The 57,671-nt window shown below is 42.1% G+C and carries 57 protein-coding genes and 1 riboswitch (1 of these 58 only partly in view); of the genes, 18 read left to right on the top strand and 39 right to left on the bottom strand.

All coding sequences use genetic code 11. The features are described from left to right. Both ACGTNH_RS00925 and ACGTNH_RS00920 read right to left on the bottom strand, forming a co-directional pair. Positions 1–415: the 5' portion of a GDSL-type esterase/lipase family protein gene (locus tag ACGTNH_RS00925; protein WP_394584391.1), read on the bottom strand. 302 nt of this gene lie to the left of the window's left edge; only the first 415 of its 717 coding nucleotides appear in the window; the start codon lies at positions 413–415; its stop codon lies off the left edge, out of view. Positions 416–591: 176 nt separating this feature from the next. Further along, on the bottom strand, positions 592–1,221 hold the full coding sequence (locus ACGTNH_RS00920) for a cell wall hydrolase (protein WP_394584390.1): 630 nt from the start codon (positions 1,219–1,221) through the stop codon (positions 592–594). Positions 1,222–1,924: 703 nt separating this feature from the next. Between ACGTNH_RS00920 and ACGTNH_RS00915 the strand changes: the two genes are divergently transcribed. Then, complete coding sequence (locus tag ACGTNH_RS00915) at positions 1,925–2,671, top strand: poly-gamma-glutamate hydrolase family protein (protein ID WP_394584389.1); 747 nt, start codon at positions 1,925–1,927, stop codon at positions 2,669–2,671. Between the two features lie 87 nt (positions 2,672–2,758). Here the strand turns inward: ACGTNH_RS00915 and ACGTNH_RS00910 are convergent, their stop codons facing one another. Then, complete coding sequence (locus ACGTNH_RS00910) at positions 2,759–3,442, bottom strand: histidine phosphatase family protein (RefSeq protein WP_394584387.1); 684 nt, start codon at positions 3,440–3,442, stop codon at positions 2,759–2,761. A 109-nt stretch (positions 3,443–3,551) separates the two neighbouring features. On the opposite strand from ACGTNH_RS00910, the gene ACGTNH_RS00905 reads away from it, so the two are divergent. From ACGTNH_RS00905 to ACGTNH_RS00895, 3 genes are all read left to right on the top strand, one after another. Then, positions 3,552–4,832, top strand: a complete 1,281-nt coding sequence (locus ACGTNH_RS00905) for an MFS transporter (protein WP_394584385.1) — start codon at positions 3,552–3,554, stop codon at positions 4,830–4,832. A gap of 50 nt (positions 4,833–4,882) precedes the next feature. Next, entirely contained in the window at positions 4,883–5,791 is a 909-nt protein-coding gene (locus ACGTNH_RS00900) for a Gfo/Idh/MocA family protein (protein ID WP_394584383.1), read from the top strand. Between the two features lie 153 nt (positions 5,792–5,944). After that, complete coding sequence (locus ACGTNH_RS00895; protein WP_394584380.1) at positions 5,945–6,580, top strand: FMN-dependent NADH-azoreductase; 636 nt, start codon at positions 5,945–5,947, stop codon at positions 6,578–6,580. Between the two features lie 41 nt (positions 6,581–6,621). Here the strand turns inward: ACGTNH_RS00895 and ACGTNH_RS00890 are convergent, their stop codons facing one another. From ACGTNH_RS00890 to ACGTNH_RS00860, 7 genes are all read right to left on the bottom strand, one after another. Next, the gene (locus ACGTNH_RS00890) at positions 6,622–7,332 is read right to left on the bottom strand and encodes a MerR family transcriptional regulator (RefSeq protein ID WP_394584378.1); all 711 of its coding nucleotides are present in this window, start codon (positions 7,330–7,332) and stop codon (positions 6,622–6,624) included. A 588-nt stretch (positions 7,333–7,920) separates the two neighbouring features. Then, on the bottom strand, positions 7,921–8,097 hold the full coding sequence (locus ACGTNH_RS00885) for a hypothetical protein (RefSeq protein WP_394584376.1): 177 nt from the start codon (positions 8,095–8,097) through the stop codon (positions 7,921–7,923). Between the two features lie 16 nt (positions 8,098–8,113). Continuing rightward, positions 8,114–8,263, bottom strand: coding sequence for a hypothetical protein (locus ACGTNH_RS00880; RefSeq protein ID WP_394584374.1), 150 nt, complete (start codon positions 8,261–8,263; stop codon positions 8,114–8,116). Positions 8,264–8,320: 57 nt separating this feature from the next. Next, a complete protein-coding gene (locus ACGTNH_RS00875; protein ID WP_394584372.1) occupies positions 8,321–8,854 on the bottom strand; it encodes a P-loop nucleotide/nucleoside kinase family protein in 534 nt (177 codons plus the stop codon). A gap of 85 nt (positions 8,855–8,939) precedes the next feature. Continuing rightward, positions 8,940–9,461, bottom strand: coding sequence for a GNAT family N-acetyltransferase (locus tag ACGTNH_RS00870; protein WP_394584370.1), 522 nt, complete (start codon positions 9,459–9,461; stop codon positions 8,940–8,942). 12 nt (positions 9,462–9,473) lie between these two features. Then, positions 9,474–9,818: a VOC family protein gene (locus ACGTNH_RS00865; RefSeq protein WP_394584368.1), complete on the bottom strand. Its 345-nt coding sequence runs from the start codon at positions 9,816–9,818 to the stop codon at positions 9,474–9,476. Beyond that, positions 9,811–10,119, bottom strand: a complete 309-nt coding sequence (locus ACGTNH_RS00860; protein ID WP_394584367.1) for a hypothetical protein — start codon at positions 10,117–10,119, stop codon at positions 9,811–9,813. Before ACGTNH_RS00860 ends, ACGTNH_RS00865 begins: the two co-directional genes overlap by 8 nt. Before the next feature lie 162 nt (positions 10,120–10,281). On the opposite strand from ACGTNH_RS00860, the gene ACGTNH_RS00855 reads away from it, so the two are divergent. From ACGTNH_RS00855 to ymzB, 3 genes are read left to right on the top strand one after another with little or no spacing between them, the layout of a single operon-like run. Next, positions 10,282–10,836: a bifunctional transcriptional activator/DNA repair enzyme AdaA gene (locus ACGTNH_RS00855; protein ID WP_394584366.1), complete on the top strand. Its 555-nt coding sequence runs from the start codon at positions 10,282–10,284 to the stop codon at positions 10,834–10,836. Beyond that, positions 10,823–11,308 (top strand): methylated-DNA--[protein]-cysteine S-methyltransferase, encoded by a 486-nt coding sequence (locus tag ACGTNH_RS00850; RefSeq protein ID WP_394584365.1) that lies wholly within the window; start codon positions 10,823–10,825, stop codon positions 11,306–11,308. Before ACGTNH_RS00855 ends, ACGTNH_RS00850 begins: the two co-directional genes overlap by 14 nt. 43 nt (positions 11,309–11,351) lie before the next feature. Beyond that, positions 11,352–11,702 carry a protein YmzB gene (gene ymzB, locus ACGTNH_RS00845; RefSeq protein ID WP_394584364.1) on the top strand — a complete coding sequence of 117 codons (351 nt, stop codon included), beginning with the start codon at positions 11,352–11,354 and terminating at the stop codon, positions 11,700–11,702. Between the two features lie 73 nt (positions 11,703–11,775). On the opposite strand, the gene ACGTNH_RS00840 is transcribed toward ymzB, so the two are convergent. Then, positions 11,776–13,203: an SLC13 family permease gene (locus ACGTNH_RS00840; RefSeq protein ID WP_394584363.1), complete on the bottom strand. Its 1,428-nt coding sequence runs from the start codon at positions 13,201–13,203 to the stop codon at positions 11,776–11,778. A gap of 232 nt (positions 13,204–13,435) precedes the next feature. Between ACGTNH_RS00840 and ACGTNH_RS00835 the strand changes: the two genes are divergently transcribed. Further along, entirely contained in the window at positions 13,436–14,017 is a 582-nt protein-coding gene (locus ACGTNH_RS00835; protein WP_394584362.1) for a putative immunity protein, read from the top strand. Positions 14,018–14,237: 220 nt separating this feature from the next. Here the strand turns inward: ACGTNH_RS00835 and ACGTNH_RS00830 are convergent, their stop codons facing one another. Genes ACGTNH_RS00830 through ACGTNH_RS00815 form a run of 4 tightly spaced genes read right to left on the bottom strand, consistent with a single transcriptional unit; the run spans position 14,238 to position 16,501 of the window. After that, positions 14,238–14,681 (bottom strand): hypothetical protein, encoded by a 444-nt coding sequence (locus tag ACGTNH_RS00830; protein ID WP_394584361.1) that lies wholly within the window; start codon positions 14,679–14,681, stop codon positions 14,238–14,240. 36 nt (positions 14,682–14,717) lie between these two features. Continuing rightward, positions 14,718–14,960 carry a DUF6429 family protein gene (locus ACGTNH_RS00825; protein ID WP_394584360.1) on the bottom strand — a complete coding sequence of 81 codons (243 nt, stop codon included), beginning with the start codon at positions 14,958–14,960 and terminating at the stop codon, positions 14,718–14,720. A 54-nt stretch (positions 14,961–15,014) separates the two neighbouring features. Beyond that, complete coding sequence (locus ACGTNH_RS00820) at positions 15,015–15,461, bottom strand: SgcJ/EcaC family oxidoreductase (RefSeq protein ID WP_394586096.1); 447 nt, start codon at positions 15,459–15,461, stop codon at positions 15,015–15,017. Further along, a complete protein-coding gene (locus ACGTNH_RS00815) occupies positions 15,458–16,501 on the bottom strand; it encodes a serine hydrolase domain-containing protein (RefSeq protein ID WP_394584359.1) in 1,044 nt (347 codons plus the stop codon). Before ACGTNH_RS00815 ends, ACGTNH_RS00820 begins: the two co-directional genes overlap by 4 nt. Before the next feature lie 383 nt (positions 16,502–16,884). On the opposite strand from ACGTNH_RS00815, the gene ACGTNH_RS00810 reads away from it, so the two are divergent. Together ACGTNH_RS00810 and ACGTNH_RS00805 are read left to right on the top strand one after the other, a co-directional pair. Continuing rightward, entirely contained in the window at positions 16,885–17,283 is a 399-nt protein-coding gene (locus ACGTNH_RS00810) for a hypothetical protein (RefSeq protein WP_394584358.1), read from the top strand. Positions 17,284–17,469: 186 nt separating this feature from the next. Next, positions 17,470–17,709 (top strand): hypothetical protein, encoded by a 240-nt coding sequence (locus tag ACGTNH_RS00805; RefSeq protein ID WP_394584357.1) that lies wholly within the window; start codon positions 17,470–17,472, stop codon positions 17,707–17,709. A gap of 71 nt (positions 17,710–17,780) precedes the next feature. On the opposite strand, the gene thiC is transcribed toward ACGTNH_RS00805, so the two are convergent. The 8 genes from thiC to ACGTNH_RS00765 all read right to left on the bottom strand — a co-directional run bounded on the left by thiC (position 17,781) and on the right by ACGTNH_RS00765 (position 24,124). Further along, on the bottom strand, positions 17,781–19,526 hold the full coding sequence (gene thiC, locus ACGTNH_RS00800; protein ID WP_394584356.1) for a phosphomethylpyrimidine synthase ThiC: 1,746 nt from the start codon (positions 19,524–19,526) through the stop codon (positions 17,781–17,783). Positions 19,527–19,704: 178 nt separating this feature from the next. Next, positions 19,705–19,819, bottom strand: a riboswitch (TPP riboswitch). Between the two features lie 99 nt (positions 19,820–19,918). Next, positions 19,919–20,362 (bottom strand): GNAT family N-acetyltransferase, encoded by a 444-nt coding sequence (locus ACGTNH_RS00795; RefSeq protein WP_394584355.1) that lies wholly within the window; start codon positions 20,360–20,362, stop codon positions 19,919–19,921. Positions 20,363–20,569: 207 nt separating this feature from the next. Then, complete coding sequence (locus tag ACGTNH_RS00790; protein WP_394584354.1) at positions 20,570–21,007, bottom strand: cell wall hydrolase; 438 nt, start codon at positions 21,005–21,007, stop codon at positions 20,570–20,572. 99 nt (positions 21,008–21,106) lie between these two features. Then, positions 21,107–21,475 carry a metalloprotease family protein gene (locus tag ACGTNH_RS00785; RefSeq protein ID WP_394584353.1) on the bottom strand — a complete coding sequence of 123 codons (369 nt, stop codon included), beginning with the start codon at positions 21,473–21,475 and terminating at the stop codon, positions 21,107–21,109. Between the two features lie 17 nt (positions 21,476–21,492). Further along, positions 21,493–21,768, bottom strand: coding sequence for a hypothetical protein (locus ACGTNH_RS00780; RefSeq protein ID WP_394584352.1), 276 nt, complete (start codon positions 21,766–21,768; stop codon positions 21,493–21,495). Beyond that, positions 21,755–23,119, bottom strand: coding sequence for a hypothetical protein (locus tag ACGTNH_RS00775; protein ID WP_394584351.1), 1,365 nt, complete (start codon positions 23,117–23,119; stop codon positions 21,755–21,757). Before ACGTNH_RS00775 ends, ACGTNH_RS00780 begins: the two co-directional genes overlap by 14 nt. Further along, positions 23,070–23,801 carry an ATP-binding cassette domain-containing protein gene (locus ACGTNH_RS00770; RefSeq protein WP_394584350.1) on the bottom strand — a complete coding sequence of 244 codons (732 nt, stop codon included), beginning with the start codon at positions 23,799–23,801 and terminating at the stop codon, positions 23,070–23,072. The genes ACGTNH_RS00775 and ACGTNH_RS00770 overlap by 50 nt, the downstream gene beginning before the upstream one ends. Positions 23,802–23,872: 71 nt before the next feature. Then, the gene (locus ACGTNH_RS00765; RefSeq protein WP_394584349.1) at positions 23,873–24,124 is read right to left on the bottom strand and encodes a hypothetical protein; all 252 of its coding nucleotides are present in this window, start codon (positions 24,122–24,124) and stop codon (positions 23,873–23,875) included. A 370-nt stretch (positions 24,125–24,494) separates the two neighbouring features. Between ACGTNH_RS00765 and ACGTNH_RS00760 the strand changes: the two genes are divergently transcribed. The 3 genes from ACGTNH_RS00760 to ACGTNH_RS00750 all read left to right on the top strand — a co-directional run bounded on the left by ACGTNH_RS00760 (position 24,495) and on the right by ACGTNH_RS00750 (position 28,157). Continuing rightward, the gene (locus tag ACGTNH_RS00760) at positions 24,495–25,547 is read left to right on the top strand and encodes a CdaR family transcriptional regulator (RefSeq protein WP_394584348.1); all 1,053 of its coding nucleotides are present in this window, start codon (positions 24,495–24,497) and stop codon (positions 25,545–25,547) included. Between the two features lie 118 nt (positions 25,548–25,665). Continuing rightward, on the top strand, positions 25,666–26,784 hold the full coding sequence (locus tag ACGTNH_RS00755) for a glycerate kinase family protein (protein ID WP_394584347.1): 1,119 nt from the start codon (positions 25,666–25,668) through the stop codon (positions 26,782–26,784). A 14-nt stretch (positions 26,785–26,798) separates the two neighbouring features. Continuing rightward, positions 26,799–28,157, top strand: coding sequence for a GntP family permease (locus ACGTNH_RS00750; RefSeq protein WP_394584346.1), 1,359 nt, complete (start codon positions 26,799–26,801; stop codon positions 28,155–28,157). A 40-nt stretch (positions 28,158–28,197) separates the two neighbouring features. Here ACGTNH_RS00750 and ACGTNH_RS00745 read toward each other — a convergent pair whose 3' ends face one another. Continuing rightward, positions 28,198–28,590, bottom strand: coding sequence for a DUF6438 domain-containing protein (locus ACGTNH_RS00745; protein ID WP_394584345.1), 393 nt, complete (start codon positions 28,588–28,590; stop codon positions 28,198–28,200). 133 nt (positions 28,591–28,723) lie between these two features. On the opposite strand from ACGTNH_RS00745, the gene ACGTNH_RS00740 reads away from it, so the two are divergent. Next, positions 28,724–29,410, top strand: a complete 687-nt coding sequence (locus ACGTNH_RS00740; RefSeq protein ID WP_394584344.1) for a YetF domain-containing protein — start codon at positions 28,724–28,726, stop codon at positions 29,408–29,410. Here ACGTNH_RS00740 and ACGTNH_RS00735 read toward each other — a convergent pair. The 10 genes from ACGTNH_RS00735 to ACGTNH_RS00690 all read right to left on the bottom strand — a co-directional run bounded on the left by ACGTNH_RS00735 (position 29,404) and on the right by ACGTNH_RS00690 (position 38,392). After that, positions 29,404–29,544 (bottom strand): DnaD domain protein, encoded by a 141-nt coding sequence (locus tag ACGTNH_RS00735; protein WP_394584342.1) that lies wholly within the window; start codon positions 29,542–29,544, stop codon positions 29,404–29,406. The two genes, ACGTNH_RS00740 and ACGTNH_RS00735, sit on opposite strands and share 7 nt — an antisense overlap. 252 nt (positions 29,545–29,796) lie before the next feature. Continuing rightward, positions 29,797–31,299 carry a malate:quinone oxidoreductase gene (locus ACGTNH_RS00730; protein ID WP_394584340.1) on the bottom strand — a complete coding sequence of 501 codons (1,503 nt, stop codon included), beginning with the start codon at positions 31,297–31,299 and terminating at the stop codon, positions 29,797–29,799. A 210-nt stretch (positions 31,300–31,509) separates the two neighbouring features. After that, a complete protein-coding gene (gene scpC / locus ACGTNH_RS00725) occupies positions 31,510–33,024 on the bottom strand; it encodes a succinyl-CoA:acetate CoA-transferase ScpC (RefSeq protein ID WP_394584338.1) in 1,515 nt (504 codons plus the stop codon). Positions 33,025–33,154: 130 nt separating this feature from the next. Continuing rightward, the gene (locus ACGTNH_RS00720) at positions 33,155–33,799 is read right to left on the bottom strand and encodes a LytTR family DNA-binding domain-containing protein (protein WP_394584336.1); all 645 of its coding nucleotides are present in this window, start codon (positions 33,797–33,799) and stop codon (positions 33,155–33,157) included. 113 nt (positions 33,800–33,912) lie between these two features. Further along, positions 33,913–34,611 carry an ABC transporter permease gene (locus ACGTNH_RS00715; RefSeq protein WP_394584334.1) on the bottom strand — a complete coding sequence of 233 codons (699 nt, stop codon included), beginning with the start codon at positions 34,609–34,611 and terminating at the stop codon, positions 33,913–33,915. Continuing rightward, positions 34,611–35,459: an ABC transporter ATP-binding protein gene (locus ACGTNH_RS00710; RefSeq protein WP_394584333.1), complete on the bottom strand. Its 849-nt coding sequence runs from the start codon at positions 35,457–35,459 to the stop codon at positions 34,611–34,613. The genes ACGTNH_RS00715 and ACGTNH_RS00710 overlap by 1 nt, the downstream gene beginning before the upstream one ends. A gap of 207 nt (positions 35,460–35,666) precedes the next feature. Then, positions 35,667–36,725 carry a LytTR family transcriptional regulator DNA-binding domain-containing protein gene (locus ACGTNH_RS00705; RefSeq protein ID WP_394584331.1) on the bottom strand — a complete coding sequence of 353 codons (1,059 nt, stop codon included), beginning with the start codon at positions 36,723–36,725 and terminating at the stop codon, positions 35,667–35,669. 206 nt (positions 36,726–36,931) lie between these two features. Continuing rightward, positions 36,932–37,150 carry a hypothetical protein gene (locus ACGTNH_RS00700; protein WP_394584329.1) on the bottom strand — a complete coding sequence of 73 codons (219 nt, stop codon included), beginning with the start codon at positions 37,148–37,150 and terminating at the stop codon, positions 36,932–36,934. Between the two features lie 349 nt (positions 37,151–37,499). Then, positions 37,500–37,709: a hypothetical protein gene (locus ACGTNH_RS00695; protein WP_394584327.1), complete on the bottom strand. Its 210-nt coding sequence runs from the start codon at positions 37,707–37,709 to the stop codon at positions 37,500–37,502. 395 nt (positions 37,710–38,104) lie between these two features. Next, complete coding sequence (locus ACGTNH_RS00690) at positions 38,105–38,392, bottom strand: hypothetical protein (protein ID WP_394584325.1); 288 nt, start codon at positions 38,390–38,392, stop codon at positions 38,105–38,107. Positions 38,393–38,885: 493 nt separating this feature from the next. Here ACGTNH_RS00690 and ACGTNH_RS00685 point away from each other — a divergent pair, with 493 nt between their 5' ends. The 3 genes from ACGTNH_RS00685 (at position 38,886) to proA (ending at position 47,661) form a co-directional block, all read left to right on the top strand. Beyond that, on the top strand, positions 38,886–39,758 hold the full coding sequence (locus tag ACGTNH_RS00685) for an endonuclease/exonuclease/phosphatase family protein (protein WP_394584323.1): 873 nt from the start codon (positions 38,886–38,888) through the stop codon (positions 39,756–39,758). 2 nt (positions 39,759–39,760) lie between these two features. Then, positions 39,761–41,533: a glycoside hydrolase family 3 protein gene (locus ACGTNH_RS00680; protein ID WP_394584321.1), complete on the top strand. Its 1,773-nt coding sequence runs from the start codon at positions 39,761–39,763 to the stop codon at positions 41,531–41,533. 314 nt (positions 41,534–41,847) lie between these two features. After that, positions 41,848–47,661, top strand: a complete 5,814-nt coding sequence (gene proA, locus ACGTNH_RS00675; protein WP_394584319.1) for an anti-phage protein ProA — start codon at positions 41,848–41,850, stop codon at positions 47,659–47,661. Between the two features lie 232 nt (positions 47,662–47,893). On the opposite strand, the gene ACGTNH_RS00670 is transcribed toward proA, so the two are convergent. From ACGTNH_RS00670 to ACGTNH_RS00660, 3 genes are all read right to left on the bottom strand, one after another. Further along, the gene (locus ACGTNH_RS00670) at positions 47,894–48,121 is read right to left on the bottom strand and encodes a hypothetical protein (protein ID WP_394584317.1); all 228 of its coding nucleotides are present in this window, start codon (positions 48,119–48,121) and stop codon (positions 47,894–47,896) included. Positions 48,122–48,395: 274 nt separating this feature from the next. Then, a complete protein-coding gene (locus ACGTNH_RS00665) occupies positions 48,396–48,842 on the bottom strand; it encodes a hypothetical protein (protein WP_394584315.1) in 447 nt (148 codons plus the stop codon). 758 nt (positions 48,843–49,600) lie between these two features. Then, positions 49,601–51,535, bottom strand: a complete 1,935-nt coding sequence (locus ACGTNH_RS00660; protein ID WP_394584313.1) for a DNA/RNA helicase domain-containing protein — start codon at positions 51,533–51,535, stop codon at positions 49,601–49,603. A 308-nt stretch (positions 51,536–51,843) separates the two neighbouring features. Between ACGTNH_RS00660 and ACGTNH_RS00655 the strand changes: the two genes are divergently transcribed. Continuing rightward, entirely contained in the window at positions 51,844–52,239 is a 396-nt protein-coding gene (locus tag ACGTNH_RS00655; RefSeq protein WP_394584311.1) for a (deoxy)nucleoside triphosphate pyrophosphohydrolase, read from the top strand. Positions 52,240–52,271: 32 nt separating this feature from the next. On the opposite strand, the gene ACGTNH_RS00650 is transcribed toward ACGTNH_RS00655, so the two are convergent. Beyond that, the gene (locus ACGTNH_RS00650; RefSeq protein ID WP_394584309.1) at positions 52,272–55,145 is read right to left on the bottom strand and encodes a DEAD/DEAH box helicase; all 2,874 of its coding nucleotides are present in this window, start codon (positions 55,143–55,145) and stop codon (positions 52,272–52,274) included. Between the two features lie 165 nt (positions 55,146–55,310). After that, positions 55,311–57,215, bottom strand: coding sequence for a 3'-5' exonuclease (locus ACGTNH_RS00645; RefSeq protein ID WP_394584307.1), 1,905 nt, complete (start codon positions 57,213–57,215; stop codon positions 55,311–55,313). Positions 57,216–57,671 lie beyond the last annotated feature (456 nt).

Raw genomic sequence — 57,671 nt, 5'->3', positions numbered from 1 at the left:
TATGTTTGAGATTAGTAGATAGGTTATTTAAAGCCTGCGGAATTCGGTGTTGCTGAGTGATAAGCGGCAGCAAATCGTTCGCTCCAATATTAATTGTTACATATTCTGCTTCTTTAATGTCTTCGAGAATTTTCTCGTTGTGAAGACCATTTAATAATTGACTGGAATTTTGTCCAGGCACAGCAAAATTATCATAATCGACCTTGTATTGAGATTGTTCCATTCGCTTCGTAAGATAATCCGGGTACCCTGATCCCAATCTATTAAAAGGCGTGATTCCTGCCGCTAATGAATCCCCAAGCGCGACATAATCGACTTCTTTTTTGACTGGCCCTTTGGCAGAAGCTGTTAACGGCATTGATGCAAATAATGTGAAAATAAGTACGAAAACGGTAAACTTTTTCATCATTTTCATTTGCTATTCATCTCCGTTCATTCGTTATAACGATCAACTTTATCATACCAAAGGCTTTCTATGAAAACTACTATTATTTTTCTTCTGCTGGTTGATCGCCTTAGACAAAATATTAAAAAAGCTTGATCACCAAAAATCGATGAACAAACTTTTTACTCATTTAGCGGTAAGACCCTTTAATCGGCAAATAGGTGCCCCTCGATCTCCAGCTTCGGTGTAGTATTTGTAAAGATCCAGTCAGAGGTCGACGTTTGAGGATTGTAAAAATACGTAGATCCTTGACTAGGATCCCACCCTTTCCAGGCATCCTTCACCGCTTGATAGGCAGCAGATGATGGAGTTAAGTGATATTGCCCGTTATGTACCGGTGTAAATGCATTCTCCTGATGAATCACTTCTTCAATCGTGGAAGGAAACTGTGAAGATTGTACTCGATTTTTGATAACAGCAGCCACAGCTACTTGTCCTTCATATGATTCTCCCCGTGCTTCTCCGTTGACTACTTTAGCTGCTTTTTCAATTTCCATCAATTGATTCCAGGTTTGACTTCCAACTGTGCCGTCGGCAGTAAGGTCAAAGTCTGTCTGAAGCTGACGTACGGCTTCTTCTGTCAGCGTTCCATAGTATCCGGTGGGTGTAACGTGAAAATAGCCTAATTGTGCCAGGCTTTCTTGTACTTCTGTAACTTGCTGGCCCGAATCCCCTGATTTCAGGAGAGGTGTTTGGGCAATAGACTCTTTTGGAAAGATGGATAAAATGATAAAGCCTAGAAATACGTAGAATAATATTTTTACTTTTACTGACATATAGCAGCCTCCCTGGCAAAAGTGATTTTCACATCGGTTTGATTTTTCCTTACCCTTTTCATTTCTCCCTCCCTCTGGCTTTTTGGGGAGAGGGCTTATTATAAAGCCCTCCTGGAATTGTTCTTTTGAATACCCCTTATTCCTATGAGTTTTATCCCCAATTATTGGATAAAATAAACCTCATCCTTTCAATCCCATTAACTTTCGTTCCAGGACATCTTCCCGTGCTCTAAGAATTGCTTCCTCTTCTTCCTGCGTTGCTTTTTCTTCATCTTACGGCAGGAATGGCAGTTTAAAAAATCCTGCCCCTTCCCGATAAAATGTTGCATTGATTTCTCTTTTCTACATGTTGCGCACTGCCTGCACATAAACTTTGAATGGCTCATACGATTCCTTCCTTTGCATGAGAAAATTTGAAGGCCTCTTTTTTCATGTCAGAAAGAAGGCGGGATTGGATTAAATTTCCTTCTTCCTGTTTTTTGTTTTGTTCATTATAGTAGACTAATTCTACAAATGTCGAGTCATTCCCTGAATATACTTTGAAATGGAGGAAAATTTTGCATGGACCAAGGGAGAATAGGGAACTAACCATAACAAAGAGGCCTCAATCGAAGAAGTTCTAATTAATTAAGGATCACGTATTAAACAATTTTTCTTTCGGACCGAAGAAACTACTAATACGGCACTTTCGAGGAGAGGTTTTATGATGTATAAGAAAATTACGTTATTTGCCGTGATTTTCCTGGCGGCGACTTTGTGGTTTTTTAACAATGGACACGATATTATATCTGAGATGACTGAAAAGGAATGTTCAGACGACCGATTTTGCTCATTTGAGGAGTTGGACGATGAGTATGAGGAAGGGAGTGACTATGAAGTTATTAATCGTACCGAGGGGGATGAGCAATGGCTGTTCAGTGCCATCCACGGTGGAGGGATTGAAGAAACAACTTCCACCCTGGCGGAAGCTGCATCTGGATCCTCTTATCCTTTTTACGCCTTTAAAGGGAAACTGTCGTCCAATAATTTCAGCAATCTGCACATTACGTCCACTCATTTCGATGAACCGCGGGCGCTGGATATGGTCTCCAAAGCTGATCATCACATAGCCGTTCACGGGGCAGCAGGAACGGAATCGAAGACTATGATCGGTGGATTGGATGAAAAATTGAAAGAAATCGTTCGCCGGCATTTGGAGGAAAAGGGTTTTGTCGTCACCGGCACACCAGACCACCTCAATGGGGAGCACCCTGATAACTACACCAATAAAACAAAGACCGAACAAGGCGTTCAGCTTGAAATCACAAGAGGGCAGAGAAAAGAGTTTTTTAAGAATGGAGACATAAGCTTTTCTTCACGAAATGATCCTTCTAATGAAACACAAGCGTTTAAAGACTACGTTGAAGCTCTCCGTGAAGCCGTAAAAACGTATGAGAGCTCCAACGAATGAGCCATCTCAGGAATGCAGGATCTTGCCTTACTTATGAGCATTTCTAGTAAAGTGCTGCCAGATCCCCGTTTTAACCTCCCCACTCATTTAGGGACCGATAAGCTGCGACTTCATATCCATTCCCTGCCCGAGAGGCTTTACTATGATCGTCCCCATATTTGCCATTTCCCCGAGGCCGAGCCCCGGGGGGAATCCATGGGCAATGATGAGCGTATTCGCACCTTCAGGCGGAGGGATTTCTAATTTTAACGTTAATTCTGCCATAATACGATCTTCCTCTTCTAAAGTGAGATCACTGCTTAAATTGTAAATGTTAATCCAAAAAGGATCGACTTCTACGTTATCTTCTCCAAACGCTAAGACAGCTGTTTCTTTCGTTCGGCAAAAAGGACTGGCCATGATCGGTTCATCAATGGGAATCCCGAGCCTGCGCAATATTTCCCCGTACGTCACCGCCTGCTGCCTTCCCGTATCTGAAAGGTTTCTTTGTGTCGTACAATCTTCAAGATCAAGGGTGGGCTCATCTTCTCCTTCTGTCGCTTCTGCATGCCGGGCATACAAAATATATCCTCCTTCCTTTAAGGAGCTTAATAGAGTCTGGCGCCTTTTGCCTCGGGTCAATGCGTCGTAATGATCCGCCAACATTCGATGTTGGATTTCCTGCCTTTGGCAGCAGTCATAGTAAAAGGAATATGGAGGATGCCGCATCTTTCCCTCTTTCCAACGCTCAGCTTGAACCTCATGATACCTCGCAATCTGATAATAACGCATTAGATCCTCCTCTATTATTTAACCATTCAAGCAGCATGGCTCGTAATTCTCATGTAAAAAAACTAAACTAATAGGTAGTAGAAAAATAGAAGACTAGGAAGTGAAACAAGTGAAGCTTCATCAATCTCCAATAGATAAACAACCTGCCTGGCTGCAGAGTTACATTAATTCCACTGAAAAACAACGCCGCCTCTACAAGAGAACTTTGGTGATCGTTGTCATTGCCCAAATTTTTGGAGGGGCAGGGCTTGCCGCAGGCATTACTGTAGGCGCCCTTCTTGCTCAGGATATGCTTGGGACCGATAGTTATGCCGGTGTTCCTGTTGCCCTGTTTACGCTTGGTTCAGCTGGAGCGGCATTAGCCGTAGGCCGGCTCTCGCAGCGATTCGGACGACGGGCCGGTCTTGCTGCGGGCTTTTTTGGAGGAGGCATGGGAGCGGTCGGGGTGGTCATCGCAGCCATCACGTCGAACGTTCCCCTTCTTTTTGCCTGCCTGTTAATCTACGGTGCAGGGACAGCTACGAATTTACAAGCTCGCTATGCAGGAACGGATTTGGCCAATACAAAACAGCGAGCCACCGCGGTCAGTATTGCGATGGTCGCGACAACCTTTGGAGCCGTGGCAGGACCAAATTTGGTCGGGGTGATGGGTGCTTTTGCAGCATCAATCGGCGTCCCATCCTTAGCCGGTCCGTTTATTTTAGCTGCTGCCGCTTATACACTTGCCGGAGTCGTACTGCTGATACTGCTTCGTCCTGATCCTTATATCGTTTCACAGGCGGTTGCCGGTGCAGCTGAACGTGACGCTTCCGTAGAAGACACGGCGCTTTCAACAAATAAACATGGAGTTGTGATCGGGGCTTTAGTCATGATCATAAGCCAGATCGTGATGGTGGCGATCATGACGATGACGCCTGTTCATATGGGGCATCATGGTCATAGTCTCAACGACATCGGCTTAATTATCGGCGTTCATATCGGGGCTATGTACCTTCCCTCTCTCGTAACCGGCGTGCTCGTTGATAAAGTGGGACGCTACGTTATGGCGGTCGCTTCTGGTGTCACATTACTAGCTGCCGGGCTTTTGTCGGCAGGAGCACCTGCTGATTCCATGCTCGGCCTCACGATCGCTCTAGCTCTGCTGGGACTGGGATGGAACTTCGGCTTAATCAGCGGTACAGCCATCCTCGTAGATTCGACTCATCCGACGACCCGGGCAAAAACACAAGGCTCTGTCGATGTATTTATTGCACTTGCTGGTGCATCAGGTGGTGCCCTTTCTGGTGTTGTGGCAGCTTTGACAAGCTATCCTATTCTCTCCATCGCAGGAGGAATACTGTCTGTCATGCTCATACCATTTATCATCTGGTTCCGAAATCAGTCTGCCTAGGCTATTTGTGATACGCTGAAACTACCAAAACGAATCGTGGAGGGATAAACATGAAGGTTGGCATCATTGGACTAGGGGATATTGCTAAAAAAGCTTATCTGCCGGTGCTTTCACAAAAAGAAGGAATTGAACTTGTGCTTTGCACGCGAAATGAAGAGACACTCCACACGTTGTCCCAAAAATATAGAATAGATGAAAAAGTTCAAACCGTAGAAGATCTGCTGGCTAAAAATATCGATGCCGCGATTGTCAGTGCGGCAACGGAAGCCCATTTTAAAATTGCTGAAAAGCTGCTGCTTCACGGGATTAACGTATACGTAGACAAGCCGATATCTATGAATCTTCAAGAGACGAAGCGAATTGTCCAGCTTGCCGAAGAGAGCCAGAAGGTGGCGATGGTTGGTTTTAACCGGCGGTTTATTCCTAAAGTGAAGGAACTTAAAGACCAGGGAAAAGCCAGTTTAATTATGATTCAGAAAAATAGATTTGCTGCCCCTGACATCACGAGAAGGTTTGTTGTGGAAGACTTTATCCACGTCGTCGATACGTTGCGTTTTTTAATGGATACGCCTGTAAAAGATATAAACGTTCAGTCACTGAAAACTGGAGAAAAACTTGATCACTTGATCATCCAGCTCATTGGAGAAGGCGTAACGGCTATGGGAATCATGAACAGAAATGGCGGCGTCACTGAAGAAACCATTGAATATCATACAGGTCATAATAAATTTGTCGTCAACAGCCTCGTGGAGACCACCCATTATCATGGAAAGAACATTCAAGTCTCTAAATTTGGAGACTGGGAGCCAACGCTCTATAAACGCGGCTTCTATCAAATCATCGACCATTTTATTGATTGTGTTCACCAGCAAATGCGACCGGACCCTTCAATGACCGATTCGCTGACTACTCATGAAATTTGCGAAAAAATTGTCCAATCGATCGATTCAAGCTCTTAAGAAGACCTGTCCCCGGTTCCAAAAGCCGGATACAGGCTTTTTTTTGGAAAAAGAAATATCCCAAACATGAGCGTTCCCCTTGAAACCTTGAAGCCAAGATATTACAATATAAACTGTTGCTATACAAACTATCTTTCAACAGGAGGTTTTTCCATGAACGTATTAGTGATTAAAGCCAATAATCGTCCAGATGGAATTTCAACTAGAATGTACAACACGTTTCTAGAACAAATAAAAGAAAACAAAGAAGTTAACGTCAGCACGTATGACGTCTTCGAAGAGGATACTCCTTACTTCGGACAGGAAGTATTCAGCGGATTAGGGAAGCTTCACGAAGGTGTAGCGCTTAACGATACGGAACAGCGCCTGCTTGATGCCAAGCAGAAAGCAAAAGACGTCATTAGTGCTGCTGACGTGATCGTTGTAGCCTTTCCTTTATGGAACTTCACCATTCCTGCCAAGCTGCAGACATTTATCGATTACCTGGCAGAAGCAGGTTTCAGCTTTAAATATACGTCAGAAGGAAGCCTGGAGCCGCTATTAACAGAGAAAGGCGTCATTTTCCTAAACGCACGCGGCGGCAATTATTCCCACCCATCGATGGCACCGTTAGAAATGTCCCTGAACTACATGCGTAACATTTTCGGCGGACACTTCGGCATGAAGGTTCTTGATGAAGTGGTCATTGAAGGACACGCTGCTGCGCCGGATCAAGCAGAAGAAATTATTGAAGAAGGCCTCAAAAAGGTTTCCGACCTTGCCGCTAACCTTTCTTATCAAAACGCCTAACGGCACAAAAAGTCCCGCTCTCACGTAAGAGCGGGACTTTTTTATCCGCGGAAAAAGGCAAGCAGCTTGCCCCAGCCTCCCTGAGGTTTGGGCTGCACAGACTTTTCCAGCCGCTGATTAAAATCGTTTTGCGCCTTCCATTCTTTCTTTTGTTCTTCACGCATGGTAATTAATTCTTCACGCAAGGCTTCGCTTCTTTCTTTCTCCTGCTGAAGCAGTTCTTCATATTGAGCTTTCTGCTGTTCGGACAATTTTTCAATCCGCGTGTGGGTTTTCTTTGAGAAGTTTCCTACGCCTGAACTGATAACGTGGTGATCTTGCTGAAGACGCGATACAGTGGTTCTTAACTCTGCCATATCGTTAGTTAGCTGTACATTCATCTCACGGGAAGCAGCGAGTTCGCTGGCAATTACCTGTAAGAAATCCCGCAGCTGTTCGGGATCTTGAAGCGATGTATCGTATGTATCGGGTACCGCTATGCCTGTGTCTTCCGGGGTTTCCAACCTTTCCTTCTGCTTGACTGCCAGGTCTTTCGCCGTATCGTCTAACGGTCTTTCCGTATCGCGTATCGCTTTAAGCGATTCGATATCGGAACGCACAAAAATACGCCGATCGCCATCCTTGAAAAATTCATAGCCGTTTCGTTCTAACACCTGCCCGTATTTCCGCACGGTGGGCGTAGCAATGCCGACTTCTTCTGCCGCTTCTTTCGTCGTGTAAGCCCGTTCATTCGGTTGTATATCGTGTCGCATGATGTCGAACCTCCTTTTCTTTAAATATGAAGGTTTTCAGACAATTTTGCAAGCGATATCGTATCGCCATGCGATATAAATCTATGAGTCTTCCTGTCTAGTGCTGAAGGTTTCTCCCCCAGTCATACTGGCGATTCAATCGAGTGACCTCTTCATATCGCCTGCTGCTGTAAGCGATACAATAAGGATAGCGGAAGCCGATACGCTATAATACCCAGTTCTCTCGCTGGGATCTGGGACTAAACATTCATTTTAAATTTTTTATATGTATCAAAAGAAAGAATATACCTTAAACGTTATAGAATATCTCTTAACTTTCTTCATATCTTTTTTTCAAAAAATTCTTGAAGCTCTCAGCCCTGCCGCTGACCCTAAAAGTAAGACAGCGTAAACTTTAATAGTTTAACGCTTGTTTACATTAAAGTGTAAGTGTAATACAATTTGAAGTGACCTTAATTCTCACTCTTTTAACCAATTTGGTGAGATATTGTAGAAAATAACCTTTGCCCTTGCTGTAACAGCAGGGGCTGTTTTTTTATGTATTTTTTTATAAAATGCTTATTATTCCTATTTCTGCAACGAAGGTCATTAGGCCGAACTCTGTTCATAGTAAGCTTCCACTCCCCGTAACAGCACGAGTACACTCATAATGAGAACCATGAGCTCAGTCGATATAGTTAGACTCGTAAAAGCTACAATCAGTACGTACAAAATACATGCTGCTGCCACCGATCCATCTATACTTTGTACGACCTTCAGTTCCATATAACCCTCCGTTCGTTTATGAATCGTTCTTCTTAAATCGAGGCTTGCTAAAATACGCCCCTGCCAGCAGAAAGAATAAACTCATCAATATTCCTGCTGCGCCTTTATCAAAATAGGCAAAAGTCAATGGAGATACAGACGCTAGAATAAACATGAATTTCATCATTTGTCATTCTCCGTCCTTTAACTCAGCTTTACAAAATAAGATGCAGCACAAATAAACTTACGACCGTCCATCGAAGTGACAGCGATAGTGAAGCTTATTTCTTTCAATCTCTTCGACCACTTCGAATGGACGTTTGTCTGTTGTATCCAGCAAAAACGGCTCATTCACACGGGTACCTTCAAGCTTTTTCAACAAAAATAACGAACGCTCAATTAAGTCGATATTTTCTCTTTGAGTCAGGCGATCGTTAAGAACATTTTTATCAGCACGCAAAACGACATAGTGAATGTGAACCTTTATGTCCGCGAACTGCTGAGCAAACCAGTCTAGTTCATCTTCCACAACATAATCGATGACAACATTCCTTTCATGCTGAAGAACGTTTTTTGTCAGTGAGACAATATTTTCCCAGACGATGGCTAACCGTTCCTCCCATGCCGGTTGATTCTCACCCACGATCATCGAATTGAGCTGATCTCCTTCGATTAAAACGCTTTTCGACATTCGATCGGAGAGATTTCTACTAATGGTTGATTTTCCAACGCCGCACGGTCCTGAAATAATATAAATACTGCTTGATTGTCGACTCATTGTTTATCCAACCTTTAATATTCGTAGTATCGTGCTTTCCTTTATTTACGAAAGGAATCCCATCTCGTTTCAGTCCATGAGCAGTTTAGAGATACTTTTCCATGCGAATATCTGCCCGCCTGGCTCCGTTATAATACGTAAAATCCGGAATCCGGGCGATTTCTTTATACCCCAGCTTCTTATACAGCTTATGGGCCTGCGTGTTGAATTCAAATACGCCTATTTCAATCCGCTGATACCCGTTCGCCTTAATTTGCTGCTCCAAGTAGCGTAAAGCCTTATAACCGATCCCTTTGCCCCGGCCTTCAGGCTCTCCGATCGAGATGCCGATCCAGGCGGTTCCTTGTTCTTTTTTATAAAGGTGGTCAGGGTCGATCATATAATTCATTTCTCCAACCAATACGTGATCCAAATAAATGAGATAAATGAAGTGATCTTCCAGCCGTTCGTTTAAGTCATCGACAGTAATCCACTCTTTCTGCTCCACCTCGGCTTGCGTCTGGTTGGGACGAGTCAATGGGACTAAATAAGGGTCATTTCCCCATCGATTTAATACTTCAACAATCGCCGGGTCGGCCTGCGTTAATTGAATAAACTGTAGCGTCATGGGCATCTCCTTTCACTCAAAATAACATACCTGCAGCTTATTTCCATCGGGGTCATAAAAATTAAAGAATTGATTCACGCCGTCATTATGTAAATCACTTACGGAAACCCCTGACGACTCAAGCTGATCATGCAGCTTCTTGCTATCTTTCGAAAAGAAGATAGGATAGGTGTGATTCGTGTTTGAGATTACATCGCCTTCTTCAATCGTTATGGGGACGCTCCCTTCCCCAACCTGTAATACGCGGTACCCTTCTCCCGTAAAAACGACTGTAAATCCTAATGTCTGTTCATACCACCTGGCGGCTCTTTCCACGTTGCTTACGATCATACACAGTGTATCAACTCGATCAATCATCACTTTCCCTCCTCTGTTTCATTTTCAACTTAACCGCTGTCGTCTGCGGCGGATCTGATTCTCGAATATAATCGCACCATACAAAGACGTAATCGCCTGCCTGAATCTTATGAGACTCCTCGTATCCCACGCGAATCATGTCCGAATGCTGCTCTTTCGATGCTGCAGTTAAACCCAGTATAAACCCATTCGTCCCTACTTGTTCCACCTCCCCCTCAAGAAGAAGGCCGGGATCGGCTGCCGGGTTATTATCCGACTGCTGCTGAGAACCTGCGATCATGCAGGTAATAAGTAAAATCACGCTCATTAGAAAGAAGAGTATTTTTTTTATAAAAATCCCCCCTCTTTGTCGTTCATTATACTATATTTTTCCATAATCTTCTTTAAAAATTAGAAAGCAACGAAGCACATGAATAAGAATGGATTTCATGGTATAAAAGAGAGAGAAAGCGAGGGGTTTTCAATGGATGCATCTACTAAATGGGAAGCTGCAGTATCGTGCAACCGGGACTACGACGGTCTTTTTTTCTACGCCGTTCAAACGACGGGCATTTATTGCCGGCCTTCCTGCCCATCAAAAACGCCGAAACGAAACCACGTTCTTTTTTTCAACAATCCAACCGAGGCTGCTGCCCAAGGGTTTAGACCGTGCAAACGATGCCGGCCAGACGAGAACGATACGCCTGAAGTTGAACTCGTACATCGGACGAAGCAATTTTTACAAAACCATTATAAACGCCAGCTGTCGATTCACGATATAGCTGAGGCTGTGAACGTCAGTCCCTATCACCTCGGACGAGTGTTTAAATCGGCTGTATCCCAGACGCCGCACGGCTATGTTGAACAGCTCCGCATAGAACAAGCAAAGGAATATTTACAGCAAGGCATCTGCTCCAACACGGATATTGGCTACGCGTCAGGGTTTCAAAACCCATCCAGCTTTTATTCAGCGTTCAAACGTCATACCGGCAAGACGCCAAATCAATATAAAAAGGAGGCCGCTGATGTTCTACGATGAGTACGATTCGCCGATAGGTACGTTACGAATTATTGGAAAAAACAGCGGGGAACTCGTAAGAATCTGCTTAACCGATTCCCTGTGGGAGAGCTATAGAAGCCATTATGAAAAGCCAGCGTTGCACCCTTCGCTATTTCAACCCTTAAAAAAGCAGTTAGACGAGTATTTTCAGGGAGACCGGAATTCATTCAGCGTCCAAATGAACCTCACAGGAACCGATTTTCAGAAAGAAGTATGGAATGAAGTTCACGCCATTCCATACGGCGAAACGAAATCGTACGCTGCGATTGCTGAGCGTATCTACCGTCCGAAAGCAGTTCGTGCGGTCGGCAACGCCAATCGCCTCAATCCCATCCCTATTCTCGTTCCTTGTCACCGCGTCATCGGCAAAAATCGATCGATGACAGGGTATGCGGGCGGCGTGCAGATGAAGCAAGCGCTATTGAAGCTGGAAGGACTCATCTTTGAATAATTTCTACCCCTCTATGGAAATTCTATAGGCAGGAGGGATGAAGATGAACGAGCAACCACTAACCGTCGAAGAATTTAATCAGCTGCTGCAGCAATGGAGCGGCGAGACAATTATCATTTCCAAGCAGGAGATTGATGATGAAGATATCATCATCATGCAGCTGAACGATATTTCCTATGACACGCATACGAGGAGAATGGATGAGTATGAGCCGATGCATTCCCTGCATTTAAACGGCACAGGAACGACAGAGACGGACGGCAGCGGGCTTCAGCCGCTCCCTGACGCTTTATATGAAATCCCGCTTGAGGATTCCACGCAGTACCGGTTTGATGAGAACCGCTTTTCGCTCATCACGGAACGCGGCCGTTACATCATTGAGCGTGTGTTATAGATTTTCAACGGGAGAGGGCTTTTTCTACCATAGAAAAAAGCCCTCCTTTTGATAAGGAGAGCTTTTATCCCAATTAATAATTTAAAACGATCGGCTGCCAGAAATAGACGAAGAGCACAATCACGATAATCGCGACGATGTTCATCCAGAATCCGGCTTTTACCATATCGTCGATCGTTAAATAATCCGAGCTGAATACAGCTGCGTTCGGCGGTGTGGAAATCGGCAGCATAAACGCACAGGATGCCGTTAACGCGACAACCCCCATAATGGCGTAAGGATCAGCGCCAATTCCGAGCGCAAGCCCGATACTGATCGGAATCAGCATGTTCGACACGGCCGTATTGGACATGATTTCTGTCATGAACAACACGATCGTCGCAAGAGAAATTAGAATAAGCAGGAACGGCAGTACTTCAAGCCCCTCCAGTAATTCACCGAACCATTCGGTAAGGTTGGAGGATTCAAATGCCGCAGCAAGTGAAAGTCCGCCCCCGAATAAGAGCAGCAGTCCCCACGGCAGCTCCTTCATGTCCTTCCAAACCATTAATCCGCCTTTTTCCTGTTTTGCCGGGAAAAGGAACATCGACGTGGCCCCGATCATCGAAATCGATGTATCCGAAAGCGTGTAAGCTTCAGGAATAAAACCGCTCGTCATCCACAGCACACCGACCACTGTAAAAACAGTCAGTACCGACTTTTCCTCATACGACATCGGTCCGAGTTCTCTCAGCTGTTTTTTGGCAAAATCAGAAGAGATGTCTTTTTGACTTGTAATTTTAAACTGGATTTTCGTCAGGTAAAAATAAAGCCCGGTTAAAAGAATAAGGGTAAGCGGGAACCCAAATAAGAACCAGTCGAAGAACGTCACCGTGCGGTCAAGACTGCTGGCAGCAACGGCCACAAATGCGGCGTTTGGCACTGAACCAATAATGGTCGCCAGTCCACCGATCGAAGCGGAATAAGCAACAGCTAGCAGCAGCCCCTTCGCGAAGCGGTGCAGAGACGGCTCATCAAAAAAGTTCTTCTCCTTAATTTCTGTAATCAAAGCCAGCGCGATCGGGAGCATCATGAGCGCAGTCGCCGCATTCGAAATCCACATCGAAAGCCCTGCCGTCGCAATAATAACTCCTAATATAATTCGCTGACTCCCCGTTCCAACAAACGAGAGAATCGTCATCGCAATACGTTTATGTAAGTTCCACTTCTGAATCGCAAGGGCGATCGTAAAACCACCCATATACATGAACACAATCGGATCCGCGTACGCCATTGAAGCTGTGCTCTGATCCGCCCCGCCAGTTATCGGAAGTAAAAAAATCGGCAGCAATGAGGTCGCCGGAATCGGCATCGCTTCTGTAATCCACCACGCAGCCACCCATGCCGTTACCGCCAGTACAGCCCGCGGTTCATCGCCGAGACCGGTAATCGCCGGGATGAAGTAAAGAATAGCAAAAAGCAACGGGCCAAGAATTAACCCTATTTTTTGTCTGCGTTCCATATGATGTTCCTCCTCGGTGTTTTGTAATCGATTTCATAAATTGATAGAAAAATTCAACAATTTACACTTTAGCATGTCATAGTAGAAAAGTAAATATTGCCCACGTAAGAAAATAGGGCTGGTACTTATCGCTTATAAGGAGGATGGAGCTACGGGTGATAGCGCTCAAAACATGATAACATTTATACTAGATATAAGGAGAAACGGGCAGCTGTCTCAAAAGGAGGACAAAATGTTTACAGATGTAGAAATTAAATGGAAGAAAAAGAATAAATTGTTGTTTTCCCGTAACAGTCTTTGCTTACAGGACTTGAAAAAACAAATCCAACGACAAAACCATCGAACCCTGGTCCTGTGGGCATTAGACTGTGCTTCAGCAACTTTGGCACAATTTGAAGCCAGATACCCCGATGAACAGAGACCCAGAGCCTGCCTGAATCTCTGTGAAAATTGGTCCAAAGGCAAGATAAAAATGCCTCAGGCTAAACGAGCAATCTTAGACGCCCACGCGGTGGCTAAGGAATTGGATGACAGGGAATATGGCGTGTTGGCTCAAGCCATCGGGCATGCCGGAGCTACTGTACACGTAGAAACTCATGCGTTCGGATTACCCATCTATGAATTAACGGGCATTGTTCATAAACATGGAATAGATGACTTTCAAGACGCCGTCATAGAAAAAATACATGATTACCATAACCGCCTCCGCTACTGGCAGGAACATACCGACCAACTGGAGCGTGACTGGGCTGGCTTTTTATTAAAAGAAAATAAACCGAACAAAGAAAAGTTATTAAACGAGAAAAGACAGTAAAACGAGCTGGGTCGTAACTGAATAAAGCATAGATCGATTGTACGCGGCTCCGTCAAAATGCTTTGCTTTCCGTTGACACAGCCTCAGATTCCTCAGAGAGCAAAAAGCGCTTTCCTGCGGGATCTTCGACTCGCGCTGTTCCCACTGGAGTCTTCGCATTTTGACTACGCTAATGATCTGTGTTTATAAGATTGTTCATTTCTGGACATCACTGCTTTATTTATGTCCCGTCCTCTTGAACGTTCTGCATCTTCTCCCCCAGCCACGTAACAACCAGCAGGACATGAAAATATAAAAGCGAGGCTAGCAAACCCAGCCATAAAAAATAGAACACTCCTGGAACGACCAGAGGGATTTCCTGAAAGGCAATCACCGCATAAAGCAGCCCGGCCGCTAACCCGGCGGCAGCATAAAGCCCGAGCCTCAACAAATAACCCCTTAATCCGTGGGATCTCCCCGTATATTTATCAATTATGTAGGAAAGCGGCAGCCCGGCCAGAAGATAAGCCGGTCCCGCATAAATAAAGACGAATGTAACGATTTCACCAAAATCAAAATAATACGTTCCTTCGTTTCTTTGAGATTCCGGAACGTAGTTCATCCAGTAAAAAATGATTCCAAGCAGAAGGTTGGCCGTTAAAGCAGCTATGAGCTTGTCTTTCATAAGGGATCACCAGCCTTTATAAGAATCATCGGCTGTTTACAGCTCATCCTTAATGTTATATTTTTCCATCAATTCTTTAGCCCTCTTTTCTCCTTCTTCTTTGAAATAAATTGATTTTGAACGATTTCCACCTACAATGTAACCGGCCTCTCTCAACTCATCCAACGAGGAAAAAGGATAGCCCTTCCAGCTTCTCAAGGCTTCGAAAGGTCCTTCCTCCTCCTTAAAGGAAGTTAAATACAGCAGCAATAACGTGAGTTCGTCAATCTGGTCTTTCACAGAAACCACTCCCTCCCTTTTTGCCTTCTAGTATATAAGAAGGAAGCCAGTGTTTTAAAGCTGCCGTCTCAATTCTTCTGTCATTTGTTCTACTAACTCAGGTCTGCCATGAAATTGAGCAGGCGTGTTCTGAAAAAGATCAATTTTCCACTGCTCATCTTTTAATACAACAACTAATGTGTGGTGGGTATTGACCTCTGGTTTAAGATCCGACTCACCAGGAGGTATCATTCCAGCAATCGCCCTTACGATTGCCGCTTCTTCGCCTATCAGCCTTACTTCTTTAATTTTATAAACAAAAGGAGCCGTCGGATGATTTTCGAATATAGGATCAAGGTGAGCATGGATTTCTTGAGGTCCCTTTGACATACTTCCATCAAACCCGATGCTCTCTCCTGTTTCTGTAAACAGGCGGGCCATGGCTTCTGCGTTCCGGCTGTTCCATGCTTCTATCAGCTGTTCGTAGGTATGCTTTATTTGTGTTTCAGTGTATTTATTTATAAAATTCCTCCCTCTTTTAGAAAAGACTCTTCAATCATTTGGACAAGTTCAAAAAGCTCACATTCCTGATTGGAAGGTACAGCTAATTTTAACTGAGAATCAGGATAGTACACAGCACGAAAACGCACCCCGGGATCATACCCCATCACGTGATATTTATAAATGTGATCCTTCCTTTGGTTCATCCAAATGCCGTATCCATAGTTTATTTCTCCATTCACATGAACATGTGGCTGTAGTAATGTAGAGGTCATTTCCTCAGTCAGAAGCTGATATTTAAATAAGGCCTCCCACACGGTAATCATATCCGGCGCTGTCACAAACGCCCCGCCATCAGCACCGCCTTTGGCAGGAATGGAGTAAATGTTCGTTTTCCACCCACCACTTTCTTTGTTATCTATGTAGCCCATGGCGGTATTTTGAGGAAGCTGATCCAGTGAATAATACCCTGAACCCTTCATCCCGATCTTTTGAAAAATCTCCTCTTCCATGTAATCAGTGAACCTTTTTCCCGTATGCTGCTCAATGATTAAACCTAATAGAATATAACCCGCGTTATTATAGTGGAATGTTTCCCCGGGATTGAACTTCATCTTTTGATGTTGAAAAAGAGGCAGGAAATCAATTAGAGATTTCATTTGATAAACCGGCCGATCTTTCCACAGATCTTCATAATCCGTCATGACTTCTTCATCAAAGTAATCCGGGATGCCCGAGGTATGGGTTAACAGATGATGAATCGTCACCCCTTCATCAAAATAAGGAAAGTTAATCTCCAGGCATTTTGCTATAGGCGTATCAAACGCTATCACACCTGATTCTACCAGCTGACCTATGCCAATCGCCGTAAATAATTTGCAGCCTGACGCGATGCCAAAACGTGTATGAACATTGTTGGGCAAGTACTCTGCCCGGTTGGCATTGCCAAAAGCTTCACTTAGTAAAACGCGATCCTCTTGTTTTACATAGATGACGCCTGAGAAATCAACCTTCTGGCTGTAATCTTTAATAAGACGCTTTAATTCGGTGTTTTCTTTCATTTGAACCTCCTATATATTTACGTCCACTCTTTACATTTGACTGATTCCAGCAACAGCCCACCACAATAAATAAATCATGAGCGCCAAGATCACAGTAACGACTCCCACTCTAGTGAACTGTCTCTTTATTATATATTAAAAAGAGATCACCAACCCAATGGATGGGATCCCGAGCCACACTATATCCTGGACCAGGACACTTCTTGAACCTATATAGCCAAGTAAATTAGTAAAGAACATAACAAACCATAGAATTTGCAAGAAAAATATACTTCTCAATAAAAAGCTAGATTTAACAGCAATAATATTCCCTCCTATGACAAAAATGAACGATAAGATTTATAATTGGAAGCAAGAGCTTTCCTTAGAAGGAAGATACTAAAATGAACGAACAAACGAAGCAGACTGTAGCCACTGCAGATTCCTGGGTGAACTTTTCAAATAAAGCCGACACCGCCGGCTTATCAGAAGTCACCTCCTATCAATTAGAATTAATTGGTCCTAAAGGAAAAGGAGTCATTAACCACGAGGAGCTTTACGACTGGCTGCAGCGTGCGAAATTACAACTAAAGACCGAGCGCCGCTATGCCAGGGATCATTATGTAGTATTAGAACAGCACGGCACGTGGTTCAACGATGATCATACGATTAAAGGTGAAGCGGTGGTTTATACCGTTTTAAAAGTAGAGAACGATAAAGTCTGTTTTCTCGCTCGATTTGATGACTTGGAAAGTGCGTTAGAGACAAGCGGATTAAGTGAAGAGGACGAAATTGAGGGGTAATTTTACTCCTTATGGTATTAGATTTGATGATTATTTTTAAAAGAGATTTCACCTCTTCTTGGTCTTCCTGCTGTTTTTTCAGCAGCTTTTCAATACTGCTTACTTTAAAGCTAAGATAGAATAATAATACAAATGAAAAGTATAAGATGATTCAAGCTATAAGAGTTTAAGGAAGGGGGCAAAAAAATGAAGAAACTCGTACATTCTGAGTGGAGATTGAGTGTGATGGCTCTAGCCGCGCTCCTCGGGGGAATCATTGGAGTATCTCTCGTAAATCGCGAACTAAATCCAATGGTCGTATATGGGTACTTGACCGCTTTTGTATTATTGGTCGCTGGTAATGCGATTTACGTGTTTTTTAAGAGAAAGAAAAATCATGGATCGAAAAACGAGAACCATAATCACGGGCAGTTTCACACCCTCTAAAAACCTTGATGCTCAAGGTTGGATGAAAAATGCTGATCGGCTCTCCAGCCGATCAGCCCCTATAAATCTATTTATTGATAAATATTCCCTCCAGATTTCTTAAATTCCTCCGCTTTCTTTTTCATCCCCTTTTCGATATCCTCCATCGTAAACAGTTCATTTTCTTTAGAGTAATTCCGGATATCCTGAGAGATTCTCATACTGCAAAATTTCGGTCCGCACATGGAACAAAAGTGTGCCGTTTTTGCCCCTTCGGCAGGGAGGGTTTCATCGTGATACTCAATCGCTCGTTCCGGATCTAAAGATAAATTAAACTGATCTCTCCAGCGGAATTCGAATCGTGCTTTGGACAGGGCATCATCGCGCTTCTGTGCGCCTGGATGTCCTTTGGCCAAATCGGCTGCGTGGGCTGCAATTTTATACGTAATGACTCCTTCACGCACATCATCTCTATTTGGTAAGCCTAAATGTTCTTTTGGCGTCACATAACAAAGCATAGCTGTGCCGTACCAGCCAATCATGGCGGCTCCAATCGCAGAGGTAATGTGGTCGTAGCCAGGCGCTACATCGGTTGTTAATGGCCCAAGCGTGTAAAAGGGGGCTTCTTCACACACTTCCAGCTGCTTGTCCATATTCTCTTTAATCAGGTGCATCGGGACATGACCCGGTCCTTCGACCATAACCTGCACATCGTGCTCCCACGCTATTTTGGTCAGCTCACCGAGCGTGTCTAATTCTGCAAACTGGGCTTCGTCGTTGGCATCAGCTATGCAGCCGGGCCGTAACCCGTCGCCTAAGGAGAAGCAGATATCATAGGCTTTCATAATTTCACAGATCTCTTCAAAGTGGGTGTATAAAAAGCTCTCCTCGTGGTGATAGAGGCACCACTGGGCCATGATCGACCCGCCGCGGGATACAATCCCTGTTAAACGGTCGGCCGTCAACGGCACATACCGCAAAAGAACGCCGGCATGAATCGTAAAGTAATCAACACCCTGCTCGGCTTGTTCAATCAACGTATCACGATACACTTCCCACGTCAGATCTTCTGCTACTCCGTTTACTTTCTCCAGTGCCTGATAGATCGGGACGGTGCCGACCGGGACGGATGAATTTCGAATAATCCACTCCCGGGTTGTGTGGATGTCTTTTCCCGTTGATAAATCCATAATGTTATCCGCGCCCCAGCGTGTCGCCCAGGTCATTTTTTCTACTTCCTGTTCGATGGAAGATGATACCGCAGAATTTCCAATATTGGCGTTAATTTTAACGTGAAAATTCCGCCCGATAATCATCGGCTCTGTCTCCGGGTGATTAATATTGGATGGGATTATTGCACGCCCCTGCGCGACTTCATCCCGGACAAATTCCGGCTCCATATTTTCTCTTATCGCGATAAATTCCATTTCAGGCGTAATGATCCCCTGCTTCGCATAATGAAGCTGGGTGACATTTTTCCCTTTCCTGGCTCGAATGGGTTTACGGTTTAATTCAGGAAACACCTTGTCATTAGCCCGCGGATCATCCATGCTTTTGTATCCATTATCCTCAGGCTTGATTTCCCTTTTTTCATATTCTTCAACATCTCCCCGCTCGTTGATCCATTCGCTTCGCAGAGGAGACAGACCTTTCGTAACATCAATGGTACATTCCGGGTCTGTATAAGGTCCGCTGGTGTCATATACACGAAGCGGAGGGTTTTCTTCATTACCGAATGTACCTGTCGTAGGACTCAGGTTAATTTCCCGCATGGGAACTTGAATGTCGGGCCTTGAACCCTGCACGTAAACCTTGTGACTTCCAGTAAAGCTGGACATAATCGAAATATTCTCTTTTCAATGAAGATGGTGACAACATCAATCTCTCCTTTTTGATTTAATAAAGGACAAGACTGGTACGCCAAGACACATAGCTAAAGCAAAGCAAATAAAAAAGCCGGGTTCCATTCATTACAAATGGACCCGGCAACTATGTATACAGAAGTTGTATTACTCGTTTGGTACGACCGAACTTCCCTACGCTGGCATGATCCAGATCAGGTCCAAAGAGTCAAGAAACTTCACAGCGTTCCCCTCTCAGCCCAGCTCATTGGGCTCCCCTAGTTACTTTCTATTCAATTTGACTTCAGTATACATGAACGTTCACGAACAGCCAACACCTTTTCGAATCTGCTTCTAAATTAGTAAATATTTCTCATCTCTTCACTCTTTTATTCTATCAATAACTCATAATGATAAAACTGAGCATCCCGTACATATCCATTTTTCTCATAAAGCCTTTGCGCAGAAAAATTATCCGGGGCTGTGCTCAAACTGATGCTGCAAGCCCCCGTCTCCTCTGCATATTCTTTCGCTTGACGTAAAAGCAGCTCCCCTACGCCTTGATTTCTCGCCCCTGCATCGACATATAAATCGTTTAATATCCATGCTTTCTTCATAGAAATAGAAGAAAAAGTGGGATACAGTTGGGTAAACCCAGCGTATTTAAGGTTGTCTCTGACAACAAATATTACAGAATCCTTGTTTTCCAGCCGATTCTTTATGTATGACGCGGCACCTTTTACATCTGTGTCTTGTTCATAGAATTCCCGGTATAAATTAAATAAGTCAGCTACGCCTTCTAAATCGTCGATTGAAGCTTGATAGATTTCCATTGGCAGTCTCTCCTTTTTAAATAAGATAAGAGATCCGCGGCAAAATAACAACAAAGTTGATTTCAAAAATTAAATGAACTAACGCCAACCAGCCCTTCCTTTTCTCCCGATAAAAAGAGACCAGCCCGGACAGGCTGGCCTCTGCATCCAGGGCAGGAACCGCCCCGCTGCCATACGTTTTTTATCCTTACTGGCAATGCCTTTCTTTTACCTATAAACACTGGCGCAAGTGCCGGCTTCAGGTTCATAGTAACAATGCTCTTTAAACTGACCGGCAAACGGCTGGCCGTACCATGTTGGAGGACAGGGTCCAGATGGATTGAAATACCAAAGAGCGTATTTCGCTGGGTGCTGCCGCCAAAATTCTAAATTTTTTCTCGCCAGCCTTTTCTCTACAGACCTCGCTCTATTGTAAAATAAGTTCCCCTTCTGCACAGCTTCGAAAGAATAATTTCCTCCTTGCACTTGAAAAATAACCTGCCGAATGTTTCTAACGTCTTGAAAGTCCAAACAATCGGCCAGGGCGCGGTTTACAATCACGTTTCCGACATACAGCATGCCTTGCTGGCCTTCCCCTTCGGCTTCTGCCCGCATCATCCTCGCCATCAAGGCGACGTCTGCATCGGTGTACTGGACTCTTGGCATTTTTTTCACCCCAAAAGTATTGTATGACAGAGGTGGATGCAATATTAATCATTAGAAACAACGGTCGGCAGGAATTCTAAATCAATGGAGGGTGCATGATCATGCTTTCTTTCGTTCGACCAGTTTCATGACGCTATATAAGATCGCAGAGCCGTCCGCGGTAAAGGGTAACAGGTTCACCAGGTTTATTAAACAAAAGAAGGCAAAGGCATTAAAATATAAACCGCTGTCCATGGAAAAGACAACGACACCAAGCATCGGCAGGATGAGATTGGGTGCTGCTGAAATGATTAAGATATCGACATAGTTGTGATCATTCACATAAACGGCCTTCCCGCCCCACACATTGATCGTAAACGATTGAACCTCTTTGTTGTAAATTTTAATAAACAACAGGTGAATGAGCTCGTGAAGCAGCAATACAACAAACAGAAGAAGGTAAAGAAAAAATAATACCTGGATCATCATTACAAAATTGTCCATGGTTACTTATTGAGTACTTTTCCATACCTGATTCGCTTGGCGACCAGGAAGACGAGACAGACAATCATAAGCCATGACACAAAAGTGACCAATACTTGCGGCGTTAAGGAGAAGTTGGTGAATAATTCTTCCTCGGTCATCGTCATATCGATGCTTAACCCGAGTGTGGACATGTATTCCCCCGATTCATTAATGGAGAACAAAGTTACTAGATAATCGATTAAAAAGAGAACGAGGTAGACGACCGTCCCGATAAAAATAAACTTAGTTAATTTCATCGTAAAAGCTCCTCCTTAATAAGTAATATTTGATCGTGCACAATACAGTGAAAATCGCCAGGAATATAAGTAAATGATTCGAAATCAAATACAATGACAGAGCCAGTACTACACATAGGATCGAAGCAGAAAATTCGTTCACCGAGCTTTTATTTTTCGGAAAAATAATCCCCATAATCAGCGCGGATTCAAAGATAATGAACGCATAATAAGTGGTTTTTACATAATCTCCCGCCAGCACAATTGCCATGATGATGAGGGGAAGATTGATCATGATATTCATGAGCGCCGTCAGCAGTGTTTCCTTTGTGGCGGTAAGACCAAAGAACGGGTTCATTTTCCTGTAGGACATCGTCGTGCTGTAATACCTGATCGCTGAAAAAGAAATAACAGGGTAAAGATAAACGAGCGTGGTCACCGCCGTATAAAAATTCCTTGTATCGATCCATGCCAGAATTAAGAAGAGGAGAACAATGCCGCTCAACCGCAGGGTTAGTTTATTCCGAAGCATCCCCAGGAATAGAAGAGACAAATGGTTCATCTTGATCGGAAGTCTCGTCAACGTATAAAAATCACTGGAAGAATAGACGTCTTCACTGCGGCTCGTCTGAAGACTGGAAATGAGTAAGGAGAATAACAATGTACCAGCCGCCAGCAGAATGATGAAGCCGGACACAACGAGATGAGTAAGCTCGAAATTCAGCGACCGGACGAGCTGATCGATTTGAAATCGAAACACAAATAGATAAAAGAATAGAAAAACCACTAATAAAATATGATTCATGTTAAAAACCGTCAGCTTCAAGTTCACGCTGATCACGTGAAACAATAAATAAAACAAAGTAATGCTGAAGAAAAACAACAACTGACAGTAAACGAGAACGAGCAAATTTAGACTCAGTGAAAAATAAAATAAATTTAAAAGAGGAATGATAATAGCAAAAACGATTAAAAAGGAAACGTACCCTAACAGCAGTTTAAACAATATACTTCCAAGCCAGATGCTCCCCCGTTCAAACGGCAGGATCTTCAGCTGATACTGCATCCGGTTCGTTAAAGAAAACGAAATGGTGACGATTAAATAGATAAACCCCGAAATGATAATAATGACATTCGTTAAACTGGAAAACAGCATATTCTGAAGAGAGGTGCTGCTCTGCTCTTCCGTAATAAAAATTTGATTCAGCTGCGACACATTTAAGAGATAATAGGCAACATATACGACAAAAAGTAATGTGAATAATAGATATCGATTTCTTTTCTTATTGAAGATATTGTTCGACAGGATATTGTTAAAGACTTCATTCAGTAGAATTTTTGTGATCGTATAAGAATCTGTCAATTTCATCATAATAGTTTTTTAATTCTCCATTATTGATTACGATTTCTTCGATTTGATGCACATCCTCCACCAGCTCCATCGTACCGGCACTTAGTAAATAGACCCGGGCCAGAGGGTTGCGTTTAATGTAATCCATGTTATGTGACACTAGAATAAATTTACGGCTTTTCGCGAAGTTATTAATTAAATATTCCGTGAGCAGGTAACTCTCGTAATCCAGCCCGTTAAATACTTCATCCGCTAAAATGTAGCGGACATCCAAAGCTAAAGAGACGGCAATCTGCAGCTTCTTTTTCATGCCGTATGAATATTCACTTATTTTTTTATGTAAGGCGGATTCTAAATTATACAGTCGAATGACGAAGCTAAACCGCTCCCGATCTTCATGGCGATACCTGGAGAATACAAAATCAGCATATTCTTTCCCGGATAAATATTCCGGCAGGTAAAAGTCAGAAGGAATGTAGTACATTTGCGTTTTCGCTTCTTTTTCTTTTCTGTCTATCGAATCGACTGTAATGGATCCGCCCTCAAACGGGGTGATGTCACATATGCAGTTTAAGAGCGTCGTTTTCCCCGATCCGTTGATTCCGACGATGATATCAATGCCATCGGGTTCAAAATCGATGCTCAGCTTTTGTAACACCGTATTGTCTTTGTATGACTTCTGAAGCTCTGAAATAGTAATCATAGATTCAATCCTAATCTAAAGTAGTCAAATTGCATTTTGAAGAATAGCTCATTTGTTTAATTTAAATTAATTTAATTCGCTTTACACCCTATGCCAATATCCCACACTCTAGGCCAGTTCCACCTGACCTGACCGGAGAAGCTGTACCCTTTGCTTGTACAGTAATACGCGTAACCAATCCCTCCGATTACTGCAATTAACACCACGACCCAAATGATCCATTTGTTTTCGACGATCTCATGATGTTTTTCTTCGAGTTGATTTTTTAAAGCGTAAAACCATCCAAGTAACGTAATTTGGATATTATTAAGAACTGCTTCCATTTTATCCTCCTCCAGAGCTATTCTTCAAAATGTCAAATAATTCTAGTTACACGGTATCATGCTTTTCTGAAAATTAAAACAATTTCTACCATATTTGCTGAATAACAGTATTTTATGACTAATTTCCAGATAAAAAAGGAGGAAGGATGCCCTGCTGTTTGTTGTTCAACCACCACAAATGTCCTATGGTTTTTTCTGGAAATCAATCTTTCCGACCAGGTCTTTTTGCTGTCTGCCTTTTCAATCGGTATCATCAATCGGTACCAGGTACCGAGAGACAAACAGCGTTCAGAGGCAGAAAAAGATTCTCGGTACCTGGTACCGCAGTACGTTACTTCTGGTAAGATAGAACAAAAAAGGAGCGTCTCTTATGGAACTGACTGAAAAATTAGGACAAGAAATCATCCGCCGTTTATCAAAATACATCGACGTTCCGATCAACCTGATGAATCCGCACGGAAGAATTGTGGCAAGTACGGATCACACGCGTCTCCATCAGCTTCACGGCGGAGCGAAGGACGTGATCGAGTCACAAGAGCCGAATATCATTACCAACGGAAACGCCGATGATTTTTCTAATGTGAAGCCGGGAGTCAACCTGCCGATTTTCCATCACGGTGAGCTGGCGGGCGTGGTCGGATTAACCGGAAGGCCGGATGAGGTGATGCAGGCAGCCCGGATGACCCAGGGATCGGTGGAAATTACGCTCGATCAAATGCACCTGCAGAAAGAAGCCTTCTTCCAGGAGCGGCAGTGGAACCACTGGCTGCAGCGGCTGCTGCACCCTTCAGACGTTGATATGGAGGAATTAGCGCGCGAAGCCGTCTATACGCTGCAGGTTGATATTCATAAGCCGTGGCAGGTCGTCGTCTATCAATCGAGCCAGCCGTATGAACTGGCCGATCAACTCCGCCCTTCTCTTGAGACTTTTCATCCCCTCTTCATTCTGCCGTACGAAAATCATTCCGTCGTGGCAGCCCTGCCCGGACAGCCGGTGACGATTGAGAGCGAAGCTGATGTGGTGATCGGCGTCGGGGAGCCGGGGGATTCGCTGGCGGGGCTACGCCAGTCCTACCACCAGGCCACGGAAGCAATCAATCTGGCCGGCGTACCTGGCGAAGTGGTATACAGCGCCTCTTTAAAAACCGAACGGCTGATCAATCATATTGATCCTGCCGTGTATGAGGAAATCTCCGGAACGTACAGGTCGCTGCTTCAGGAGCTGGACGCTTCCTATATTGAGACGCTGCACAGCTTTTTTAACAACAACTTGAAAATGAACGTTACCGCAAGTGACTTGCACATTCACCGAAACACGCTTATTTACCGGCTCGATCAGCTCAGTAAAAAAACAGGGCTTGATCCCCGACGGTTTCAAGATGCCATCATTCTACAGACCATTCTGTTAAAAGAATCACTATAAACCGTTTTTTTGTGCATTTGCACAAGTAAACGGTTTCATTTTTGGTTTTTTCATCAATTGTATTCTCCCTTGATTTTCTATTAAATGAGAGTAAGACAAATGTTTGGAGGGACGTTGAATGAACGTTGTTTTTGCACCTGATTCCTATAAAGGAAGTCTGTCTTCCATCGAGGTTTCTACGATTATGAGCAAGGCCTTTCAATCGGTGGATCCTGAAGTTACGCCGATCATTAAACCGATGGCCGACGGCGGCGAAGGAACGCTTGAGGCTCTGACGCAGGCCACCGCGCACGAAAAAATAACACTCTCCTGTACCGGACCGCTGGGAGAGCGTTCGGAAAGCTGGTATATCAGCCTCGGTGACAATCGCGCGGTCATTGAAGGGGCGAATATTGCCGGCCTTCCTCTCGTTCCTCAGGAAAAACAAAACCCCGATGCGACGACGACCTATGGGTTAGGCGAAGCGATCCGGCACGCATTGGACCGGGGCGAGCGCGACTTGATTATTGCCATCGGCGGCAGCTCCACGAACGACGGGGGTCTCGGAATGCTGCAGGCGCTCGGCATGAAGGCTTTTACTTCAGACGGGAAGGTAGCAGGCATGTTCGGCAAGGATCTTTTTACTATTAAAAAAGTTGATTTCTCCGGACTCGACGCCCGTCTTAATGAAGCCACGATCCGCATCGCCTGCGACGTCGATAATCCGCTGACAGGACCACGCGGTGCAAGCTACGTATATGGTCCGCAAAAAGGAGCATCCAGTCAGCAGACAGCTGACTACGATCAGGCGCTGGAAGCGTACGGTCAATTGGTTGAAAAAGAACTAGACAAAGAGTTAGCGGACGTACCGGGAGCCGGAGCGGCCGGCGGTTTAGGGTTTGCTTTTCTAACCATGGGCGCGCACCTGCAGTCCGGCGCCAGACTCGTTGCTGATGCGGTAGATTTAGAGGAGGCGGTTAAACAGGCTGACTTTGTTGTCACAGGCGAAGGTCAGAGCGATGAGCAGACCGTATACGGAAAAGCGCCGGGCTACGTGGCGGAACTCGCCCGCCTGCACGAGAAGCCGGCCATTCTATTGTCCGGCAGTCTCGGAGAAGATTTAGATGAGCTGAACGAGCTGTTTACCGGCTGTTTCTCCATCGTCCAGCGTCCGTCATCACTTGAGGAATGCATCCAGCAGGCTGAGCATAATCTTTATCAGACAGCGCGGCAGATTGCCCGTCTGATCATGAAATAAAGGAGGAGCTATTCATGAGTGGAATTGGACTTATTTTAGTTATTATCGCCGGCGTATTATTTGTTATTTTTGCCACCGCCAAGTTTAATCTGCATCCGTTTCTTTCCTTGCTGATTGCAGCTTTCGCGATTGGCATCTTAAGCGGCATGCCTTTAGAAGAGGTCGCCACAACCGTTAACGACGGCTTTGGCGGGTTAATGGGAAGCATCGGGCTCGTCATCGTGTTCGGGACGATTATCGGTGTCATTTTAGAAAAATCCGGTGCCGCGCTGAGGATGGCAGAAGTTGTCCTTAGGATTGTCGGGGAAAAACGCCCGCAGCTCGCCATGAGCGCGATCGGAAGCATCGTCAGTATTCCCGTCTTCTGTGATTCCGGCTACGTTATTTTATCATCATTAAAGAAAGCGCTTGCGAATAAAACGAAAGTGACCGTCGCTTCGATGGCGATCGCCCTGTCGACCGGCCTGTTCGCGACCCACACGCTCGTTCCGCCGACGCCGGGACCGATTGCCGCTGCTGGTAACATCGGAGCTGAGAATTACTTAGGCACCATTATCTTAATCGGCGTCGTCGTCGCGATTCCGACGATCATCGCCGGCTACATCTGGGCGATGAAAGCCGGGACGAAGATCCACGTAGAAAATGAAGATGACGCAGCTGGCTACACGTATGAGGAAGTGGTTCAATCCTTCGGTAAAATGCCGTCTGCGTTTAAATCATTCGCACCCATTCTTGTGCCCATTGCGTTGATCAGCTTTAACTCGATCATAACTTTTGCCGGCTGGTCCGGCGGCGTATTCAGCTTCTTCCTTTTCCTCGGCACGCCGGTGACGGCCTTGCTCGTTGGAGTGCTGTGCGCCTTCGCGCTGCTTCCGAAGTTCGATAAAGAAACGATGAACGACTGGATCGGCATCAGCTTAAAAGAAGCCGCTCCGATTCTGCTCATTACCGGAGCCGGAGGTGCCTTTGGTTCCGTCATCAGCTCGACAAACATCGCTGATATCATTGAAGGCATCGCGCAAAACGATGCCGCTGCAGGAGCCCTGTTTATCTTTATTCCATTTATCATCGCAGCTGCCTTAAAAAGTGCCCAAGGCTCTTCCACCGCTGCGATCGTCATCACATCCACACTCGTGGCGCCGCTGCTGCCGCAGGTCGGCATTGAAGGCGCACTGCCGCTCGCGCTCGTCGTCATGTCCGTCGGCGCAGGAGCCATGGTTGTGTCTCACGTCAACGACAGCTACTTCTGGGTTGTGAAAGAGTTCAGCGGCCTGTCGATTACGCAGGCCTATAAAGCGCAGACGATGGGAACGCTGCTGCAAGGGATTGTAGCGATTGCCGTAACATCCGTGCTTTGGTACATTTTCGTATAAAAAGAGTCCAGCTCTCCTGACGAGAGCTGGACTTTTCCATTTATATATAAGCCTTCGTTCCAATGATCCGATCCATCTCCTCTTCAAACTCCTCAAGTGTCATAGGCCGTTCCATTTCATTCAGCGAATCTCCTAAATAATGATCGATTTCTTTCACCGCGCCATTTTCGTCTATAACGGTAATGACACAGCTCGGAAGATCGGTCGCCGGAAAACCATTAACCTCATACTCAAAGTTCCACACTTGAAACGCCTCAAGCAAAGCCGCCAGCTTCTTCACGTGATCCTCATCCAGCTGCCACTCCTGATCCCCGATTTTCTCAACAAACGCCGTGCCATGCCAGCTCACCCTTCCATTACTAAACACTTCTACCTGGTACACAGGACAGTCGCCAAAGCATCCGGTACGGGCAAGGGTTAGTTTGTGGAACATGAAGATCCTCCTCAGGAAGTTTAATAGAATTTGATTATAGTATAATACGATTTCACTTTTTCTGCAGGTATGATGCAGTGCCTTCCTGGAGAAGATAATCATAGAGTACTAGTTTTACGGGGAGGGAAGAACGATGGACATACTGCCATTATCCATTAAGCTCGTCATAGGATTCCTGCTGCTCTTTTTCCTCATTCGTGTCATAGGCAAAAAAATGATCGATCAGATCACGCCCTTTCACTTCATTTCAGCTATTGTGTTAAGTGAATTGTTAGGAAATGCAGTCTATGATGAAAGCGTGCCTGTCATCTCTATCGTTTACACCACCCTCATCTGGGGCGGTTTACTTTTTATATTCGAATTCATCGCTCAAAAATCGCTCTTATTCAGACACTTTTCGGAAGGCCAGCCGACGATCGTCATCCGGGACGGCCAAATCGACTTTGAACAATTAAAAAAAGCCCGCATGAACCTGAACCAATTACAAAGCTTGCTTCGCCAAAGTGAAATTTTCTCGATTCGAGAAGTCGCTTTTGCCTTAGTGGAATCGAATGGATCGATTAGTGTCTTGAAAAAAGCGCCGTATCAAAAGACAACCTTAGAAGACTTTAACATGCCGCCTCACCCTGTCTATCTTCCTATTACTTTAATTAAGGATGGAGAGCTGTTAGAGGAAAATTTAGCAGAAATCAATCAAAACAGGGAGTGGCTGAACGGGCAGTTGAGAGCCAATGGAATGAGACGGGTGGAGGATGTGCTGTTAGCTGAGTGGCTGGAAAACGATGGGTTGATGGTGATTCCTCATCATGCCCATCAATAGATTGATTTCACCCCAAGCGACTGCCAGCGGTTTAAGATCCCTTCGCAATACTGAAAAAAACGCTTATTGTGTTTCAGTGCCCGCTGCATGTCCACTTGATCATGAAACGCGTTTAACTCTTTTAAGTAATTCATTTTCTTTTTGCCTCCTTCTATTTAACGCATAGAAAAACCCCTGCACTTCTATAATCGAAATGAGTGCAGGGACAGATGTCATAAAAATGAAAAGTTTTTTAAATTTTTTTTTGCAGCGTTCAGTTTTAGTGAAAATTTTCAAGAGCTTATCGATAACAACGAGCTAAAATTCCTCTCTTAAAAGAGGCACTTACTCTTAACAAAAAAAGAAGCCTCATTTGCGTTACCCGCAAATAAGGCTTCCTTTATCTTTTATATCGATTCTGCAAGCTTTTCCGTTTCCAGCTTAAGCGCCCGATCCGTCGTTTCATGCACTTCGCGAATGAGCTCAGGATGTTCCGCTAACTCCACCCCGTAAGAAGGAATCATTTCCTTAATTTTCGGCTCCCACTCACTGATATGCTGCGGGAAGCAGCGTTCTAATACTTCAAGCATGACAGAAACTGCCGTTGAAGCACCTGGAGACGCCCCGAGTAAGGCAGCGATCGTGCCATCAGACGCTGTCACCACTTCAGTTCCGAATTGAAGCGTTCCTTTTCCGGCTTTCGTATCTTTAATTACCTGCACGCGCTGTCCGGCTGTCACTAAATCCCAGTCCTCACTTTTCGCGTTCGGGATAAATTCGCGCAGCTCTTCCATACGCTGTTCTTTCGACTGGACAACTTGTTCAATCAAGTATTTGGTAAGCGACACGTTTTTCACACCGGCGGCCATCATCGTGAAAAGGTTATCCTTTTTCACCGACGTTAGTAAATCGGAAAGCGATCCCGTTTTTAGGAATTTAGGCGAGAAGCCGGCAAATGGGCCAAACAACAGCGACGTTTTATTGTCGATCAAGCGTGTGTCGAGGTGCGGCACCGACATCGGAGGTGCTCCTACTTTCGCTTTGCCATACACTTTGGCATGATGCTGTTCAATGACTTCCTCATTGTTACACACCATAAACTGGCCGCTGACCGGGAAGCCGCCGATATTCTTCGCTTCAGGAATTCCTGTTTTCTGAAGCAGGTGCAGACTTCCGCCCCCGCCGCCAATAAACACGAAGTTGGCTGTGTGGTATTCGATTTTTTCGTTCGCGTGGTCATGGACTTTAACTTCCCACTTGCCATCGTCTGTGCGCGTGATATCTTCTACGCTATGCTTGTAATTGACCTCTAGATCCCTGCTGTCTAAGTGATCAAACAATTTACGCGTTAAGTCCCCGAAGTTCACGTCCGTGCCCGTATCGATTTTCGTAGCGGCGATCGGTTCGTTCACGGTACGGTTTTCCATCATCAGCGGAATCCATTCTTTCAGCTGATCAGGATCATCCGAGAATTCCATATCTTGAAACAGCGGGTGACTCCCCATCTTTTCGAAGCGCTTTCTAAGAAAATTAACGTTCTTCTCTCCCTGAACGAAACTCATATGAGGCAGTGACAGGATAAACTCCTGCGGGTTGCGGATCATATGACTGTTCACGAGGTAAGACCAGAACTGTTTCGATACTTGGAATTGTTCATTTACTTTAATGGCTTTCGTAATATCTATGGATCCGTCTGGATGTGCGTGCGTATAGTTCAGCTCACATAATGCCGCATGTCCTGTACCTGCATTATTCCACACGTTAGAGCTTTCTTCCCCTGCACTTCCAAGCCGTTCAAAGACTTTCACATTCCAATCCGGCACTAATTCTTTCAGTAATGATCCCAATGTAGCACTCATAATTCCTGCACCAATTAAAATCACATCTGTATTTGCTTCTCTGTTGCTCATGATTAACCATCCTTACATCCAAAAATTTGGTGAAAAGATGCAGACGTTTTATTAGATACACCTTTTCCGTGATAGCGGTTTATAAATTTAAAAATCACTCTTCTCTGATAATTAAATTATAAACTATTTCCAGTCAGGTTAAAAGTGAGAGCCTGAACATACTCCGAGGAAAACCCGGCATGGTGAAGCTGTTTTAAGCTGCACACCCGCTTATACCGTCTCTGGTACTGATTCTTGCATCGTTCCATTTTCCGCAAAATTTTTGTGCCAGGCGAACGCTTTTTCTAACACATGAGGAGTCTGCCCGCCTCTTGCGCGTGCTTCGTCGAAATAAGCCCACAGCTGCTCACGATACATTGGATGCGCGCAGTTCTCGATGATACGCCCCACTCTTTCCCGCGGGGCCAGTCCCCTTAAGTCCGCATACCCCTGCTCGGTAACGACTACATCGACGTCGTGCTCTGTATGATCGACGTGAGAAACAAACGGCACGATGCTTGAAATCCTGCCCTCTTTCGCAATCGATTTCGTAACAAAGATCGCAAGACGGGCATTTCTGGCAAAATCCCCCGATCCGCCAATGCCGTTTATCATGTTCGTCCCTGACACGTGAGTGGAATTGACATTGCCGTAAATATCGAATTCTAAAGCCGTATTAATGGAAATTAACCCGAGACGGCGAATGATTTCAGGGTGATTGGAAATCTCCTGCGGACGCATCGTTAATTTGTCACGATAGTCATCAAAATGTGAGAAAACGTGCTTCATTCTTTCTTCAGAAAGCGTGATCGAGCAGCAGGAAGCAGAAGAAACCTTCCCTGCATCGATTAAATCAAACACCGCGTCCTGTAATACTTCCGAATATACTTCAAGGTTTTGAAACTCTGACTCTATCATGCCATGTAACACCGCATTGGCCACTGAACCGATGCCTGACTGTAAGGGAGCCAGACTTTCCGTTAACCGGCCGGCTTCTACTTCTTTTGTAAGAAACTCGATTAAATGCCGGGCCATAATCACTGTTTCTTCATCTGGAGGGACGATGGTCGATGGCGAATCCAGCTGATTCGTAAACAAAATGCCCTTTACTTTTTCCACATCCACAGGGATCCCCTGCTCTCCTATACGATCATCAGGTTTAACAAGCGGAATTGGATCTCTGTCCCCTTGTTTTCCAGGTTGATATACATCATGTAACCCTTCCAGCTGCGTCGATTGAGCCATATTGATTTCAACAATGATCGACTTGGCATTGGAGGCAAATGCTAAAGAGTTCCCAATTGAAGTGGTTGGAATCACCATCCCGTCTTCTGAAATTGCAACCGCTTCCAAAATTGCGACGTCGACATCCATGACATTCCCTCTAATAAGCTCTGCCGTATGGGAAAGGTGCTGGTCGACAAACAAAAAATCCCCTTGATTGATTCCCTTACGCATCGCCGCATCAGCCTGAAACGGCAGTCTTTTACCCAGGATGCCGGCTTCCGCAAATAGTTTATCGACATCCGACCCTAAGGAAGCCCCGGTAAAAACATTCACTTTAAAATCTTCCTCATCCTTTACGCGATCCACCAGCGCCTCTGGTACCGCTTTCACATCACCCGCACGTGTAAAACCGCTTAAGCCGAGCGTCATCCCGTTCTCAATCCATGATGCTGCTTCCTCAGCCGTAACGACACGGTCCTTCAGGCGGGAATCTCGAATCCGCTCCATATTCTTCTCCATTACATAATCCCCCTCATACTAAATCGTTGTATGTGTCATTTTATCAATGAACACCATCATAAAAGGGAATTACAGAACAGAATACGGAATTTTCTGATAACACAGCAGATTATGCTGCTCAACCAGAAGACTAAAACCCGAGTAATTTTCGAAAATAACTCGAGTAGGATTGACTCACGGGCACCCGCTCCCCGTTGTCCATAGAAAGCAGAAAAGTCGAATGCGTATCCGGGTGGATCTCCTGGATGTGATTCACATTGACAATAAAGGAACGATGGCACCTTATAAAGGAATCCTTAGGAAGCAGATATTCAAACTCCTGCAGCGAGTTTTTATGCGTGCCTGACAACTCCTCAGAATACACATACGTTTTCTTATCCTTGCTTTCTAAATAAACGACGTTGGAAAAAGGAAGCGGCTTCCAGCCATCCAGCGTTTTGACAGTCACGACCGATTTCCCATCCGTTAACGCGGGATAAATCGCTGTGACACAGCCTTCCACCTGTCCATTATGTAAAAAAGGTACAGCCATGCCGTGATACGGCACTCCAAACACATCGCGGTTAATAAACTCAGAGACCTTCTGGTTCGTCTCCAGCGCTTTATGAGCAATCGTGCCTTCCTTTACAGGATCCCCGGCGCTGATCTTTAAATCAATTCGTTTACTTGGCCGGTAGTAGATATATTCGTTTGTATTGGAAACAGCGATTGAAATTTCATCTGAAAATAATTCACCTATTGTCTCAAGCAGCGATCCAAAGGTTATATCTTCCATAAATTGACCACCTCTTCCCCCAGTATACTACGGCGATTCCTGTAAACAACAGATGGAGACTGCAATAAAAAAAGAGCCGCAGCCATGATTTCGCTGCAGCTCCCTGCCCTTTATTAATCAAACCGGCGCTTTTTAAAAATATAAACCGTGACTACCACACAGACAGCCGCCCATATCGATAAGACGAGAAAGTGGTCACCGACCGCCTCGCCGTTCCTCAACTGCAGAAGCAGCTGGGCGAATTGCTGATCGGGCAGGTAGCCCATCATATCAAGCAGCCACTCGGCTTCAATCATCGTCTTAAAAATATCGCCCATACCGAAAATGAACAACACAGGAATGCCGATGACCGACGTTTCCATTACCGTACGAGAAACCAGTCCGAGAATCGTCCCGATACTAATAAAAATCGTGAGACTAATGAGCATCGCCGCCACAGTAAGCAGCATTTGATCAGGCAGTGTAATGTTCCCGATCAGGATGACCGCCACAATCATAATAATGCTCGCAACGGCGGAAATTACACTTTTTCCAATGAAAATTTCCGCTGTATTGAGCGGAGACAGGAGCAGCCCTCTTAACGTGTTCTTCTCTTTTTCTTCGGCAATCACAGCCGCCTGGATAAACGACCCCACGATAACCATCGTAATCGTAATCGGCATAAAGACCGCCGCCGTCTGAACCTCTTCTCCCTGACTTAATATGAAAGCAAAGAACAGCGGGACGACAGCCGTAGACAGCATGTACGCATTCTTTAGAAGATCCCGATAATCCTTCATAACCACCGCTTGAATTCGTTTGACGGATATCATTAGAACAGCTCCTTTCCTGTTACACGAGCGAAAATATCACCTAAGGTCGGTTCATTGGAATGCACCGAGGCAAGCTGTTGACTGGCGATTGCTGCCCCGATCCGTTCCGCGCCCTCTTCATCTTTGCCGACGAGCTGTTCTCTTCCATCTTTTAACAAAAGAGTGATCGAAGAATCGGAATGGCTCACCCGCAACTCCCGCGGGGGTCCCTGCAGCTGGATGTGTCCTTTATTTAAAAAAGCGACACGATCACAGATCCGCTCCGCTTCATACATATCGTGAGTCGTTAAGAAAATCGTCGTGCCTTCTTCGTTTAACCTCCGTAAAATGCTGTGAATCCGCTCGGTACTGACAGGGTCTAAAGCCGACGTCGGTTCATCTAAAAACAACAATTTCGGCTTATGCAGAATCGTCCGCGCCAGTGTCACCCGCTGTCTCATCCCTTTGGAAAGCTTGCTGACCACCTTAGATTCTTCCCCGGTCAACCCCACTTCATACAGCACCTCATCAATGCGCTGATAAGCCACATCATATAACTTACAATATAATCGTAAATTCGCTTCGACCGTTAACCGGTCATACAATCCGGTATTATCCGTTAATACGCCAATCCGCTTCATCTGCTGTGGATCTCTTAACTTTTCAACAGGAGCTCCAAACACATGAATATTTCCCGCCTGATACCCCTCCTGAGCCGTCAGCAGCTTAATTGTCGTCGTTTTCCCAGACCCGCTCGGCCCTAAGAAGCCAAACGTTTCTCCCGTCTGGATCGAAAACGACAAATCATCCAATGCCTTCTTCCCGTCGTATTCCTTACGAACGTTCGTAACGTCAATCATGTGATTCATCTTCATTTCCCCTTTTCTGCTTTCGCAACTGGATGACTTAAGCTTATAACGGTCTCGTCATCACAGCATTAAAAGAAGTGTGAAAAGAGAGAATGACACGTTGAATGGAGCTATGAAACTATGAATGTACCAGGTCAAAAAGTCAGTGGAGAATATGAGCTGTGAAATAAACGACTTGTCCCGACAATTTCCCGGGAAATATTCTATTTACATGCGCAATACCTGCTTTAAATCATGAAGCTTTCCTTTCGATAATGGGATATTGCTCTTATGATGATCATCAAGGATCAAGCTGTAGCTGTTTCTCGTCCACGTCATCACCTCGCGAACCTTCTGCAGGTTCACGATATACGAACGATGGCAGCGGAAGAACCCAAACGGCTCCAGACGCTCCGTTAACTCCTGTAACGTAATCGTACACGGAAACACCCCGCCCTTGACGTGCAGCTGCACTGTGCCATCCACGCTTTCCACATAATCAATCTCTGTCGGATCAAAAAGAATCATCTTCTCTTTCACCTTCGCCGGAATCCGTTCCAATTGAACATGCGCACTCGTTTCAGGCTCCTGCCGGCTGTCTTCCTCCTGATCGTGCTTATCCTGCCCCAATACATCCTCAGGCTCCTGCACATCCATTTTCTTTAAACCCTCTTCATTCAAACGATACACATCATTCGTTAAAATCACAGCACTCTCCATATTGCTCGTAATCACTAATGCCGCTCCGCCCTCTGCCGTATGCTCATTAATCAGCTCCCGCAGGATCACCTTACTTTCTAAATCAATGTTCTGATCCGGCTCTTCTAAAATAACCAGCTCCGGCTTATGAACAAGCGCCTTCACAAAAGCCAATCGCTTCCGCTCCGAATAACTCAGCAGCTTAATCCGGCGAGACTTACTACCCGATATGTTCACTTTATGTAATAACTCATCAATATCGCCTTTTCTACCGTAAAGCTGCTGGAAAAACTGCAGATATTCGTAAGGAGTCAAGCGCTCATATACCCCTTCCTCATGACTCACCAGCCCAATACGATGGTTATACCGCTTCCAGTCTTTAGGGTGAGGCTGATCGAAATAAGACATCCTTCCAGATCCTGCTTCTTCCCCGATTAACACATTAAATAATACCCGGCCTACTATATGATCGCATTGGATCGCGGCTACTTCGCCCTGGTTTAATTGGAAGTGAAAGGAACGAAACCATACTTTATCGCCTGCGACTTTTCCTACGTTTTCTATTTTTAAAATGGGGCTCTGGGCCATGGCTGGTCACTCCTTTCTGAAGTTATATAGTTAAGATTTGGCATAAAACCTCAAAGCAAGGTAAACGAATAACAGCGGGGTCAGACCCCAAAACCGTTGTAGCTGCGATAAACAGATTTAATTCTACAAACCTTAGGCTAGCAGATGCTACAGATTGAATTTATATTGTATTGATGGCAATATTACCAATAAAAGTAAACTAGTGATTATGAAAAGGCTAAAACAACAAGAATGATACTCAAGACTCCCCAAGCTGTGGTACTGACGATCCACCAAATTATGGCTTTCGATTTTATAGAACTTTCGGCGCTTTCTGGATTTTCTTTTATAAAAGCAAGCTTACTTTCCATACTTCTTTTCATCGATACGAGTACAACGAATCCGAGCATTATGAAACCGATAGTCATCCAAAGCAATAAGTCCATCTTTTTATACCTCCCCTGTTTGGTGGATGTCTTTCCTTCCAATGTTTCGACAAACTCTCTCAATCGTTCACTAGTTTAGCTTCCTCAATTCTTTAAGAGTTGCTCTCGGCTTTTTACTGCTCATCCTAAATCTGATATTTCCTTATCACTGAATTAGCACGACGACTGCGGTAATATAAAAGCAATAAAGTTGAGTTCATCTACTTGATACTTCATGCAGCTTTTTTTCTCCCTCAATTATACCAAAAACTCAATCCCAATGAGCGGCATTGCGCTAGTCGAGTCTTTGCTCATACCACCATATATGCGCCAAATGCAACGACCGATCACAAAATCGGCAGTCCAATGCCTAAGCTGCTGCAAATGATCCCTGCAACTGCCATCTTTTCACTCCACCCTCTTGATCTCTTTTAAACCCAAGATACCGAGTACTAAACCAAAGGCACCTATGCCCTACCACCATAATAATCATTGTGACAATTGATAGAATACCCAGCACAAGAGATGCCACGACTTTTCCATTCGTCGTACTGCTTGCGGCAGCCTCAAGAGGACTCATTTTAATCCCCCTCCTCTTAGATAACTCACATATGTATTTACTATACATACGAATTCATTAACCGATCACTTCAGAAAAACAAAAAAAAGCGCCTGTCCCCCACTACTCTAATGCTTTAGTACAGTGGGGAGCAGACGCTAAAACTATCGCTTTACCAAAGCGGGGATCATGCACTTTATCATCATAAAGAAACCACTTGGGTACCAAGTGGTTTCCTTCCTATGCTACATCTGAAATTCCTACATTTACCTTGTTTACAAACTGTTGGACTTTATCCTTTTCTAAAATTGAAATTTCTATTCGTACAGGGTGCCCAGCATTATTTGTAATGACCATCGTACTCGTATAACTATTTAGAAGTGGTAATGAACCGATAGCTAAAAGTATTAGCCCACCTAAGAAAGAGCTTTCGAACATAGACAATCCATAAGCACCAAAATAAGTCCTATTATAAATCTTCTCACATGTAATTTTGTAGAAACTCCTACACTAGCAACATTTTTTAATGGGTATGTAACTTCACTCTTTCCAAGAGGAAATACTCCTAAAAGGGTGTTAGGTTGAAAACCAATTAATCTCTTATTTGTTAAAGAAAAATCAGTCTTTAACCAAGATAGTACAAGATTCGTCGTGAATCTTTCAGAACTAGTTATTTCTTCATCCTTACCTAGTGGTAAATTCATTATATTCCTCCTCATTTTATATATTTCTCCATTATTATACAAAGAACAATCCTTTATTACCATACATTGTTAAAAATAAATAGTTTTTTTATACTATTTTCTACTCGCTGTACTGATTCTTTATTATCAGAAGCAGGGCAGGTACTTTCCGTTTTGGGAACGTGTACTCTTAAGCTCACCACCATGAACAATAGTCGTAATTCATTTTCTAAATTGACTTGGCTCTCTTAGACTCTTGGAAGATACGCAAAACAGCCACCAGTTTTCTTACCAAAAGGTTGGAATACACACACTCATTTCTTATAAATCTATTTACTAGTTCCTTATACTCATATCAAAAGTAAGTCTTTAGCGTAAAAAAGAAAAGCAAACATACTCATTTACAACAATCAGATGGTTAATTAAGGTAATTTGTTGTATAGACATCTATATATCTTCTGCATTATGCTTAACAAGAGATAATCATTAATAAAATTTGAAAGGAGAGGATGATTTGAAAATCCGCTGGTTTTTTATTATCGCAGTGGTTTTCGTGTTCGTTTCAATTGTTTTACCTGTTGCTGCTGAAGGTAGTAAATCTGTAGATGTTCGTGTGATGACTTACAACATTCAAGCAGGGATGGGAGCTGACGGTCAATACGATCCTGACCACATCGCAGACGTTATTAAAGAAAGCCAGGCTGAGGTCGTTGCTTTACAGGAAGTTGATGTTCACTGGGGCGCACGCAGCCAATTTGAAAACGTGGTGGACCGATTAGCGGACCAACTAGATATGAACTACACCTTTGCTCCGATTTATGATAACCCCCCTCTGGAAGAAAACGGTCCGAGACAGCAGTTCGGCGTCGCCATCATGAGCAAGTACCCCATTCTAAAAGAAACGAATCAAGAAATCACCAGACTTTCCACCCAGGATGCCTCACCAGAACCTACACTTACCCCAGGATTTGCAGAAGCGATTATTAACGTTCAAGGATCACTCATTCCCTTTTATTCCACACACTTAGATTACCGCGGGGATCCATACATCCGTGAAATGCAGGTAGATGATATGCTGCAAATATTTGAAGAACAGCCAGGATCTAAAGTATTGATGGGAGACATGAATGCTTCTCCTGAAGCGAATGAACTCCGTCCCCTTTTAGAAAAATTTACAGATGCCTGGAACACTGTAAACACAACTCCCGGTTATACGTATCCTTCCGTTAGCCCTAACAATCGAATTGATCACATTTATGCTTCTGAGGATATTGAAGTACTGGATGCTCACCTTATCCAATCCGAAGCCTCAGACCACTTACCTGTGATTGCAGATTTATCCGTAGAGCGCGGAAATAATGGAAAAATCTTAAAAGGAAGTGACTAAAAATGAAAAAGCATTGGTTACGTTTATGGATGTGCTTCATGATTCTATTCCTTATACTTCCAAGTGTCACGCAAGCCTTATGGAATGACAGCAGCAAGCCCGGATGGGAAGGCAAAGAACCAAAAAGAGGATGGATTCAAAGTAAAATCCAGCACATGACGCTTGAAGAGAAAATCGGCCAGTTATTCATGATCCATGTTTATGGACAAACCCCTACTGATCCGAATTATGAGGAAACAAATATCAACCAAAACCGAGGAGGTAAAAACTTTCAAGAAGCCATTGAAAAATATCACATAGGTGGAGTGATTTACTTTAATTGGACCGATAACATCGGAACACCGATTGATTTTGAGCAGGTTCAATCACTGTCTAACGGCCTGCAGGACATCGCCATGGATCAAAGAATGCCTATTCCTTTAATGATCGCTACAGATCAGGAAGGCGGAGTTGTAGCCCGTGTGACGGAGCCTGCGACCGTGTTCCCGGGTAACATGGCCATAGGGGCTACACGATCAACCGAATATGCACAGCAATCCGCTGAAATTATGGGGATGGAACAAAAAAGCCTCGGCATCAACATGGATTTAGCACCCGATTTAGATGTAAACGTTAATCCAGAGAATCCGGTCATCGGTGTGCGTTCCTATTCAGAAAATCCGGATCTGGTTGCCGAATTAGGCTCTGCACAAGTCACTGGATTCCAGAGTGAAAATGTATCAGCCACCGCCAAACACTTCCCCGGGCATGGGGATACAAACGTAGATTCTCATTACGGTCTGCCTATCATTAACCATGATTTAGAAACACTTCATGACGTGGATTTAAAACCTTTTAAAGCCGCGATCGATGCAGGAATTGACTCGATTATGCCCGCTCATATTGTCGTACCGGCCCTCGATGATTCAGGCCTGCCTGCCACGCTATCCAAGCCTATTCTGACAGATTTACTCAGAGAGGAAATGGGCTTTGAGGGAGTGATCATCACGGACAGCTTAGGCATGTCGGGAGCCAATGTCGTTCCGCCAGAAGAAGTGCCCGTCGAAGCCTTCAAAGCAGGCGCAGATATCCTGCTCAACCCGCCTAATGTACCTCTAGCCTACGACGCTATGCTTGAAGCTGTGGAAGAAGGAGAAATCTCAGAGAAAAGAGTCGATGAGTCCGTATTCCGCATCTTAGAAATGAAATTTAAACGAGGGCTGTTTGATGATCCAAGTGTTCCAGAGGACGCCCTTCAAAATATCGGGTTGGAGGAAAACCTGGCCCTAGCGGATCAAATGACTGAAGACAGCATTACGCTTGTAAAAAATGAAGACGTATTGCCTTTGGAAGCTGACGACGAAATGTTTGTCACTGGTCCCTCTATAGGAAGTCCGGATTTACTAGCAGATCTGCTGAACAATGAAGGGATAGACTCCCGCTCACTGGCCACAGGTACAAACCCCGCTTCCAGCGAGATCGAACATGCTGTTGAGCAGGCTGAAGGAGCAGACAAAGTGATCGTTACCGCATATACAGCTAATACAAATGAAGCCCAGCAGCAGCTTGTTGAAGAGCTGCAAAGTACAGGCAAGGATGTCATCGTCACTTCTATGAGAAACCCCTATGATATTATGGCTTTCCCTGATATTGAAGCGAACGTTCTGACCTACGGATTTGAAGAAATTTCAGTAGAGGCGTTAGCCAAAGTATTGACCGGAGAAGTGAACCCTGAAGGAAAACTGCCTGTGACCATCCCAGAGTTATACAAGTATGGTCATGGTCTATCCTACTAATTTAAAAAATAAACCCTCTCAGGTAAGTCGTGAGAGGGTGCATTTTTATTTAGAGAGTTTTGTTCATGGGTGTGAGGGAATCAGCTGCTAATACTCAAATACATGGCGTTCAATTTTTCTTTTAGATCTTCGTAAATATCCATAAATTCAGTTCTGGGCATCCTCCTATATGTAAATCTGACGCACATATACAAACCAAATTAATTACAAATATGCCAATATCCTACTTATTTTTTAACAAATTAAAATTGTTAATTGTTATAATAGTAACTAGTACCTACAATTATGTGATCTGAATTAAAAGGGGATAAACTATGGAAAAGCACATAGGTTGTAATTATGAATATGACGAGAAAGTAAGCTTTGCTCTTCAACAAAACCAAGTTCCGTTTGTTAAACACTTATCCATTGAGAATCTTAGCGAAGAACGTCACAATAATATTAAAATAGAGTTGTCTTCTAACCCATCATTTTTTGAGACTAAAACCATACATCTTGAGACATTAATGCCTGCACAAACAATTGATTTAAACCCAGATATTCAGTTGTCCGCACAGTACCTTAGTAACCTCGATGAGAGTATGAAAGGGTATTTTAGTATAAAGATAAAAGTTAATGAGAAAGAGGTTTATGAAAAAGATTTACCAGTAGATATTCTATCATTTGACTGTTGGCCAGGATCAAATATAATTCCCGAAATTATCTCAAGCTTTGTTACCCCAAACCGTCCATTTGTAATGGAAATAGTTAAACAAGCCTCAAAAATACTTCAACAGAACATTGGTATTAATGCAATGGATGGTTATCAAAGCGGAGACCCTAATCGTGTGATTGCCCAACTTTCCGCCATTTATTCTGCCATTCAAGCGCAGGAAATCACATATGCAAACCCTCCTGCTAGTTTTGAGTCGGAAGGTCAGAAAATACGTTTTCCTGACATGATAAAAGAACATAAATTGGCCACTTGTCTTGATTTAACCCTACTGTACGCAGCGTGTGCCGAAGCAATCGGTATACATCCTATTATTGTATTTTTTAATGGCCACGCCTACCCGGCTTTTTGGTTAAAAGAATTTGTATCTTCAGAGAGCTATCAAGATGATAAGAGCCTATTAACCAAGAGTATAGCTGACGGAATAAACGAAATAATTACTGTAGAATCAACTCTTCTAACTAATGAAAATAGTGCCTTTAAAAACTCGGTTCATTTTGCAGAGAACAGTTTGCAGAAACCAGACTATTTTAATTTCTTCGTGGATGTCCATAGAAGTAGAATCGGTCAAATTAAACCTCTCTCTCTGAAAAATATTGTAGGAGCAAAAATCCAAGTTGCTGTTCAGCCTGACGAACCTGTACGAATTAACAATAATTTTGCTTTTGAAAAGGTAGAAATCATACCGGAAAATGAACAATTCAATACTCAAAATGGAGACCAAAAAGATAAAATTACTTATTGGAAAAATAAATTAATTGATATGAGCTTGCGTAACAATCTTTTGAATTATAGAATTCAAAACCAGGGAATTCCTGTAATTACCTCAGCCCTCGATCAAGTCGAGGACATTTTAGCAATGGGCGAGAAAGTCTTTATAGAACCCTTACCAAACGAATGGCGAAATAAGGCAAGAAACTTCAAGGAACAAAAGGAACTTCTTACTAGTGAAATTTTTAAAAACGATATCAAAAATAACAGATTAAGATCTATTCTTTCAGAAATACAATTAGAAAAAGAATTAGTAAAGCTATATAGAAAAGCTAAGAATACTCTTGAAGAGACTGGGGCTAACTCATTATTTATAGCATTAGGATTTCTAAAATGGTATGACCCTAAATCTTACTCAAAAGAACGATTTGCACCAATCCTACTCCTCCCCGTAGATTTAGTTAGGCTTTCTGCTAAAAAAGGCTACTACATTAGAGCTCGTGATGAAGAGATACAGATTAATATTTCGCTTATTGAGTATTTAAAGCAAAATTTTGGAATTGATGCCTCTCGACTATACGACATCCCTAAAGACGAACATGGAGCAGACGTCAAAAGAGTTCTAACGACAATGAGAAGAATTATTATGCAAATGAAAAACTGGGATGTACATGAGAGTGCAAGCATTGGTGTATTCTCCTTCTCTAAATTCGTCATGTGGAACGACCTAGTAAATCATTCAGAAGAATTAAAGACAAACAAAGTAGTTCAAAGTCTGTTAGAAGGCCGATACATTGATAAAAATAATAAGTCTTTCGCAAATTCCCTGACCACTGAAGAAGATGAAAATTCAGAGATATATTCACCTTTAAGCTCAGACAGTACCCAAACCGAAGCTATCGTCGCGACTGGAAAGGATGACAGCTTTGTTCTTCATGGTCCTCCTGGCTCGGGTAAATCACAAACCATTACAAATATGATTTCCCATGCCCTAGCAACAGGAAAATCTGTTTTATTCGTGGCAGAAAAAATGGCAGCCCTAAATGTTGTACGAAATCGGCTTGACTCTATTGGCCTAGCAGACTTTTGTTTGGAGGTTTATTCTAATAAGGGACAGAAGAAAGATATTCTTAAACAGTTAGAGAAGTCATATGAGGCACACAGAAAGGTCAAAGGGACCAATTGGAAAGAGAAGTTTGAGGAAGTTAAAAACTTAAAGAAAGAGTTAAATAAGTATGTTAAGGAGCTCCATGAGTCGACCTCACTTGGTCAAAGTATATTTGAAATGATTGAAGTATATTCAACTCTATATGCTTCAAAAGAAAAGTTGGAGTTTGAAAGAAACCAAGTAATGGAAATGTCAGAAGTAAAATTGAAGCGAATTAAACAAACCATAGAAGATTTGGAAGTGATGGCAAAGAATTGCGGTAATGTATGGAGTAATCCATGGATAGGGATCAAACAAACGAATTACTCTCTTAGTTTTCAAGATATGATTAAGGAAGAGCTCTCTGGTATTGTAGATGAATCAGAAAAACTCCTCCTTTTGGATGAAAGTTTAGCAGAAATAGGTTTATCTAATGATCTGAAGGATTATAGTTGGTATAAATTTATTAATAAACTTATTCCCTTAATGCACACTATACCTGAAGTTGAAATAGAGCTTATTGCTGAAGAACATTTTGATAGAGTTAAATCGGAAATCATTGAAGTCACAAGAATAGGCAAAGAATACGATGAAGTCAAAGCCAAAATAGAAAATGAATTTGATCATTCTATTTTAAAAATAGATGCGGAAACGTTACTTCAAAACTTTAGGTTGGCTGAAAACAGTTGGTTTATTAAAGAAAAGCTTGAAAAAATGAAAATAAAGAAAGAACTTAAAAAGTATAAAAAAACAAAAGATAAACTAGAAACAAATAGTTTAGAAACTATTATCATAGCCCTTCGTGATTTTCAAGAAAAGAAGGCGTTTTTAACAGATAACAATGAGCTTATGAAACAGCATTTCCCTAATCTATGGGATGAAGGTAATGGAAATTGGGAAGGGATAGAAGAATCTCTACACTGGATGACCCATATACGCACAACAATTAACGAGTTGCAACCTTCACAAGAATGGAAAGCTAATTTCGCTAAGACCATTCAAATTAATAAATCAGAATTTTCTAAAACACATATGAATGAGAAAATGGACAACTATACTAAAGCTTATCAAGCAATTACAAGGCACTGGGAGAAAGTAGAAAAAGAACTAGTCATTAAAAATATAAATGAACCCGCCAAAGCTGATTGGGTTAACTTTGGAAAAGTTAAGGCTTCTCTTCTAATTGATGCATTGCCAACCCTTAAAGATAACTGTAGACTAGCTAGCGTGATTAAGGAGGCCGAAGAAGTCGGACTCTCTAACGTCACGGAACCTTACCTTTCTGGAAGGCTTGATCACGATGAGCTTCTATCCTCTTATTTATATGGATTTTATCGCCTTAGAATAGATGGTGAAATTTCAGCAAGAGAAGAATTATCTCAATTCTCAAAAGCAAGCTTTGAAAAGAAGCTAAATAAATTCTATACTTTGGATGATGAACTTAGTGAACTTACTAAACTTGAGGTATATATTAAGTTAATGGGCCGTGTTCCAGACTTGACGAATAATACGATCCAAAGCTCTGAACCAGGAGTTCTGACCAAAGCTATCAAAAGTAAAGGAAGAGGCATAGCCATCCGGCAGTTATTCGAAAAGATTAAAAACCTTTTACCAAAAATAAAACCTTGTATGTTAATGAGTCCATTGTCCGTAGCTCAGTACCTTGGTCCCTCTTTTCCTAAGTTTGATTTAGTAATTTTTGATGAAGCCTCTCAATTACCTACAAGTGAAGCAATTGGTGCAATGGGACGCGGAAAAAATGTAATAGTAGTAGGTGATCCTAAGCAGTTACCGCCAACAAACTTCTTTAGTAAGAAACAAGAAGAGGAAAGCTTCGATTTGCAAGATATGGAGAGCGTTCTTGATGATAGTCTAGCTGTTCAAATGCCGCAAAAACATCTAAGGTGGCACTATCGAAGTGAACATGAAAGTTTAATTTCTTTCTCAAATAGTCACTTTTATGAAAATAAGTTAGTCACTTTCCCCTCTATAGATGACCTTCAGTCTAGGGTGTCATTAAGAAATGTGGAAGGCATATACGACCGAGGAAAGACAAAACAGAACAAAATAGAGGCAGAATCAATAGTCAACGATATCTTTTCAAGATTAAGCAATACTGAAAAGCATCACGAAAGTATAGGTGTAGTTACATTTAGCCAGCCTCAACAGACATTGATTGAAGACATGATTGATGAACGACTTAAACAAGATAGTACTATGGAGAAATATTTTACTGACGAAGTTAATGAACCAGTATTTGTAAAAAACTTAGAGAATGTCCAAGGAGATGAACGGGATATAATTCTCTTCTCGGTTGGCTATGGTCCCGATCATACAGGTCACATGACTCTCAACTTTGGCCCCTTAAACCGGGATGGTGGCTGGCGCCGGCTCAATGTAGCAGTTTCGAGAGCTAAAAAGGAGATGGTAATATTCTCTTCTATGGATCCAGATAAAATTAACCTTTCCCGAACTAAGGCCGATGGGGTCCATAGTTTGAAAGCGTTTATGGAGTTTGCTAAAAGAGGTAGCATACCTACTGATATAAAAAACCAGGTTAACAATAAACGTACTAATTCTAATGTAATCAGCCCTAAAATCAAAGAATTCCTTGTACATCACGGCTATCAAGTCGAAACAAATGTAGGCAACAGTGATTTCAAGGTAGATTTAGCTGTAGTCGATAATAGAACGAGGAGGTACCTTGCTGCGATACAAATCGATGGCCATCGATATGCAAATTTCACAACCACTCGAGATCGTAATAAATTGGGAGAGTTAATGTTAGAACGATTAGGATGGCACATAATAAAAGTCTGGTCAGTTGAGTGGTGGCATAATGAGAAGAAACAAATGGCAGATTTACTAGAACAACTTCAAGAAATTGAAAAAATAAACTTAGTGAAGAAGAAAAAAAATCACCCTAACCCCTCTGAAGAAACTTCTACTATACATGAGAAAATTAATAACTTTGTAGTTTCAGAAGATAGAATACAGCAAGTAATTTATTACGAGCCCGTAGTATTAGATGAGGTAAGTATCCCTAATGATTATTTCTACACTTTTGAAGGAAAGCGAGTAATACAGGAACAAATCAAAAAAATCCTTGAGGGCGAAGCACCTGTTAGTTTTTTAAATTTAACTAGAAAAATAATTAATGCTTGGGGTTTTTCCAGGAGCGGGGCCAAGCTAGAAAAAGTTATTCAAGATGTTTTAACAGGGTTGAAAGTCTATGAAACTAATGAAGAAAAAGGAAAATTCTTGTGGAAAAATCATGAGCAGTTCAGTTCATACAGCGAATTCCGAGTAAAAAGTCGTCATCGTCGTGCATTACAGGATATTAGTAAGATTGAATATTCTAATAGAGTTATTCAAATTGCAAAGGCAGCGCTCCGGTTACCGAAAGCCGATTTAATCCGAGAAATTTCTAATCAACTTGGCTATAATCGTACCAGTACCAATACTGAGATATATGTACAGGAAGCTATTGATTTAAGCTTGAAAGAGGGATTGATTACAGAAGATGTTGAAGGAAATATCGAATACTTAAGTAAATAGATAAATCTAAGGTAACTCCTTTCCCTTCTTAATAAAAAACACGTGAAATCTAGATTTTAATATCTGATATCACGTGTTTTTCCATTTATAGAGGATCGAGTCTACCCTCTTCCATTAACATTGCGATTTCATTTCAGAAAAAAAGCTCCTGCCCCCACTACTCTAATGCTTTAGTACAGTGGGGGCAGACCCCAAAACTTTAACTTCATTCGTGACCTTTTTTCGTTTAACATTACTTTTTATTTTGGTTTTGAAAATTAATATATCGTTCTAAAGCGAGAAGATAATGGTTTTTCGAATTCGGAAATTCTTTTTCAATAGAAGCTTTCAAAGTAGGAGTTAATTCATCCTCACCTTTGTAAACCCCTCTATTAACAATTCCGTTGAAACGACCGACGTAGTCCTGGGCAGAACTTTCACTTATGCGATATTCCTCTATTAAATAATCCTTGAAACTCATCTTCCTCCCCCCTTTCTTGTGAAATACCTTTCGTTCCAGTACAGAGTTAATTTAGGGGGGCTTAAGGCAAGGCAACGCAAGACATGTCCGCTCACATCACTTCGTAAGCCGCATCATACACTCCTCAACCTTATCCTTCATACCCTCGTCTTCACTGCCGGCCACCATCCGAACCGCTCCCATGCCATACCTTTTATGAAAATCATCCCGAAAATACCTTATCTCCTCAGCATCCTCCTCCACGCATATATTCAACTAATAATCCAACTTTTAGCTAAGATGGCTTATGCTTGTTAGGTAAAGTTTTAATGTGTTTACCTTTATGGAATTTCCAGTTAGGTTCGTCACTTAATACATTAAATACATCTTTCATGACATAGTAGCCTCTAGTGTAGAGTACTATATATAAAATAACATCAAATGTCCTTAATAAGACTTGATTGAATGAATTCAATTCTTTATGTGTTTCAAATCCTAAATTAGCTTTTTCGAATTGAAGTTTATATTCAGATATTTGTTTTTTAGATGGATGTACAAATTGACATAGCAATGAATATAATTCTTTTATATCGGTAACGACTACTTTTGGTAGGCCGATATCATCTATTGGGTCAATAGAAGAACGCGGAATATGCTTATATAAGTATTCTAACTTTTCCTCCAAGGTTCTTCCATTACAAAGTTTATCAATCGCGGCGTATTTAATTGTAGCTTCAAGCATATATCTCAATTCTCTTTTAACAGAATTCAGTGGTAATTCTCTCATAATAATATCTATAGAGGTTACAGAACCAAATAAATCAGCAGAACCAAATTATAAGGCAGAATCTTTGTAAGATCCTTCTCTACTGTAAGCTAATGAAGTAACATACAATCCCTTTCTAAAATCCTCAATCAAATTATGCATATAATTTATAGATTGCCTATAAGGTTGAGATGTCATTATTTCCTCTTCATGCCACTTACTTTTTTCGTTAATGTCATTATTGCTAAAAGAACTCATATTTTACCCTCTCCTTGCTTCCTCACTATGGAAGATGACTTCCACTCTTTAAGAGTGACTTGGTTTATTTATCTAATTTGAATTTAAGTACTTTGGATTCTTCAACCCAACCTATATAACAATAATCCCCATCGTCTAATTGCGTACCGGGGGACTGTCCCCAAAATTAAATGGAGTGATAATATGGATGTGACGATTATACAAATGATAGAGTAGGCTGAAGAATTAAAAAGGCGCAACTTAGAAACTGATTTGCTGGAATTCTTCGCTTCAATCATGGCTCATACAAATGTACAGGAATAAACAGTACTTTAACTTTAGGAGAAACTTATCCTACAAAATGGAATAAAGCGTTAAAAAAGCCCCACCTTTGGCGTAAGGTGGAGTTTTTCCAAGAAAAAAATTAAGAAAGGGCCTGGCCCCCACCTCATTATCACTTTAGCAGATCAGGGCAGTCACTTTCACATTCACTAAGGTTAAAAATATCTTTCTTGTTCTTCCGCTACACTATAATTTTTTTCATCTATAATTTCTAGTCTTAACTTCTTAACCCTTCTTTCTAGATATTCTTGCAGATCTTTGTCGGTGCAATAGATGTAACAGCCCTTTTGTCCTCTTGTCATCAAGGTTCGGTATGAGTTTCGAATAATTACATCCGCTTCACGGAAGGCCTTTTCTGGGTCTTCTTTCGACATTTTTTTAATGCCTCTCAGTGAACTGTCGGTTTTAGCTCTTTTCGTGTAATCCGTTTTGACTTCACCATCTTGGAAAATTAAATCATCACCAATAATGACGCCAACATAATCAAATTCAAGTCCCTGACACGTATGAATACAGCCAATCTCATGAATAGACTCTTCATCTATGGCCCACGTTTCGGAGTTGCCGAGATTCCAGCTCTTGGCGAAATTCTTATTTTTAATTTCAATGTCGTGTATATTAGTATTATTTTTTCCGTCTTTAATCCAGTCCCAGCAATACCCTGCCACGACTCTGGATTTGTTGTTCTTTTTATTTAAGTTATCAATGACGTTAAACAATTCATTAGGGTCAGAGAAAACCTGAACATCATAATTATTATCGATAAAGTCGGCATTGGCCGTATTTCTAATATCTAACACATCATCCACCCAGGCCAGAAAACCATCTGAACCATTACAGCGAAACTGAGAATCTAAATATCCTAGCGTGATCTCTGCATTCTCATTCTTAGCGAACTCTTCAATCGTTTTAACATTACCTTTATCTTTCAACGTAACTCTCTGTCGCTCATCGATAAAGAAAATTGATAATTTAGAAGCATTAATAATTTCTTTTGTCTGATTTTCTCCAAGGTGCTGGAACATTCCCGACTTCTCATTTAAGCGGTGAGCTTCATCTACAATCAATACATCAAACTCATTCTCAGGTGCATTTACATAACTCCCCGATCCTTTAAATAAGTTGTCAATATGACCTTTCCGGAAATCCTTTTTTAACTTATTTGCATACACCTTTCTAGGTGCAGCATTCTTCGTAACATACTGAGTGACTAGATTACGCTTTGTCAGTTCAACAAGTAGATTAACAGCTAATACTGATTTCCCAGTCCCCGGCCCTCCTCTAACAATAAGAACCTGGTTAGTACCAGTCCTTGTGGCCTTGTCTGCAAGCTGCAATGCCGTCTCATAAATCACTTTTTGATCATCAATCATAATAAATTCTTCATTACCTTGAAGCATATTATTTAATGCATCTTGAAGTGATTTCGAAGGTCTGATCCTCCCGTTCTCAATTTTATATAAGTTCTCCTTATTATCACCAAACTGGATGTGACGCTTGATGAAAGAACGTAAATCTGCTGCTCCGCCTTTAACAAATACAGGGGCTTGGTCCACATAGTAATCATAGACTTGATCAATTAGAGGGTCTCCCACGCTCAATTTATTATAGTTATGTAAGTAAGCACAAGGATGCAGGTTTATATTATCTTTTTGAGCATTTTCATTATAATCCTTAATCAGCGCAGCATATGACCAAGCTTGATAGGAAGGGTGCGTAGTCTCAATTAATCCACGATTGATAAAGGTTTTTACTATTGCTTCTTTTCCTACAACCTTCTCAATCTTATCCCACTGCTTTAGCTCAACCACAATAATAGAGTCCTCTTCTCCGTCCTTACCGGAGATCAAAAGATCAACACGTTTAGAGGTGTGAGGAATTTGAAATTCAATCGCGATTCCCGCATCAGCAGGTATTTCATCATCGAGCAACACGCGGTACATAAACTGCATGGAATTATTCCAGGAGCGGACTTCGCTCTCGTTGATCTTACCTATTCTAGTATTGTAGTTAGTGACGATGTTTGAGACGAGTGTGTCTTCGAAGACATCGTTGCAAAATTCATTTTTAGTGGCTTCGTAAACTATCATAATTATCACACCTGTTTTACAATATTTTCATAGGTTCATTGTACCATCAAATTATAAACAACTTAAAAGGGTAATCAACTAAACACTAGTTTATCTGTTCAATAAAATTTTACTTCCATTGAATACTTGTATAAAACCAAGAGGGAAATAACCTGATATTATGACCTACTTAAGTTCACTATTGGTGGGGGATCGGGATCAGTCACGAAATTACAATATAATGAAAGACATGGCCATGTAAGTTACATGAATTTGTATAGACTCTATGCTACTATAATCGTAGACATTATAGGAAAGGACGTTCCTGAATGAAAAAAACCGTTAAAGTCGTGGCAGCTGTTATAGAGAATGAAAAGAAAGAAATTCTTTGTGCGCTCCGTGCGCCAAATATGGCAATTCCAAACATGTGGGAATTCCCGGGTGGTAAAGTCGAAAAAGGAGAAGACCTTCAAACAGCTTTGGTACGTGAAATAAAAGAAGAATTATCTTGTGAGATAGAAGCCCAGGACGTAATAAAAGACCATACCCATGAATACGACTCATTTATTATTCAATTAATCGCACTAAAAGCAAAATTAATCGGTGGTAAACCAACTGCTCATGAACATTCGAAACTATTATGGCTCCAGAGAGAGAATTTACCTTCTTTAAAATGGGCCCCAGCAGATATTCCAGCAGTAGAGATTCTAATGGCTCAAGAATAAGGATAGCCCCTTCATATAGAAAGGGGTTTTGTTTATTCATGAAAATAATCATATATTTTTTGATCGACATGATGCTCTAATTTCAAATTCATTTTAACCACTGGTAAATGTTTATCCTTATCCTTCATGGTCGTTTGACTTACCGTTTCCTGATCAGGGAAGGCTTTGCCTAGATAATAAAAGTCAGTTCCTTCTCCATTGTCTTTTTTTACGAAGATATGAATATCATTGTTTCTCTTTGTTGCTTCCACAATCTGTTTCACTTCATTAGACTGCAATGTTCGATTACTTCTTGAGTACCATGTTAGCACCTCAGGATTTAGAAATTTATCTTTATAATCAATGCTTGATTCAACCTCTTCATTTTTATGATAGGTAACAAAGATTGGACACGTTCCAAATTTCGGTTTATACCCATAGACAGTTGAACTCTCATCATTCTCCCAGTTAAGAAGCTTACAAGCATCTTTCCGAGAATATTTTTGAAAAAGTGTAAAAGGCTGATCCGGTAAATATGATTGATTCTTAATCATAGATACACAAACAATATCTTGAACAAATTCGCTGAACATTTCGTTCTGGATTAAAGACGTTTGCACCTCATCTTCCCAGCTAATCTTCTGACCGTCAAACACTATAATTGGCTTATCCCCGTATTTCTTTTGGTCTGTGATTTTAAAAAAATCAAGACTAAACATGCGCTCTACAGAACGTAGCGTTGATTCGACAACGACTCCATTAAATCGGACGATTTGTTCTTTATAATAATCATAAGAGATGGTCTGATTGTCTAATAATAAATAAAGTAATAATGGTTCATGTACCCTTTTTCCATTTAACACTTCTTGTGAAAACATGGTTAAAATTTGCTTTTCCCGAGTGGTTAAATGACCGATCTCTTCTTTTATACTTGCCAAGAATTCGTAATAGTTCCCTTTCTTATCTACTAAAACAAGTGGATCAATGGAATGATTCGCTTGGAAATCTTTTAATAACGGGATACGTCCAATCCTATTTTTAAGATCTGTATAGGCATTCCGTAATAATTTCATTTGAGTAAGGTTTGCCGTTTGAATAGCATCGTAAACTCGTTCTTTGGCGACCTCTTCAAAATTAATCGTTGACCGTCCTTCGATATAGCTGGTATCAATCACTCTTCTTCTTATATTATCTTTGTTTTGTGAATGATCACCAGATAAAGCGATAGGAATGAGATAATTGTTTTCATAATTTCCTATAAAATCTATTACAGTCACATATTCTTTTTCCTCATGTTTTCTCAGACCCCGTCCAAGTTGCTGAATAAAAACAATACTAGATTGAGTATGCCTTAACATGACCACTTGGTTAATACATGGAATATCAATACCCTCGTTAAAAATATCAACCGTTAATATATAATCTAATACTCCGCTTTCTAACTTTTGAACTTGTATTTGTCGTTCTTCCTGGGAGTTATCGCCGGTAAGCGCAACGGTGTGATAGCCTTTCTCGTTCATTAGTAAAGAAAGTTGGCTGGCTTCTCTTTTAGAACTACAAAAAATCAGACCTGCAACTCGCTCCCCCGAAAATCCATAATATTCAACTTTTTCAAGAACGTGATCGACCCTATCTTGTGCTGTTAATTGATTAAATAACTCTCGTTCTGAAACTTTGTCCCCTTCTATAGTAAAATCAGTAACTCCAAAATAATGAAAATGAGAGAGCATATCCGCTTCTAATGCTTCTTGCAAACGAATTTCATAAGCCACATTGTAATCAAACAACTCAAATAAGTTATAGCCGTCCGTACGCTCAGGTGTGGCGGTCATACCTAATAAAAAGTGAGGATTAAAGTATGTAATAAGCTTTAAATAAGACTGTGCTCCAGCTTTATGAACTTCATCAATCAATATGTAGTCAAAAGTTTCTGGATCGAACGTTTTCATGACCTTTGACCTTGACATTGTTTGTACCGTAGCAAATAAATAACGAGCATCGGTTTCAAACTTTGACCCAGATAGGATACCAAAGTCCTTGTCCTCTCCACCCAAGACTTTTTGAAAGTCTTTCTTAGCTTTATGTAAAATTTGTTCTCTATGAACGACAAATAGCATTCTTTTCGGGCGTACTTTACGAACATCAAAAGCAGATAAATAGGTTTTTCCTGTACCAGTGGCTGAAACAATGAGAGCTTTTTCTTCTCCTGAGTCTCGCACGCGTTGAATCCCACCTAAAGCAGCTTCTTGCATTCGGTTTGGTTGAATAGATAAAGAATCTATCAATTTATTACTTGTATATGAACCTGGTGAATCTGAGACTTTAAATAAGGGTGGTGGATTATATCTTTCTTCATACCTACTTATCCATGAAGTGGTTAAAGGGGCGGCTTTCTCCCACATGTCTCTAAACTGATCATTAAAGTGGTGAATGATTTCTCCGTTCTCATGAGACGTTAACTTGATGTTCCATTCATAATTTACTTTAAGAGCATTGGTTGTTAAATTGGAACTCCCAACGATAAGAGAAACATGTGTATCATGTTGGAATATGTAACCTTTCGAATGAAACCCTTCGATTTTCGCTATTCTCACGCTAACATTGTCTAACTTTAATAGTTCTTTAAACACCTTCGGCTTATTGAACATTTGATAGGTAGAAGTTAGTATTTTTCCTTTGATTCCTTTCAATTTTAAATCATGCAGGTGTGATTTTAGTGTGGCTAGCCCGCTTTCAGTAATAAAAGCCACGGAAAACATGAAGTAACGGCAACTTTTAAGCTCATCCAATAACGAAGTAAGGACGTCTTTATGCTTTTCTTTACTGTTCACTAATAATTCTGGCCGAAAGCGAGTAGATGATGAAAAATCTTTGTCTATAAATCCCTTATGATAAGAATGTTGTAATTGTTCGATGATTGATTTCATAACCACCCTCCATTATATTCTTCGAAATTAAATAGTTACGCTCTATAAAGATGAAATGCATCTTCAACTTTAGTTTTTAACAGATGGGGGATGAACAACACTATCTAATGACATTGAAGCATTTGCTTGCTACGAATAAGTCAAAAAAAAAGTAGAGGTTCTAAATTACTTATTCAACAACATACTTGTACTAACATCTTGTCTTTCTTCCAAGACTTTATCAAAGTAAGCCGTGTACTCAGAGTCCCCACTATAAGAAATCATCAAATACTCAATGGCACGAGTCATACCAATATACATAAGAGCTGCTTCTCTATTTTTATCTTCTTCTAAGGTAAATGGCGTATTGTCTGCATTTACAATAAAGACCGCCTGGAAGTCTAATCCTTTGCTGCTCTCAAAAGTAGAAATCTTCACAGTGCCGTCCTCTTTGCTATACACGCGTTTGGATTTCTGGCTCTCTGTTATCCATGTATAGGGAATATCATATTTTTTAAAGTTATGTTTTAAGGTGTCCACCACGCCTATTTTATACGTGCGTTTCACTCGATATAAGACAAGCATTTCTTCAAAGGGGATCTTTTTTTCCTTATGGAGTTTATTCATCGTTTTAGCAACTAATTGCGCTTCTTCTTTCCAACTGCCTGCGCGGGCAAGAGCCGGTTCAGGTCCTTTTCTTCTCGTGCTTTGCGGAGGTATAATTTCCTGGCCTTCAACTGTACCTGTCACAACCTTTTGAGAAGCCGCATGAATTTGGTAGAAATCCCAAGCAAACTGAATAATTTGCGATGTATTGCGGTAGTTAATTTGCAATATTTTAGATCGTCCTCGGAAATCAAGCCCAGTATTTTGCAAGTAATTTCGACCGCGCTGATAAATAGTTTGGGCTCGGTCTTCCACTAGTAACATTGAATAGGTATCCTCATTCAGCAGGAGGCTCACCAACCTCAACCAATCTGATGCAAAATCTTGCCCTTCGTCAATTAAAACCGCATCGTACTTAGGTAGAATAGACTCGTGGTTTTCTAACTTCTTCAGGATTTGTGGCAGTTGAACTTCAGATATACACAAGTCTTTCTTCAACCATTCGTAAAAATTCCTTATAGTAATCCCATTCATTCGGTCTTCATTTTCCAAAGCAGCTTCAAACAAATCAGCGGGTTCTTCCATTTTTGCTCGTACCATCGATTCGATCGATCGGGAAAGGGAAATATTATAACAAAGAATGAGTATGTTCCAATCTGGATTTTCCTGTTTCATTAACCGGGCTCGGCTTGCTAGTATTAGTGTTTTACCACTGCATGCCACTCCTCTAATTAAACGATTTTTATCACCTAACTGCTTGGCTAGTTTTTCTTGATGTAAATCCATCGTCTCTAAATTATGTAAAGATAGTAACAGTTGGTCACGATATGGAGTCGTTTGCTTAAATTCCCGGCTAATACGAACTTCGGGAAAAAGATGGTAGCGAATAGCATTTATCTCATTACTCGATAAAGGCTCATTTAATCGAAAAGGAATAGTAAACATGTTCATAAGCTTTTCTATTAATTGTTCTTCAGAGAAATGATTTTGTTCTGGATCAATTTCCTCACGTGTTAATAGAAATGTGGGATCAATTACTTCATATAGATCCGTTTTCACGCATTGATTCTGACTAAGACGTGTAAACACAGTGCCAAAACCACACGGGAATTTTAACTTACCTTGATATTTCCCTTCTTGATTAATCAGGTTTCCGTCTTTCTTAAGCAAAACCTGAATGTGAAACATGTAATCCCTTGATTGTTTTAAAGGAGATTTTACTGTTACTAAGCCATCACTACTACTATTAATCATCCATTCATCATGATTAAGACGGTGAAGAGTCGTAAGAGTATAATCTTTCACTTCTAAAACAAGCAAACCTAAGTAAGGACCAATAATCAAAAAGTCAGGACGTTTGCCGTTTACTTCTGGTTCATAATAAACAATGTAATCATCATCCAGGTATTCTTTTAACGTATGAAAAAGAACACGTTCTCCTGCGGTGGCTGAACTTCGAATAGACTCTGGTATAGTAATGGCCACAAGCCTCTCCCCTTTTATCGAAATGAAGGTTATTGCCTACTATAGTATCACTAATTGTATAATTTAGGAATAATCACACATCCCAAAAGCACAGTATATCGGTATGTCATCTCTTTGTACTCGACTATTAGACACGGTGAAATTATAGCATCACGCCCTCCCCACACTAAAGAGACCTACTCATATGAAACCGACTCAAACCTCCCACGCTGATAGATAACTCGTCGTTTCCATGACTCAACGGTGTAGATTGAGACTCCATGCTTTTCTGCAATGTTTTTATTCTTCATACTCTATAGATATTTTATTTAAAGGAGTTGTTTTGAAAAAAGCCACTCCTAAGAGTGACTTAATCTATCCTAATTCTTTAGAAAGATGTTGTGTACCTGCTTTTAACGCCTAAGTTGCTTATCGCTTTAACAAAGCGGAGGTTAGGTATTTTCACTGCAAGTTGAA

Origin of the sequence: Halobacillus sp. B23F22_1 (assembly GCF_043497005.1) — a bacterium.
Taxonomy (GTDB): domain Bacteria; phylum Bacillota; class Bacilli; order Bacillales; family Halobacillaceae; genus Halobacillus_A.
This window is presented reverse-complemented; position numbering and strand designations above follow the sequence as displayed.

Bases quoted from the DNA above. Each gene is read 5' to 3' on its own strand.
- ACGTNH_RS00880 (WP_394584374.1), bottom strand. From the start codon at position 8,263: ATGATGAAATTCATGTTTATTCTAGCGTCTGTATCTCCATTGACTTTT.
- ACGTNH_RS00660 (WP_394584313.1), bottom strand. From the start codon at position 51,535: ATGATAGTTTACGAAGCCACTAAAAATGAATTTTGCAACGATGTCTTC.
- ACGTNH_RS00810 (WP_394584358.1), top strand. From the start codon at position 16,885: ATGAACGAACAAACGAAGCAGACTGTAGCCACTGCAGATTCCTGGGTG.
- ACGTNH_RS00830 (WP_394584361.1), bottom strand. From the start codon at position 14,681: ATGAAAGACAAGCTCATAGCTGCTTTAACGGCCAACCTTCTGCTTGGA.
- ACGTNH_RS00815 (WP_394584359.1), bottom strand. From the start codon at position 16,501: ATGAAAGAAAACACCGAATTAAAGCGTCTTATTAAAGATTACAGCCAG.
- ACGTNH_RS00865 (WP_394584368.1), bottom strand. From the start codon at position 9,818: ATGATTGATCGAGTTGATACACTGTGTATGATCGTAAGCAACGTGGAA.
- ACGTNH_RS00705 (WP_394584331.1), bottom strand. From the start codon at position 36,725: ATGGCCCAGAGCCCCATTTTAAAAATAGAAAACGTAGGAAAAGTCGCA.
- ACGTNH_RS00670 (WP_394584317.1), bottom strand. From the start codon at position 48,121: ATGAGTTTCAAGGATTATTTAATAGAGGAATATCGCATAAGTGAAAGT.
- ACGTNH_RS00795 (WP_394584355.1), bottom strand. From the start codon at position 20,362: ATGGAAATCTATCAAGCTTCAATCGACGATTTAGAAGGCGTAGCTGAC.
- ACGTNH_RS00735 (WP_394584342.1), bottom strand. From the start codon at position 29,544: ATGAATTACTTAAAAGAGTTAAACGCGTTTCATGATCAAGTGGACATG.
- scpC (WP_394584338.1), bottom strand. From the start codon at position 33,024: ATGGAGAAGAATATGGAGCGGATTCGAGATTCCCGCCTGAAGGACCGT.
- ACGTNH_RS00760 (WP_394584348.1), top strand. From the start codon at position 24,495: ATGGAACTGACTGAAAAATTAGGACAAGAAATCATCCGCCGTTTATCA.
- ACGTNH_RS00745 (WP_394584345.1), bottom strand. From the start codon at position 28,590: ATGTTCCACAAACTAACCCTTGCCCGTACCGGATGCTTTGGCGACTGT.
- ACGTNH_RS00920 (WP_394584390.1), bottom strand. From the start codon at position 1,221: ATGTCAGTAAAAGTAAAAATATTATTCTACGTATTTCTAGGCTTTATC.
- ACGTNH_RS00750 (WP_394584346.1), top strand. From the start codon at position 26,799: ATGAGTGGAATTGGACTTATTTTAGTTATTATCGCCGGCGTATTATTT.
- ACGTNH_RS00680 (WP_394584321.1), top strand. From the start codon at position 39,761: ATGAAAAAGCATTGGTTACGTTTATGGATGTGCTTCATGATTCTATTC.
- ACGTNH_RS00855 (WP_394584366.1), top strand. From the start codon at position 10,282: ATGGATGCATCTACTAAATGGGAAGCTGCAGTATCGTGCAACCGGGAC.
- ACGTNH_RS00720 (WP_394584336.1), bottom strand. From the start codon at position 33,799: ATGGAAGATATAACCTTTGGATCGCTGCTTGAGACAATAGGTGAATTA.
- ACGTNH_RS00740 (WP_394584344.1), top strand. From the start codon at position 28,724: ATGGACATACTGCCATTATCCATTAAGCTCGTCATAGGATTCCTGCTG.
- ACGTNH_RS00755 (WP_394584347.1), top strand. From the start codon at position 25,666: ATGAACGTTGTTTTTGCACCTGATTCCTATAAAGGAAGTCTGTCTTCC.
- ACGTNH_RS00665 (WP_394584315.1), bottom strand. From the start codon at position 48,842: ATGCTTGAAGCTACAATTAAATACGCCGCGATTGATAAACTTTGTAAT.
- proA (WP_394584319.1), top strand. From the start codon at position 41,848: ATGGAAAAGCACATAGGTTGTAATTATGAATATGACGAGAAAGTAAGC.
- ACGTNH_RS00765 (WP_394584349.1), bottom strand. From the start codon at position 24,124: ATGGAAGCAGTTCTTAATAATATCCAAATTACGTTACTTGGATGGTTT.
- ACGTNH_RS00690 (WP_394584325.1), bottom strand. From the start codon at position 38,392: ATGAATTTACCACTAGGTAAGGATGAAGAAATAACTAGTTCTGAAAGA.
- ACGTNH_RS00835 (WP_394584362.1), top strand. From the start codon at position 13,436: ATGTTTACAGATGTAGAAATTAAATGGAAGAAAAAGAATAAATTGTTG.
- ACGTNH_RS00875 (WP_394584372.1), bottom strand. From the start codon at position 8,854: ATGAGTCGACAATCAAGCAGTATTTATATTATTTCAGGACCGTGCGGC.
- ACGTNH_RS00785 (WP_394584353.1), bottom strand. From the start codon at position 21,475: ATGATGATCCAGGTATTATTTTTTCTTTACCTTCTTCTGTTTGTTGTA.
- ACGTNH_RS00730 (WP_394584340.1), bottom strand. From the start codon at position 31,299: ATGAGCAACAGAGAAGCAAATACAGATGTGATTTTAATTGGTGCAGGA.
- ACGTNH_RS00695 (WP_394584327.1), bottom strand. From the start codon at position 37,709: ATGAGTCCTCTTGAGGCTGCCGCAAGCAGTACGACGAATGGAAAAGTC.
- ACGTNH_RS00840 (WP_394584363.1), bottom strand. From the start codon at position 13,203: ATGGAACGCAGACAAAAAATAGGGTTAATTCTTGGCCCGTTGCTTTTT.
- ACGTNH_RS00890 (WP_394584378.1), bottom strand. From the start codon at position 7,332: ATGCGACACGATATACAACCGAATGAACGGGCTTACACGACGAAAGAA.
- thiC (WP_394584356.1), bottom strand. From the start codon at position 19,526: ATGTCCAGCTTTACTGGAAGTCACAAGGTTTACGTGCAGGGTTCAAGG.
- ACGTNH_RS00885 (WP_394584376.1), bottom strand. From the start codon at position 8,097: ATGGAACTGAAGGTCGTACAAAGTATAGATGGATCGGTGGCAGCAGCA.
- ACGTNH_RS00805 (WP_394584357.1), top strand. From the start codon at position 17,470: ATGAAGAAACTCGTACATTCTGAGTGGAGATTGAGTGTGATGGCTCTA.
- ymzB (WP_394584364.1), top strand. From the start codon at position 11,352: ATGAACGAGCAACCACTAACCGTCGAAGAATTTAATCAGCTGCTGCAG.
- ACGTNH_RS00700 (WP_394584329.1), bottom strand. From the start codon at position 37,150: ATGGACTTATTGCTTTGGATGACTATCGGTTTCATAATGCTCGGATTC.
- ACGTNH_RS00915 (WP_394584389.1), top strand. From the start codon at position 1,925: ATGATGTATAAGAAAATTACGTTATTTGCCGTGATTTTCCTGGCGGCG.
- ACGTNH_RS00650 (WP_394584309.1), bottom strand. From the start codon at position 55,145: ATGAAATCAATCATCGAACAATTACAACATTCTTATCATAAGGGATTT.
- ACGTNH_RS00910 (WP_394584387.1), bottom strand. From the start codon at position 3,442: ATGCGTTATTATCAGATTGCGAGGTATCATGAGGTTCAAGCTGAGCGT.
- ACGTNH_RS00850 (WP_394584365.1), top strand. From the start codon at position 10,823: ATGTTCTACGATGAGTACGATTCGCCGATAGGTACGTTACGAATTATT.
- ACGTNH_RS00900 (WP_394584383.1), top strand. From the start codon at position 4,883: ATGAAGGTTGGCATCATTGGACTAGGGGATATTGCTAAAAAAGCTTAT.
- ACGTNH_RS00780 (WP_394584352.1), bottom strand. From the start codon at position 21,768: ATGAAATTAACTAAGTTTATTTTTATCGGGACGGTCGTCTACCTCGTT.
- ACGTNH_RS00715 (WP_394584334.1), bottom strand. From the start codon at position 34,611: ATGATATCCGTCAAACGAATTCAAGCGGTGGTTATGAAGGATTATCGG.
- ACGTNH_RS00770 (WP_394584350.1), bottom strand. From the start codon at position 23,801: ATGATTACTATTTCAGAGCTTCAGAAGTCATACAAAGACAATACGGTG.
- ACGTNH_RS00895 (WP_394584380.1), top strand. From the start codon at position 5,945: ATGAACGTATTAGTGATTAAAGCCAATAATCGTCCAGATGGAATTTCA.
- ACGTNH_RS00710 (WP_394584333.1), bottom strand. From the start codon at position 35,459: ATGAATCACATGATTGACGTTACGAACGTTCGTAAGGAATACGACGGG.
- ACGTNH_RS00870 (WP_394584370.1), bottom strand. From the start codon at position 9,461: ATGACGCTACAGTTTATTCAATTAACGCAGGCCGACCCGGCGATTGTT.
- ACGTNH_RS00775 (WP_394584351.1), bottom strand. From the start codon at position 23,119: ATGATGAAATTGACAGATTCTTATACGATCACAAAAATTCTACTGAAT.
- ACGTNH_RS00655 (WP_394584311.1), top strand. From the start codon at position 51,844: ATGAAAAAAACCGTTAAAGTCGTGGCAGCTGTTATAGAGAATGAAAAG.
- ACGTNH_RS00790 (WP_394584354.1), bottom strand. From the start codon at position 21,007: ATGCCAAGAGTCCAGTACACCGATGCAGACGTCGCCTTGATGGCGAGG.